At 57.6% G+C, this 55,329-nt stretch carries 56 protein-coding genes (1 of these 56 cut by a window edge); 35 read left to right on the plus strand and 21 right to left on the minus strand.

The window, feature by feature from the left end; genetic code table 11:
• The 4 genes from feoB to greB all read right to left on the minus strand — a co-directional run.
• Window positions 1–480, minus strand: the 5' portion of a protein-coding gene (gene feoB / locus ABLV64_RS21090) for a Fe(2+) transporter permease subunit FeoB (RefSeq protein ID WP_117263978.1). The gene continues 1,839 nt to the left of window position 1, outside the view; 480 of the gene's 2,319 nt are visible here — the first part of the coding sequence; the start codon lies at window positions 478–480; its stop codon lies beyond the left edge, outside the window.
• A gap of 28 nt (window positions 481–508) precedes the next feature.
• A complete protein-coding gene (feoA, locus tag ABLV64_RS21095) occupies window positions 509–736 on the minus strand; it encodes a ferrous iron transporter A (protein ID WP_004202154.1) in 228 nt (75 codons plus the stop codon).
• Between the two features lie 412 nt (window positions 737–1,148).
• Window positions 1,149–3,479: a Tex family protein gene (locus ABLV64_RS21100; protein WP_004202157.1), complete on the minus strand. Its 2,331-nt coding sequence runs from the start codon at window positions 3,477–3,479 to the stop codon at window positions 1,149–1,151.
• 100 nt (window positions 3,480–3,579) lie between these two features.
• On the minus strand, window positions 3,580–4,053 hold the full coding sequence (gene greB / locus ABLV64_RS21105) for a transcription elongation factor GreB (RefSeq protein ID WP_002920503.1): 474 nt from the start codon (window positions 4,051–4,053) through the stop codon (window positions 3,580–3,582).
• A 227-nt stretch (window positions 4,054–4,280) separates the two neighbouring features.
• Between greB and ompR the strand changes: the two genes are divergently transcribed.
• Window positions 4,281–5,000 carry a two-component system response regulator OmpR gene (ompR, locus tag ABLV64_RS21110; protein ID WP_001157751.1) on the plus strand — a complete coding sequence of 240 codons (720 nt, stop codon included), beginning with the start codon at window positions 4,281–4,283 and terminating at the stop codon, window positions 4,998–5,000.
• On the plus strand, window positions 4,997–6,352 hold the full coding sequence (envZ, locus tag ABLV64_RS21115) for a two-component system sensor histidine kinase EnvZ (RefSeq protein ID WP_004202158.1): 1,356 nt from the start codon (window positions 4,997–4,999) through the stop codon (window positions 6,350–6,352). The genes ompR and envZ overlap by 4 nt, the downstream gene beginning before the upstream one ends.
• 77 nt (window positions 6,353–6,429) lie before the next feature.
• Here envZ and pckA read toward each other — a convergent pair whose 3' ends face one another.
• From pckA to ABLV64_RS21140, 5 genes are all read right to left on the minus strand, one after another.
• Window positions 6,430–8,052: a phosphoenolpyruvate carboxykinase (ATP) gene (pckA, locus tag ABLV64_RS21120; RefSeq protein WP_004202159.1), complete on the minus strand. Its 1,623-nt coding sequence runs from the start codon at window positions 8,050–8,052 to the stop codon at window positions 6,430–6,432.
• A 359-nt stretch (window positions 8,053–8,411) separates the two neighbouring features.
• The gene (hslO, locus tag ABLV64_RS21125) at window positions 8,412–9,296 is read right to left on the minus strand and encodes an Hsp33 family molecular chaperone HslO (protein ID WP_017899960.1); all 885 of its coding nucleotides are present in this window, start codon (window positions 9,294–9,296) and stop codon (window positions 8,412–8,414) included.
• A gap of 18 nt (window positions 9,297–9,314) precedes the next feature.
• Complete coding sequence (gene hslR, locus ABLV64_RS21130) at window positions 9,315–9,716, minus strand: ribosome-associated heat shock protein Hsp15 (RefSeq protein ID WP_017899959.1); 402 nt, start codon at window positions 9,714–9,716, stop codon at window positions 9,315–9,317.
• Window positions 9,713–10,396, minus strand: coding sequence for a GMP/IMP nucleotidase (yrfG, locus tag ABLV64_RS21135; RefSeq protein WP_004202162.1), 684 nt, complete (start codon window positions 10,394–10,396; stop codon window positions 9,713–9,715). The genes hslR and yrfG overlap by 4 nt, the downstream gene beginning before the upstream one ends.
• Window positions 10,397–10,456: 60 nt before the next feature.
• Complete coding sequence (locus ABLV64_RS21140; protein ID WP_032456684.1) at window positions 10,457–12,586, minus strand: intracellular growth attenuator family protein; 2,130 nt, start codon at window positions 12,584–12,586, stop codon at window positions 10,457–10,459.
• A 320-nt stretch (window positions 12,587–12,906) separates the two neighbouring features.
• Between ABLV64_RS21140 and nudE the strand changes: the two genes are divergently transcribed.
• Window positions 12,907–13,467 carry an ADP compounds hydrolase NudE gene (gene nudE / locus ABLV64_RS21145; protein ID WP_004202164.1) on the plus strand — a complete coding sequence of 187 codons (561 nt, stop codon included), beginning with the start codon at window positions 12,907–12,909 and terminating at the stop codon, window positions 13,465–13,467.
• A gap of 53 nt (window positions 13,468–13,520) precedes the next feature.
• On the opposite strand, the gene mrcA is transcribed toward nudE, so the two are convergent.
• Window positions 13,521–16,079, minus strand: a complete 2,559-nt coding sequence (gene mrcA, locus ABLV64_RS21150) for a peptidoglycan glycosyltransferase/peptidoglycan DD-transpeptidase MrcA (RefSeq protein ID WP_023319249.1) — start codon at window positions 16,077–16,079, stop codon at window positions 13,521–13,523.
• Window positions 16,080–16,197: 118 nt separating this feature from the next.
• Between mrcA and ABLV64_RS21155 the strand changes: the two genes are divergently transcribed.
• The 12 genes from ABLV64_RS21155 to trpS all read left to right on the plus strand — a co-directional run bounded on the left by ABLV64_RS21155 (window position 16,198) and on the right by trpS (window position 26,151).
• Window positions 16,198–16,998, plus strand: coding sequence for a pilus assembly protein (locus ABLV64_RS21155; RefSeq protein ID WP_348842979.1), 801 nt, complete (start codon window positions 16,198–16,200; stop codon window positions 16,996–16,998).
• Window positions 16,982–17,515 (plus strand): PilN domain-containing protein, encoded by a 534-nt coding sequence (locus ABLV64_RS21160; RefSeq protein ID WP_048325907.1) that lies wholly within the window; start codon window positions 16,982–16,984, stop codon window positions 17,513–17,515. The genes ABLV64_RS21155 and ABLV64_RS21160 overlap by 17 nt, the downstream gene beginning before the upstream one ends.
• A complete protein-coding gene (locus ABLV64_RS21165) occupies window positions 17,505–17,933 on the plus strand; it encodes a hypothetical protein (protein WP_064178584.1) in 429 nt (142 codons plus the stop codon). The genes ABLV64_RS21160 and ABLV64_RS21165 overlap by 11 nt, the downstream gene beginning before the upstream one ends.
• Window positions 17,923–18,300, plus strand: coding sequence for a HofP DNA utilization family protein (locus tag ABLV64_RS21170; protein WP_004202171.1), 378 nt, complete (start codon window positions 17,923–17,925; stop codon window positions 18,298–18,300). The genes ABLV64_RS21165 and ABLV64_RS21170 overlap by 11 nt, the downstream gene beginning before the upstream one ends.
• Window positions 18,239–19,477, plus strand: a complete 1,239-nt coding sequence (gene hofQ, locus ABLV64_RS21175; RefSeq protein WP_117124947.1) for a DNA uptake porin HofQ — start codon at window positions 18,239–18,241, stop codon at window positions 19,475–19,477. The genes ABLV64_RS21170 and hofQ overlap by 62 nt, the downstream gene beginning before the upstream one ends.
• Before the next feature lie 270 nt (window positions 19,478–19,747).
• Window positions 19,748–20,269, plus strand: coding sequence for a shikimate kinase AroK (gene aroK / locus ABLV64_RS21180; RefSeq protein WP_002920267.1), 522 nt, complete (start codon window positions 19,748–19,750; stop codon window positions 20,267–20,269).
• Between the two features lie 55 nt (window positions 20,270–20,324).
• On the plus strand, window positions 20,325–21,419 hold the full coding sequence (aroB, locus tag ABLV64_RS21185) for a 3-dehydroquinate synthase (protein WP_048325903.1): 1,095 nt from the start codon (window positions 20,325–20,327) through the stop codon (window positions 21,417–21,419).
• Between the two features lie 84 nt (window positions 21,420–21,503).
• Entirely contained in the window at window positions 21,504–22,799 is a 1,296-nt protein-coding gene (gene damX / locus ABLV64_RS21190) for a cell division protein DamX (protein WP_004202177.1), read from the plus strand.
• Window positions 22,800–22,877: 78 nt separating this feature from the next.
• Entirely contained in the window at window positions 22,878–23,705 is an 828-nt protein-coding gene (gene dam, locus ABLV64_RS21195; protein ID WP_004202178.1) for an adenine-specific DNA-methyltransferase, read from the plus strand.
• Window positions 23,706–23,722: 17 nt separating this feature from the next.
• Window positions 23,723–24,400: a ribulose-phosphate 3-epimerase gene (rpe, locus tag ABLV64_RS21200; protein WP_004202179.1), complete on the plus strand. Its 678-nt coding sequence runs from the start codon at window positions 23,723–23,725 to the stop codon at window positions 24,398–24,400.
• Window positions 24,393–25,154, plus strand: coding sequence for a phosphoglycolate phosphatase (gph, locus tag ABLV64_RS21205; protein ID WP_004202180.1), 762 nt, complete (start codon window positions 24,393–24,395; stop codon window positions 25,152–25,154). The genes rpe and gph overlap by 8 nt, the downstream gene beginning before the upstream one ends.
• Window positions 25,147–26,151: a tryptophan--tRNA ligase gene (gene trpS / locus ABLV64_RS21210; protein ID WP_023319242.1), complete on the plus strand. Its 1,005-nt coding sequence runs from the start codon at window positions 25,147–25,149 to the stop codon at window positions 26,149–26,151. Before gph ends, trpS begins: the two co-directional genes overlap by 8 nt.
• Before the next feature lie 74 nt (window positions 26,152–26,225).
• Here the strand turns inward: trpS and cysG are convergent, their stop codons facing one another.
• From cysG to nirB, 3 genes are all read right to left on the minus strand, one after another.
• A complete protein-coding gene (gene cysG, locus ABLV64_RS21215; protein ID WP_004202185.1) occupies window positions 26,226–27,599 on the minus strand; it encodes a siroheme synthase CysG in 1,374 nt (457 codons plus the stop codon).
• A 153-nt stretch (window positions 27,600–27,752) separates the two neighbouring features.
• Entirely contained in the window at window positions 27,753–28,079 is a 327-nt protein-coding gene (gene nirD, locus ABLV64_RS21220; RefSeq protein ID WP_004202186.1) for a nitrite reductase small subunit NirD, read from the minus strand.
• Window positions 28,076–30,619 (minus strand): nitrite reductase large subunit NirB, encoded by a 2,544-nt coding sequence (gene nirB, locus ABLV64_RS21225; protein ID WP_017899950.1) that lies wholly within the window; start codon window positions 30,617–30,619, stop codon window positions 28,076–28,078. The genes nirD and nirB overlap by 4 nt, the downstream gene beginning before the upstream one ends.
• A 238-nt stretch (window positions 30,620–30,857) precedes the next feature.
• On the opposite strand from nirB, the gene ABLV64_RS21230 reads away from it, so the two are divergent.
• The gene (locus tag ABLV64_RS21230; protein WP_004202190.1) at window positions 30,858–32,180 is read left to right on the plus strand and encodes a cytosine deaminase; all 1,323 of its coding nucleotides are present in this window, start codon (window positions 30,858–30,860) and stop codon (window positions 32,178–32,180) included.
• Here the strand turns inward: ABLV64_RS21230 and tsgA are convergent.
• Window positions 32,177–33,364, minus strand: a complete 1,188-nt coding sequence (gene tsgA, locus ABLV64_RS21235) for an MFS transporter TsgA (RefSeq protein WP_348842980.1) — start codon at window positions 33,362–33,364, stop codon at window positions 32,177–32,179. The two genes, ABLV64_RS21230 and tsgA, sit on opposite strands and share 4 nt — an antisense overlap.
• 276 nt (window positions 33,365–33,640) lie before the next feature.
• Between tsgA and ppiA the strand changes: the two genes are divergently transcribed.
• The 5 genes from ppiA (at window position 33,641) to ABLV64_RS21260 (ending at window position 36,979) form a co-directional block, all read left to right on the plus strand.
• Complete coding sequence (ppiA, locus tag ABLV64_RS21240) at window positions 33,641–34,210, plus strand: peptidylprolyl isomerase A (protein ID WP_002920238.1); 570 nt, start codon at window positions 33,641–33,643, stop codon at window positions 34,208–34,210.
• Between the two features lie 104 nt (window positions 34,211–34,314).
• A complete protein-coding gene (locus ABLV64_RS21245) occupies window positions 34,315–34,482 on the plus strand; it encodes a YhfG family protein (protein ID WP_004202194.1) in 168 nt (55 codons plus the stop codon).
• Window positions 34,472–35,074, plus strand: a complete 603-nt coding sequence (locus tag ABLV64_RS21250; protein ID WP_004202195.1) for a putative adenosine monophosphate-protein transferase Fic — start codon at window positions 34,472–34,474, stop codon at window positions 35,072–35,074. Before ABLV64_RS21245 ends, ABLV64_RS21250 begins: the two co-directional genes overlap by 11 nt.
• A 31-nt stretch (window positions 35,075–35,105) precedes the next feature.
• Entirely contained in the window at window positions 35,106–35,669 is a 564-nt protein-coding gene (gene pabA, locus ABLV64_RS21255; protein WP_004202196.1) for an aminodeoxychorismate synthase component 2, read from the plus strand.
• An 89-nt stretch (window positions 35,670–35,758) separates the two neighbouring features.
• Window positions 35,759–36,979, plus strand: a complete 1,221-nt coding sequence (locus ABLV64_RS21260; RefSeq protein ID WP_004202198.1) for an aspartate aminotransferase family protein — start codon at window positions 35,759–35,761, stop codon at window positions 36,977–36,979.
• On the opposite strand, the gene ABLV64_RS21265 is transcribed toward ABLV64_RS21260, so the two are convergent.
• Both ABLV64_RS21265 and crp read right to left on the minus strand, forming a co-directional pair.
• Complete coding sequence (locus ABLV64_RS21265) at window positions 36,969–39,047, minus strand: YccS/YhfK family putative transporter (protein ID WP_032456678.1); 2,079 nt, start codon at window positions 39,045–39,047, stop codon at window positions 36,969–36,971. The two genes, ABLV64_RS21260 and ABLV64_RS21265, sit on opposite strands and share 11 nt — an antisense overlap.
• A 51-nt stretch (window positions 39,048–39,098) precedes the next feature.
• Window positions 39,099–39,731, minus strand: coding sequence for a cAMP-activated global transcriptional regulator CRP (gene crp / locus ABLV64_RS21270; protein WP_000242758.1), 633 nt, complete (start codon window positions 39,729–39,731; stop codon window positions 39,099–39,101).
• A 306-nt stretch (window positions 39,732–40,037) separates the two neighbouring features.
• Between crp and ABLV64_RS21275 the strand changes: the two genes are divergently transcribed.
• Window positions 40,038–40,442: an OsmC family protein gene (locus ABLV64_RS21275; protein WP_004202200.1), complete on the plus strand. Its 405-nt coding sequence runs from the start codon at window positions 40,038–40,040 to the stop codon at window positions 40,440–40,442.
• Between the two features lie 55 nt (window positions 40,443–40,497).
• Here the strand turns inward: ABLV64_RS21275 and ABLV64_RS21280 are convergent, their stop codons facing one another.
• The 4 genes from ABLV64_RS21280 to ABLV64_RS21295 form a co-directional block, all read right to left on the minus strand.
• Entirely contained in the window at window positions 40,498–41,367 is an 870-nt protein-coding gene (locus ABLV64_RS21280; protein ID WP_004202201.1) for a phosphoribulokinase, read from the minus strand.
• 36 nt (window positions 41,368–41,403) lie between these two features.
• Entirely contained in the window at window positions 41,404–41,622 is a 219-nt protein-coding gene (locus tag ABLV64_RS21285) for a YheU family protein (RefSeq protein WP_002920151.1), read from the minus strand.
• A complete protein-coding gene (locus ABLV64_RS21290) occupies window positions 41,619–42,617 on the minus strand; it encodes a hydrolase (RefSeq protein WP_072140368.1) in 999 nt (332 codons plus the stop codon). The genes ABLV64_RS21285 and ABLV64_RS21290 overlap by 4 nt, the downstream gene beginning before the upstream one ends.
• A 226-nt stretch (window positions 42,618–42,843) precedes the next feature.
• Complete coding sequence (locus ABLV64_RS21295; protein WP_186384518.1) at window positions 42,844–44,748, minus strand: ABC transporter ATP-binding protein; 1,905 nt, start codon at window positions 44,746–44,748, stop codon at window positions 42,844–42,846.
• Between the two features lie 173 nt (window positions 44,749–44,921).
• Here ABLV64_RS21295 and kefG point away from each other — a divergent pair, with 173 nt between their 5' ends.
• The 4 genes from kefG to slyD all read left to right on the plus strand — a co-directional run bounded on the left by kefG (window position 44,922) and on the right by slyD (window position 48,176).
• Window positions 44,922–45,485 carry a glutathione-regulated potassium-efflux system ancillary protein KefG gene (gene kefG, locus ABLV64_RS21300; RefSeq protein ID WP_004202208.1) on the plus strand — a complete coding sequence of 188 codons (564 nt, stop codon included), beginning with the start codon at window positions 44,922–44,924 and terminating at the stop codon, window positions 45,483–45,485.
• Entirely contained in the window at window positions 45,472–47,277 is a 1,806-nt protein-coding gene (gene kefB, locus ABLV64_RS21305) for a glutathione-regulated potassium-efflux system protein KefB (RefSeq protein WP_348842981.1), read from the plus strand. The genes kefG and kefB overlap by 14 nt, the downstream gene beginning before the upstream one ends.
• A gap of 11 nt (window positions 47,278–47,288) precedes the next feature.
• A complete protein-coding gene (locus tag ABLV64_RS21310; RefSeq protein ID WP_002920143.1) occupies window positions 47,289–47,489 on the plus strand; it encodes a YheV family putative zinc ribbon protein in 201 nt (66 codons plus the stop codon).
• A 93-nt stretch (window positions 47,490–47,582) separates the two neighbouring features.
• The gene (slyD, locus tag ABLV64_RS21315; protein ID WP_004202213.1) at window positions 47,583–48,176 is read left to right on the plus strand and encodes a peptidylprolyl isomerase; all 594 of its coding nucleotides are present in this window, start codon (window positions 47,583–47,585) and stop codon (window positions 48,174–48,176) included.
• A gap of 57 nt (window positions 48,177–48,233) precedes the next feature.
• Here slyD and ABLV64_RS21320 read toward each other — a convergent pair whose 3' ends face one another.
• Window positions 48,234–48,452, minus strand: a complete 219-nt coding sequence (locus tag ABLV64_RS21320; RefSeq protein WP_002920136.1) for a protein SlyX — start codon at window positions 48,450–48,452, stop codon at window positions 48,234–48,236.
• A 222-nt stretch (window positions 48,453–48,674) separates the two neighbouring features.
• Between ABLV64_RS21320 and fkpA the strand changes: the two genes are divergently transcribed.
• The 9 genes from fkpA to ABLV64_RS21365 all read left to right on the plus strand — a co-directional run.
• Complete coding sequence (gene fkpA / locus ABLV64_RS21325; RefSeq protein ID WP_004202215.1) at window positions 48,675–49,505, plus strand: FKBP-type peptidyl-prolyl cis-trans isomerase; 831 nt, start codon at window positions 48,675–48,677, stop codon at window positions 49,503–49,505.
• A 168-nt stretch (window positions 49,506–49,673) separates the two neighbouring features.
• Entirely contained in the window at window positions 49,674–50,396 is a 723-nt protein-coding gene (locus ABLV64_RS21330; RefSeq protein ID WP_002920130.1) for a transcriptional regulator, read from the plus strand.
• Window positions 50,396–50,782, plus strand: a complete 387-nt coding sequence (tusD, locus tag ABLV64_RS21335; RefSeq protein ID WP_004202218.1) for a sulfurtransferase complex subunit TusD — start codon at window positions 50,396–50,398, stop codon at window positions 50,780–50,782. Before ABLV64_RS21330 ends, tusD begins: the two co-directional genes overlap by 1 nt.
• Window positions 50,782–51,141, plus strand: a complete 360-nt coding sequence (gene tusC, locus ABLV64_RS21340) for a sulfurtransferase complex subunit TusC (protein WP_348842982.1) — start codon at window positions 50,782–50,784, stop codon at window positions 51,139–51,141. Before tusD ends, tusC begins: the two co-directional genes overlap by 1 nt.
• A gap of 7 nt (window positions 51,142–51,148) precedes the next feature.
• Complete coding sequence (tusB, locus tag ABLV64_RS21345; RefSeq protein ID WP_004202221.1) at window positions 51,149–51,436, plus strand: sulfurtransferase complex subunit TusB; 288 nt, start codon at window positions 51,149–51,151, stop codon at window positions 51,434–51,436.
• A gap of 124 nt (window positions 51,437–51,560) precedes the next feature.
• Window positions 51,561–51,935, plus strand: a complete 375-nt coding sequence (rpsL, locus tag ABLV64_RS21350) for a 30S ribosomal protein S12 (protein WP_002920115.1) — start codon at window positions 51,561–51,563, stop codon at window positions 51,933–51,935.
• Window positions 51,936–52,031: 96 nt separating this feature from the next.
• Window positions 52,032–52,502 (plus strand): 30S ribosomal protein S7, encoded by a 471-nt coding sequence (gene rpsG / locus ABLV64_RS21355; RefSeq protein WP_002920113.1) that lies wholly within the window; start codon window positions 52,032–52,034, stop codon window positions 52,500–52,502.
• Window positions 52,503–52,598: 96 nt separating this feature from the next.
• On the plus strand, window positions 52,599–54,713 hold the full coding sequence (fusA, locus tag ABLV64_RS21360; protein WP_004202222.1) for an elongation factor G: 2,115 nt from the start codon (window positions 52,599–52,601) through the stop codon (window positions 54,711–54,713).
• Window positions 54,714–54,782: 69 nt separating this feature from the next.
• Window positions 54,783–55,329: GTP-binding protein (locus ABLV64_RS21365; RefSeq protein WP_101991359.1), on the plus strand; the 547-nt coding region annotated here is incomplete at its 3' end.

Here is a 55,329-nt window from a genome sequence, read left to right on the forward strand (position 1 = left end):
CTTCAGCGCTTCGATCCCGCGTCCGCGGGTCGAAACCAGCGGAATGACCGGGCAGCCGAGGCGCGCGGCGAGGGCATCGATATCGATACGCACCTGCTGCTTTTCGGCAATATCCAGCATGTTCAGCGCCACGACGCAGGGGATCCCCAGCTCAAGCAGCTGCAGCGTCAAATAGAGGTTTCGCTCGAGGTTGGAGGCGTCGACCACGTTAATCAGCATGTCGGCCTCGCCGCTGAGGATGTAGTGGCAGGCGATCTGCTCGTCCAGCGAGGTCTGCGAAGAGATGGTGGTCAGAGAGTAGGTCCCGGGGAGGTCAACCAGCGTGACCTGGTGGTCAGTGGTGGCGAATACGCCCTCTTTACGCTCAACGGTGACCCCGGCCCAGTTGCCCACGCGCTGGCGGGCGCCGGTCAGTTGATTAAATAAAGTGGTCTTGCCGGAATTAGGATTACCAATTAAACCAACGGTTAATTTTTTCATATTTCAGACTCTTGTGCCGGGCCAGCCGTTATTGTGCAACCGCTTCCAGTTCGATTAAGGCGAGATCTTTTTTGCGTAATACCAAACTGACGCGTCGGGTTTCAATATGAACAGGATCGCCGAGCGGCGCCACGCGCACCACATGAAAAGAGGATCCGGGCAGCATGCCGAGGGAGAGCAATTTCTGACGGTATGCTGGGCTAATATCGCGGGAGAATCCAATGATTTTCCACGCACTATCAGGTGTGAATTGCATAGGGCCTACTTGTCTATCGCTAACCGAAGATGAATTGACCGGGCGTCGGGATGTCACCGCGCCGGATACCATAGCCAACGAAAAAAGAAAAAATCATTCTGAAAGTGATGATAATGAGAATGGTTTTTATCATCAATACATATGATGCGATCAACGCTATTTTTAAAGCGGAAATCACTTTTTTATTGATGTGCCGCAAAATCTGTCTGTGATCGAAAATGCACGAAATATTATTTCGGCGATCTAATGTTTAATTAAGGTTTCTTAAGTTAACGAAATGAAAATATTAATTTCGCTGTCTTCAGGCGTGGAATAAAAACAGGTTATCAGAAACAACTGAACCTGTTTTGCGCGTGATGGCGATGGCCTGGTCATGAAAAGAAAACTGCCCCTGAAAAGGGGCAGGGTGGGATTAGCGTTTTTTACCCATCGCCGCCGCGAGGGCATCCATCATCGCGCTGTTGCCGGCAGGCTGCGCGTCGCGACCGCGAGGTTTGGCGGCTTTCGCGGCCGGGCGGTTGCCCTGCGGGCGATCCTGACCGCCGCCGCGGCGGGCGTTGCTGTCGCCCGGCTGCTCGTCGAGACGCATGGTCAGGGCGATACGCTTACGCGGCAGATCGACTTCCATGACCTTGACCTTCACGATGTCGCCCGCTTTCACCACGGTGTGCGGATCTTCAACAAACTTGTCAGAAAGCGACGAAATGTGGACCAGTCCGTCCTGATGGACGCCGATATCGACAAATGCGCCGAAGTTGGTGACGTTGGTGACGGCCCCTTCCAGAATCATCCCCGGCAGCAGATCGTTCATGGTCTCTACGCCGTCTGCGAACTTCGCTGTCTTAAACTCCGGACGCGGGTCGCGGCCCGGTTTTTCCAGCTCTTTGATGATGTCGGTCACGGTCGGTACGCCGAACTTCTCATCGGTGAAATCCACGGCCTTCAGGTGGCGCAGCGCACTGCTATTGCCCATCAGATCTTTCAGCGCCTGCTGGGTAGCGGCCAGAATGCGTTCGACCACCGGGTAGGCTTCCGGGTGAACGGTGGAGGCATCCAGCGGGTTGTCGCCGTGGTTGATACGCAGGAAGCCGGCGCACTGTTCAAAGGCTTTCGGCCCCAGGCGGCTGACCTTCAGCAGCTGCTGGCGGTTCTGGAACTGGCCGTTCTCGTCGCGCCAGGCGACGATGTTCTGCGCCATCATGCGGGTCAGGCCGGCCACGCGGGTCAGCAGCGGCACGGAGGCGGTGTTCAGGTCAACGCCAACGGCGTTCACGCAGTCTTCCACCACCGCGTCCAGCTTACGCGCCAGCTGGGTCTGGCTGACATCGTGCTGATACTGGCCGACGCCAATGGATTTCGGGTCGATTTTCACCAGCTCGGCCAGGGGATCCTGCAGACGGCGGGCAATGGAGACCGCGCCGCGCAGCGACACGTCGAGGTCAGGGAACTCCTGCGCCGCCAGCTCGGAGGCGGAGTAAACGGAAGCCCCGGCTTCGCTGACGATCACCTTCTGGGCGGTGACCTTCGGGAACTGTTTCTGCACGTCGAGGAAGAAACGCTCGGTTTCACGCGAGGCGGTGCCGTTGCCGATCGCCACCAGCTCGACGTTGTGCTTCTCGCACAGCGCCGCCACGACAATCGCCGCTTTAGCCGCCTGGCCGGTGTGGGGGTAGATGGTATCGGTGGCCACCAGTTTGCCGGTACCGTCAACCACGGCCACTTTCACCCCGGTGCGCAGGCCCGGGTCAAGGCCCATGGTAGCGCGCAGCCCGGCGGGCGCAGCCATCAGCAGGTCGTGCAGGTTGCGGGCGAAGACGTTAATAGCTTCGTCTTCGGCGCGCTCGCGCACGGTACCCATCAGCTCGGTTTCGAGATGCATCAGGACTTTGATCCGCCAGGTCCAACTGACGACGCCTTTACGCCAGCTGTCCGCCGGGGCGTTATTCAGGCGCAGGCCCAGATGGTCGATAATAATCTGCTCGCAGTGGCTCTCTTTCGGCGGCTCGTCAAACTGCGGGTCAGCGTTTAAAGAGAGCTGCAGGACGCCTTCGTTGCGACCGCGGAACATCGCCAGCGCGCGATGCGACGGCACGGTGGCGATCGGTTCATGGTGATCGAAGTAGTCGCGGAATTTGGCGCCTTCCTCTTCTTTGCCGCTGACGACGGTGGAGACCAGGTGGGCGTTTTTCCACAGATAGTCACGGACCTTCGCCAGCAGCGCGGCGTCTTCGGCAAAACGCTCCATCAGGATATAGCGCGCGCCATCCAGCGCCGCTTTGCTGTCGGCCACGCCTTTATCGGCATCAATATATTTTGCGGCTTCCGTTTCCGGATCGTGGGACGGTTCGTTCCACAGCAGGTCAGCCAGCGGCTCCAGCCCCGCTTCGATAGCGATTTGCCCGCGGGTGCGGCGCTTCGGTTTATACGGCAGGTAGAGATCTTCCAGTTCAGTTTTGCTGAGCGTGGTGTTGATGGCTTTTTCCAGCGCGTCGGTCAGTTTGCCCTGTTCAGCGATGGATTTGAGGATCGCCTGACGACGGTCTTCCAGTTCGCGCAGATAGCCGAGGCGGGTTTCCAGATTACGCAGCTGCGTGTCATCCAGACCGCCGGTGACTTCTTTACGATAACGTGCAATAAACGGCACGGTGTTCCCTTCATCAAGCAGGCGAACGGCAGCTTCTACCTGTTCGGCTCTGGCCTGAAGTTCACCCGCAATAATGCGGCAGAGCGAATCATTCATCATGGCTTTTAATTCATCTTTAGGGTCAAAAATCAGGGACTAGTTATACGGACTGACGGCTGAAAATGCCAGTCGCGCCGGGCGTCTCTCGGAAAGTTCTTGTCTATTTAACGTATTCGATCTCGTTGACATACCAGCTGGCTTCGCCCGCCGGCGTGTTGACGATGGCCAGATCGCCAACCTCTTTTTTTAACAGTGCGCGCGCCATCGGCGAGTCGATGGAGATATAGTCTTTGCGGCCAAAAATTTCATCGTAACCGACGATGCGAAAGCGCTTGATATCGCCTTCATCGTTTTCAATCTCTACCCAGGCGCCGAAGAAGACTTTACCTTCCTGTTGCGGCGAGTAATCGACAATTTTCAACTGTTCCAGACATTTGGTCAGATAGCGGACCCGGCGATCGATCTCGCGCAGGCGCTTTTTGTTGTACTGGTAATCCGCGTTCTCGCTGCGGTCGCCAAGGCTGGCGGCCCAGGTCACCTTTTTGGTCACTTCCGGGCGCTCCTGGCGCCACAGGTAGTCCATCTCCTGCTTCAGTTTTTCATATCCCTCGCGGGTGATCAGCGGCGTTTTCATCGTGAGTTCAACCTTCTGACAGTCTGTCGTTGCGCACAATTTGTAGCGCGTAATAATACCGACAGGATAAATACTGTGTCTTATGATTAAATGTATACTTAACCTGCTGTTAAATATGCTTTGTAACAATTTAGCCTGGAATATATACCAGATTTAGCTGGTGAGCGCGCCGGGCTTTTTTGAGAATACGCACTGACTATTGCAGTGAACCTTTGGGAGTACAAACAATGCAAGAGAATTATAAGATTCTGGTTGTGGATGACGACATGCGCCTGCGTGCGCTGCTCGAACGTTATCTGACCGAGCAGGGCTTCCAGGTTCGTAGCGTGGCGAACGCCGAACAGATGGATCGTCTGTTAACCCGCGAATCCTTCCACCTGATGGTGCTGGATCTGATGCTGCCTGGGGAAGATGGTCTCTCGATTTGCCGCCGTCTGCGCAGCCAGAGCAACCCGATGCCGATCATTATGGTGACGGCGAAAGGCGAAGAGGTTGATCGTATTGTGGGCCTGGAGATCGGGGCCGACGACTACATTCCGAAGCCGTTCAACCCGCGTGAACTGCTGGCCCGCATCCGGGCGGTGCTGCGCCGTCAGGCGAACGAGCTGCCGGGCGCGCCGTCGCAGGAAGAGGCGGTTATCGCCTTTGGTAAATTCAAACTGAACCTGGGCACCCGCGAGATGTTCCGTGAAGACGAGCCGATGCCGTTGACCAGCGGCGAGTTTGCGGTCCTGAAGGCGCTGGTAAGCCATCCTCGTGAGCCGCTGTCGCGCGATAAGTTAATGAACCTCGCTCGCGGCCGCGAATACTCTGCGATGGAGCGTTCCATCGACGTACAGATCTCCCGCCTGCGCCGCATGGTGGAAGAGGACCCGGCGCATCCGCGCTATATCCAGACCGTCTGGGGTCTGGGCTACGTCTTCGTCCCGGACGGTTCTAAGGCATGAAACGCGTGCGCTTTTCGCCGCGCAGCTCCTTTGCTCGCACGCTGCTCCTGATCGTCACCTTGCTGTTCGTCAGCCTGGTGACGACCTATCTGGTAGTACTGAATTTCGCGATCCTGCCAAGTCTCCAGCAGTTTAATAAAGTATTGGCCTACGAAGTGCGTATGCTGATGACTGATAAGCTGCAGCTGGAGGATGGCACCCAGCTGGTGGTGCCCCCGGCGTTTCGCCGTGAAATTTATCGCGAGCTGGGGATTTCGCTCTATTCCAATGAAGCGGCGGAAGACGCAGGCCTGCGCTGGGCGCAGCATTATGAATTCTTGAGCCAACAGATGGCTCATCAGCTTGGCGGCCCCACTGAGGTGCGGGTGGAGGTCAATAAAAGCTCCCCCGTGGTGTGGCTGAAGACCTGGCTGTCGCCCAATATTTGGGTGCGGGTGCCGCTGACCGAGATCCATCAGGGCGACTTCTCGCCGCTGTTCCGCTATACCCTGGCGATCATGCTGCTGGCGATAGGCGGCGCCTGGCTGTTTATCCGTATTCAGAACCGCCCGCTGGTGGATCTGGAGCATGCGGCGCTGCAGGTCGGGCGCGGCATTATTCCGCCGCCGCTGCGCGAGTATGGCGCCTCCGAAGTGCGTTCGGTGACGCGCGCCTTCAACCACATGGCCGCGGGCGTGAAGCAGCTGGCCGACGACCGTACGCTGCTGATGGCTGGGGTCAGCCATGATTTACGGACTCCGCTGACCCGCATTCGTCTGGCCACCGAGATGATGGGCGAGCAGGACGGCTATCTCGCGGAGTCGATCAACAAAGATATCGAAGAGTGCAACGCCATCATCGAGCAGTTTATCGACTATCTGCGCACCGGGCAGGAGATGCCGATGGAGCTGGCGGATCTGAATGCGGTGCTGGGGGAAGTGATCGCTGCGGAGAGCGGCTATGAGCGGGAGATCGCCACCGCCCTGCAGGCCGGCGAAATTCCGGTACGCATGCATCCTCTGTCTATCAAGCGCGCGCTGGCGAATATGGTGGTCAACGCGGCCCGCTATGGCAATGGCTGGATCAAGGTCAGCAGCGGCAGCGAAGCGAGCCGGGCCTGGTTCCAGGTAGAAGATGACGGACCGGGGATTAAACCTGAGCAGCGAGAGCACCTGTTTCAGCCGTTTGTACGCGGCGACAGCGCCCGCAGCACCAGCGGCACCGGGCTGGGGTTGGCGATTGTTCAGCGTATTATCGATAATCACAACGGGCGGCTGGAGATTGGCTCCAGCGAACGCGGCGGGTTACTGATCCGCGCCTGGCTGCCGGTGCACCGGGTGCTGGCGCCGATGAAACCGGCCAAAGAGAGCTGATCGCGCCCGCGGTTGGTTGGTCAGAACGTTGCACAATAAAAAGCCGGGCAAGCCCGGCTTTTTCATCTTTGCGCCCGTTAGCGCTGCGGCCCTGCCGCCACCAGCGCGGCGCCCGCTGGCGTATCGGTATACTTCTCAAAGTTCTCAATAAACAGCTTCGCCAGCTGGTCGGCTTTTTCCTGCCACTGCTCCGGGGAACCATAGGTGCTGCGCGGATCGAGGATCTGGGGATCCACGCCCGGGAGGGCCGTCGGGATCTGCAGGTTAAACATCGGCAGGGTAAAGGTCTCCGCGTTGTCCAGCGAGCCATTGAGGATGGCGTCGATGATGGCGCGGGTATCTTTAATCGAGATGCGCTTGCCGGTGCCGTTCCAGCCGGTATTGACCAGATAAGCCTGCGCGCCGGCCGCCTGCATGCGTTTGACCAGCACTTCGGCGTACTGTGTCGGGTGCAACGACAGGAAGGCGGCGCCGAAGCAGGCGGAAAAAGTTGGCGTGGGTTCGGTCACGCCGCGCTCGGTGCCGGCCAGTTTGGCGGTAAACCCGGACAGGAAATGGTACTGCGTCTGATCGGCGGTCAGGCGGGAGACCGGCGGCAGTACGCCGAACGCATCGGCCGTCAGGAAGATCACTTTGGTGGCGTGACCCGCTTTGGAGACCGGTTTGACGATATTATCGATATGGTCGATGGGGTAGGAGACGCGGGTGTTTTCGGTCTTTGAGCCGTCATCGAAATCGATTGTCCCGTCGGCGCGCACCACCACGTTTTCCAGCAGGGCGTTGCGGCGAATGGCGTGATAGATATCCGGCTCGGCCGCTTCAGAGAGCTTGATGGTCTTGGCGTAGCAGCCCCCTTCGAAGTTAAACACCCCGTCGTCATCCCAGCCATGTTCGTCATCGCCAATCAGGCGGCGTTTCGGGTCGGTGGAGAGGGTGGTTTTGCCGGTGCCTGAGAGGCCGAAGAAAATGGCGACATCGCCTTTCTCGCCCACGTTGGCAGAACAGTGCATGGAGGCGATGCCCTTCAGCGGCAGCAGGTAGTTCATGATCGAGAACATCCCTTTCTTCATCTCGCCGCCGTACCAGGTGCCGCCGATCAACTGAATGCGCTCGGTGAGGTTGAAAGCGATGAAGTTTTCCGAGTTCAGGCCCTGCTCTTTCCACTGCGGGTTGGTGCACTTCGCGCCGTTCATCACGATGAAGTCGGGCGTGAATTCCGCCAGCTCTTCGTCGCTCGGGCGGATGAACATGTTTTTAACGAAGTGCGCCTGCCAGGCCACTTCGGTAATGAAACGTACGCTGAGACGGGTATCGGCGTTAGCGCCGCAGAAGGCGTCGACGATAAACAGGCGTTTACCGGACAGCTGCTGTGTTACCAGCCCTTTCAGATGCTGCCAGGTTTCCTGCGAAAGCGGCTTGTTGTCGTTTTTACCCTTGCCTTTATCGGACCACCAGACGGTATCGCGGGTGGTGTCGTCGCGCACGAGGTACTTATCTTTCGGAGAACGACCGGTAAAAATGCCCGTGTCGACGGCGATAGCACCGAGACTGGTTAATACGCCACGTTCGTAGCCTTCCAGGTTGGGGTCGAGCTCTTCCTGAAACAACATGTCGTAGCTGGGATTGTGGACGATATCCTGAACGTCATTGATACCATAAGCCTTGAGATCCTGCGGGGTTAAACCATGATTAACGCGCATGTCACTGCTCCTTAGCCAAGATGTACTGCTGTAAATTGTAGGGTTTATTACCGGGTATTGACCGCGACCAGGCTCATAGATTTACGTATCTCGACATTCTTCAGAATGACGAAAAAAACGGTGACTCCTGTCACGAAGTGAAGTGGATTATCTCAGGAAATGGCTGGATGGTGGGGTTAGATGTTTCTCAATGGTTAAAAAGTAATTAAAAAAACTACTGAAATGTGAATGTAATCGCTTTCCTGGAATAAAATTACGTAACTCTTTCAGCGAAAATCGATTCAACTCGTGAATAAATAAAAGTCAGACACCGGGCGACAAACCACATCGCCGCCCGGTGCCTGCAAAAGAGGTGAGGATTAATGGACCTGCGGATCGGCCGGAGAGGCGTTATTACGGATCTCGGCGATGTCCATGGCGTTGAAGATATAGTGGTTACCGCAGTAGTCGCAGTGCATATCAATCTCGCCTTCGTCGGCAAGGATGCTATCTATCTCTTCGTCCGGCAGGGTTTTCAGCGCGCCGGCGCAGCGTTCGCGGGAGCAGGTGCACTTGAACTCCACGCTCTGCGGATCGTAGACCGTGACTTCTTCTTCATGGTACAGACGCCACAGCACATCGTTCGCCGGCAGGGTGAACAGCTCTTCCGCCTTGATGGTCTCGGTGAGCGTCGCCAGGTGCTCAAAGTCGGCAGTCTGGGCATCCTGCGCCGGCATCACCTGCAGCAGCATCCCGCCCGCCATCGGCTGACCTTCATGTTCGCCGGTGCGGATAATAAGGCGCGTCGGCAGCTGCTCTGAACGCTGGAAGTAATCTTCCAGGCAGGCGGCCAGCGTATCGCCTTCCAGACCGACCACGCCCTGATAACGCTCACCCTCTTCCGGGGAGATAGTGATGACCAGATAGCCGTTGCCGACCATCGCTTTCAGATCCGCATCGTCCGCAATCTCGCCCTGCACACGCGCGACGCCGCGCAGCTGCTGCTGGTTATTGCCGTTGATCACCGCCAGCTGTAAAGGCCCATCGCCCTGCAGCTGCACGGTGATGTCGCCGGCAAATTTCAGCGTCGCAGTCAGCAGACTGGTGGCGACCAGCAGCTCCGCCAGCACCGTTTTCACCGGCTGGGGATAAGTGTGATTTGCCAGAATCTGTTCCAGGGTTTCCGACACCGTCACCAGCTCGCCGCGCACGGCATAGTTTTCAAACAGATAACGATGTAATTGATCGTGTTGAGTCATAATCATCTCTCTTTCTGGCGCGAGTTACTCACTCTCGCCGTGTTTAAATCTCATCAAGTCGCGGCGCTCTTTCTTGTCCGGACGTCTGTCAGGGTGCGGCATGGTCAGGGCGTTCATTTTGCGCGCCAGGGCCATTTTTTCACGCTTCTCGATACTCTCAGCCGTCTCTTCATACAGGGTGACGGCTTCGCTTGCCGGGCGGCGCTGTTCGGTGATACCGACGATGCGCACCGTCCGCTCGTCGTTGCCCTGACGCAGCGTTAGCATGGCGTCCAGTTCGACGATTTTCCCGGGCTTGCTGCGTTGTCCGTTGTAATGCACCTTGCCGCCTTCAATCATCTCTCGCGCCAGCGCGCGGGTCTTGTAAAAGCGGGCGGCCCAAAGCCATTTGTCCAGTCTGACGGTTTCGGTAGGCTTCTCTTTCATCGCCTCTCCTTCGGGGTAAGCGAAGGGATCAGTCGTCGGTAATCATTCAGCCCCGGATGGCGCAGATACTGCTTTTCCGCCAGCCCGGAGTCGGGATTGGTAATGCCCAGGCAGTAACGAATGCCAAACTCCCTCGCGGCATCCAGAATTGCCTCGCTGTCGTCGACAAACAGCGTTTTATGCGCCTCAAGGCCGGTTTCCTCCGCCACGGCGCGCCACAGACGCTGATCCTCTTTCGGATAACCAAATGTGTGGGTGGAAAGTAATAAATCAAGGTGCGCATCCAGGCCGGTGTGTTTGAGTTTCACCGCCAGATTGTGGGGATGGGCATTGGTCAACAGAATACGTCGCTTACCGCTGGCCTTGAGCGCATCAAGGAACGGCACGGTATCCTCACGCAGCGTGGCGCGCGGACCCTGTTCGCTGGTCATCGCACAAATATCCAAACCCAGGCGCTCGCTCCAGTAATCCAGACAGTACCAGTTTAGCGTATGCTGCACGGCGTGATACTCCTGGTGCATGGCCTCTTTCGCCTGTTGCAGATTGAGGCCGCGGGCGGCCCCCCAGGTTTCCGGCACCAGCGTTTGCCAGAAATAGTTGTCGAAAGCGAGATCCAGGAGCGTGCCGTCCATATCCAGCAGAACGGTATCGACCTCCTGCCAGGCGATATCAAAATGCATGATGACTCTCCAGCGAGCGGGAAATGGGCGACAGGGTATCACACCCTGTCGCCGGGAAAATTAATCTTGCGGGTCAGACGAGGGGAGCAGCACCGGGTTCAGGCAGCTTTCGTAATATTTCTGAATCTCTTCCATACGCTGGCGATGGCGTTGATAACGACGCAGCGCCTGCACCCCGTGGTAAGCCATGCATCCCACCATCGACAGCAGCAGCAGGGTGATTCCCAGGTAGCGCCACAGGCCGCTGCGGTCAGGAATGCGGTGCAGGTTGATATGCTGAGTGCCGTTGGCGTCAGTAAACAGATTGGTGACTATCCCTTCGGCATGGAAGGGGGTATGCATCAGCATACCGGCCAGCCGCCGCAGTTCCCCCCACTGCTCATGCGCCGGGTAATCATACAGGCTCACCGCCGGCCACGGCTGATTGACCAGCACGCTACCCTCGTCGCTGGCGATGACGAAGCCGCCCGGGGCCGGGCTGTTGAGCGCCTGCGCCGCCCGCGAGGTTTCACGCATGACAAAGGGGGCGGTTGAGGTGGTCACCAGATTCTCCAGCGACTCGGCGCTGACTGGCCGCAGCAGCACGTTCACGCCATCCAGTTTCCCGGCGGACGCACGCTTAGTTAACGTCTCCCAGTTACGGGTATTGCCGAGATTAACCAGCGCATTCTTCAGCCGCAGGCAATCATCGGCAGCGGAACAGAGATCGTTGGTTTTCTGAACGATATCGCCGAAATCATCCAGTAGCACCATGCCAGATTTCTGAATGGCGGAGCGCAGCGCCGGGCTGACGCGGGAGTCGTCGTCGGTTTCCGGGTGCAGCTGACGCTGGACGGACTGCATCAGAGCGGTCGCTTTGCTGACAATGTCAGACTCCGGCAGCGGCAGAGGAGGGGCATCGTTCCACACAATCTGCGAACAATCGAAAGGCAGGAACGGCGAATCCTCTTTGGCCGTCCAGCTGCCCGGCGTGCGGATGTTGCACATCCCGGTGCCGGTCAGGCGCAACGTATCGCCAATGCGCACATGGGCCTTTTCCAGCTGGCTGACGGTCGTGGCTTCAATGGTCTGCGCCCCCTTCAGCCACGACAGGGTGAACTTAAACGGCATATTCAGCGGTACGCTGGCCCATAGCATGATTACCATCACCAGGGAGCCGGCGGCGATAATCGCGCTGCGCAGCCAGTACTGCAGCGGGAAGTTTTTCACTTCATCATGAAGCGACAAGTAGCGTCCCTGACGGGCTACATGGCGGTTGAGATAGATATCAATATCGGTCTGCTGTCCGAGGTCCTGGGCGATCCAGGGCTGCCAGTGGCGCGGATAGATGAGATCGATAATGCCCAGCGAGATATTATTGATATGTTCCTGATCGTTTTCGCCAAACAGCCCCCAGCGCTTAGGGACGCCGCGCAGGCAATGGATTTCGCGCAGCGAGGCGCGGCGCGGCGGGGCATAGATCCCCAATAGGCCGGCGGCGAGCAGCAGCAAACCGGCGGCCACCAGCCATGGGGTAAAGACGGCAGGCCCAATCAGACTGAAATAAAAGAACAGGAAAGAGGCGACGATCAGGATCGCTTCGCGCAGACCATCCGGGCGGTTCAGGGCGTGTTCTTCCGGGCTTTCCCGACGGATCTGCCGCAACTCTACCTGTTCGCTCTCTTCGCCGCGAATTGAGGCCTGGGTGGCCGAGGCGCGTTCCAGCGCGTAGCTTTGCGCTTCCTGACGATAGTCGCTCAGGGTATGGCCGTTAAGGGTGATAACCAGCGGCAGGCTGTCGGTGGGGATCAGCTCGACGCTGTTTTCATCGTTGATATGCTGTTCCCAGAACGGCGGCAGATGTACCTCCACCGAATCGAGAAAATAGCGCCATTTATTCGGCGCGTCGGTAGTGATCCCGTAGCGGGTGATGGCTCGCGTCACCCCATAGACGGTATCGCTCTGTTCGTTTAGCGCCAGAGCGACGGGCGCGCTGGTGGCGCCGGACGCGGGAACCTGCTGGGCGCGGCTCAGTTCGGCAAGATACTTTTCGATGGCCTGGCGCTCATCGGCCGCGATCGGACGCGTGGTGGCATCGCTAAAGGCGTGCAGTAGAGGGAGCCGGCGGCGTCTGGCGTGTGTGCGATACCACCATCCAATGAGCAATACGCAGATTAGCAGAGCTGTAAGGAATATCAGAAAGGTGCCCATGCCCATCCCATCATAGTTATATTTTTCTTACGAAATCGTCGGTGAACGTGAAGACTAACGTTAAGCTGCAGTGTTAGCGGCGCACCTGCTTGCAGGGTAGTAAATATGTCATGCAGCAGCGTATTAGCTTACCAAAAACGTTAAAGGCCAGAAATCGGTAAATTCTCAAAGATAATTCAAGCTATTGACTTTTTTATCTTTATTACTTTCCCCTTTGCAGGGAAAAGGTTACAACTCTGTAAATAAGTAGCGATTTGGATTGCCGAAAGCGTGTTGCGTATCGCACAATGACGGCTTAATCACAGCATAGACCGATGACAATGAGCAAATCATTACAAAAACCCACCATTCTCAATGTTGAAACTGTCGCCCGTTCGCGCCTCTTTAATGTCGAAAGCGTCGATCTGGAATTCAGCAACGGTGTGCGTCGCGTTTATGAACGTATGCGGCCTTCCACCCGCGAAGCGGTGATGATTGTGCCGATTGTTGATGATCATATTATTTTGATTCGCGAGTATGCCGTCGGGACGGAATCCTACGAGCTGGGCTTCTCCAAAGGGCTGATTGATCCGGGTGAAACCGTGGATGAAGCGGCCAATCGCGAGCTGAAAGAAGAGGTTGGCTTCGGCGCCAATAAGCTGACGTTTCTGAAGAAGCTCAGTATGGCTCCCTCTTACTTCTCCAGCAAAATGAACATCCTGGTGGCGGAAGATCTCTATCCGGAGTCGCTGCCGGGCGATGAGCCCGAGCCGCTGCCGCAGGTGCGCTGGCCGCTGGCGCAGTTGATGTCGCTGCTGGATGAAGAAGATTTTAACGAGGCCCGCAACGTTAGTGCGCTGTTTTTAGTGCGGGAATGGTTGCAGGCCCAGGGCCGACTCTGAACGAGCGTTTACGCTAAGCAGCAATAAAAAAGCGCCCGCAGGCGCTTTTTTTGTCAGAACAGCTCGTGGGTTTCACCGCCGCCGTCAGTCAGGGTGGTGCCCACCTCATGGACCGCCTGCTGCGTGGGCTGGGTACCCTCAATAAAGTATTCCGCCCGGCTGTTGCCACCGTTCGCCAGCTGACCGGTGCTGCGATCGATATTCACCGTGACGATTCCCGGCGGCGGCGTTAATGGCTCTTCCGGAACGCCTTCCAGCACGCTCTTCATAAAGCTGTCCCAGGCCGGCTGGGCGCTTTTGGCGCCGCCTTCGTAGCCGGAGATCTGATCTTTAATCGCCCCCGATGCGGTGGTCCGGCCAAGATCGCGACGATGATCGTCAAAGCCGATCCAAACCGAGGTCACCACGCCCGGTCCGTAGCCTGAGAACCAGGCGTCCTTCGAGCTGTTGGTGGTCCCGGTTTTGCCGCCGATGTCATGCCGCTGCAGGTCACGTCCGGCGCGCCAGCCGGTTCCCATCCAGCCCGGTTCGCCAAAGATGTTGCTGTTCAGCGCGCTCTTGATCAGGAAGGCCAGCGGGGTGTTGATCACATGCGGCGCGTATTCCTGGGCGCCGCTCTGCGCCACCAGTGACTGATTGGCCTGCTCCAGCTGCGGCTGCGGCGGCACGGTGCCATTCTGCGGTTCCGTCGAGGTGGCGACATCTTCCACATCTTTGTTTTCCAGCACGTTGGATTTTGGCGTATCGCCGTAAATCACCGGTAAATCACACTGCGGGCAGGCGATTTTCGGACGCTCTTCGAAGAGGACCCCGCCCTGATCGTTCTCAATCTTACTGATAAAGAACGGGTTCACCAGGAAGCCGCCGTTGGCCATCACCGAATAACCGCGGGCGACCTGCAGAGGCGTAAAGGAGGCGGAGCCCAGCGCCAGCGATTCGGTGTGGACAATGTTTTGCGCCGGGAAGCCAAAGCGCTGCAAATACTCGGCGGCATAGTCAACGCCCATGGCGCGCATGGCGCGCACCATGACCACGTTTTTCGACTGCCCCAGGCCCTGGCGTAAACGAATCGGACCGGCATACTGCGGCGGCGAGTTTTTCGGCCGCCAGTCGGAACCGGCTCCGGCGTCCCAGCGCGAGATTGGCACATCGTTGAGCATGCTTGCCAGAGTTAAGCCTTTATCCATCGCAGCCGTGTAGAGGAATGGCTTGATGTTGGAGCCGACCTGGCGCAGCGCCTGAGTGGCGCGGTTGAACTTGCTCTGGTTAAAGTCAAACCCACCGACAAGGGCGATAATCGCGCCGTTTTGCGGGTTAATGGAGACCAATGCCGAGTTGACGTCCGGCACCTGCGACAGCCACCAGCTGTCTCCCACTTTGCGAACCCAGATCTGCTGCCCGGCCTGCACGACGTCGTTGACTTTACGCGGGGTTGCCCCCTGCTGCGTATCGGAGATAAAGCGGCGAGCCCAGCGCACGCCGTCCATCGTCAGCGAAACGGAGTCGCCGTTAGCCAACAGCGCGACAGCCTCCTGGGCATTCGCGGAGGTGACCACCGCAGGAGAAAGCGGGCCAAAGCCAGGCTGGCGCTTCAGGGCGTCAACGATCTTTTTCGCCTCCCACGGCGTTTCGCCGACCTTCCACAGCACGCTGGCCGGGCCGCGGTAGCCGTGACGCATATCGTAATCCAGCACGTTATTGCGGACCGCCTGCTGGGCCGCCTGCTGGTTTTTGCGGGTAATCGTGGTGTACACCCGGTAGCCATCTTCGTAGGCCTGCTCGCCGTAGCGATTCACCATCTCCTGGCGCACCATTTCGCTCAGATAGGGCGCGGAGAAGGCGATTTTCGGCGCGTGGTAGCTGGCGTCGATGGGTTCGCTGCGCGCCTCATCGTATTGCGCCTGGGTGATGTACCCCTCGCTCAGCATACGCGACAGCACCACGTTGCGCCGGGCTGTGGCGCGATCCATCGAATAGAGCGGGTTAAAAGTGGACGGGGCTTTCGGCAGACCGGCAATCACCGCCATTTCGCTGAGGGTCAGCTGGTCGATAGGTTTGCCAAAATAGACCTGCGCCGCGGCGCCGACGCCATAGGCGCGGTAGCCGAGGTAAATCTTGTTCAGGTACAGCTCAAGGATTTCATCTTTGTTCAGCAGCTGCTCGATGCGGATAGCCAGAAAGGCCTCTTTAATCTTACGCATCAACGTCTTCTCGGGGCTGAGGAAGAAGTTACGCGCTAACTGCTGGGTGATGGTGCTGGCGCCCTGCGAGGCGTGGCCTGAAAACATCGCCACGCTGGCGGCGCGGAAAATACCCACCGGATCGACGCCGTGATGCTCATAGAAACGACTGTCTTCGGTAGCGATAAACGCTTTCACCAGCTCGGGGGGAATTTGCTGCAACGTGACAGGGATACGGCGCTTTTCGCCGTACTGCGCAATAAGCTCACCGTCGGCGCTATAGACCTGCATCGGGATCTGCAAACGCACATCCTTCAGGGTTGCGACGTCGGGGAGTTGCGGCTCTATGTATTTGTAGAGGCCAAAAATCGAGCCTGCTCCCAGCAGTACGCAACAGACTGCAAGGATCAATAGATACTTTACGAACTTCACCGGTGTTTTCCCATTTAGTTTTATTTGGGCAGTTTATAAACAAACGCGCGGTAGTATAAAGGCAAGCCAGGTGCATTGATATAGCCGGACAGTTTTGCCGGATAAGGAGATCATAAGCATGGCTTTCAGAAACTGGCGGATCGGAATGCATATCCAACAAGATAGCATTGCCATTGTCGCGCTACTGTTTGAGCGCTCACACTGGGCGCTGCGCCGCTGGTGGCGCATTCCGTTGCCGCCAGGCCTGGTGCGGCAGGGGATGGTGGCGGACGTCAGCGCCCTCGGCTCACGGCTGGCCGCCTGGCGGCGGGAGCTACCGGTACAGCATCAGATCAATATCGCCTTCCCCGCAGCTCGCACGCTGCAAAAACGCGTGCCTTATCCCCAGTTCGCCCTGCGAGAGCGGGAACAGGTGACGTGGATAGCCAGCGCCATGACCCAGCAGCTGGCGATGCCCGCCTCCTCTCTCTGTATTGATTATGCGCCCACCTCGCGAAATGACGGCTGGCATGTTACGGCGGCGCAGCGGCTGGATATCAATGTTCTGCGGGAGCTGGCAGGGCGGCTGCGGCTGCGGGTAGCTGCCATCGTACCGGATGCCAGCGCGCTCGGCGCTTTTTTCCCCTGGGTGACGGCAGCAGAGCAAGGCCTGGCGTGGCGGGATGAAAAGCACTGGCTATGGGCGACCCATGAGGCCTGGGGCTGTGACGCTTGCGATGCGATAGGGTCCTTGAGCCAGCTGGCGGGGCAGCTTCAGGTTCCTCTGCGCTTGTGCGCTGACGCGGGTGACGAGGCCAGTCGTTTTGATGTCTGGCAGGTGGTTCACCGCCGACAGCCTCCGCTGCCAGCCGATGGCGATCGCTACGCCATTGCCCTTGGGCTGGCGCTGGGGGGTGGGCGCCATGACGCATGTCGTTAATCTTCTCCCCTGGCGTGACCTGCGTCGCCGCCAGCGCCTGCGCTACACCCTGTTGTTAGCCATCGGTATCGTGCTGCTGGCGGGGATGACCCTGCAGGTGGGGCGAACGGCTGGTCTACAGCGCGACGCCCTGGCGAGGCTCCACGCGACGGCCGACGCAGCGCTGCTCGCCTCGCTCAAACAACGTGAACAGGCGATGCGCGAAGCGTGGCAGCAGCATCAACGCCAGCGCGAGCAGCACCAGCGCAGATCGACGATCGCCGCCTGGCAACCCCGACTAATGGCGCTCGCGGCGGACCTGCCCGCTCAGGCATGGCTGACGCGGCTGGAGTACCAGGGGGCGCGCCTGACGCTGGATGGCCTGGCCCTCAACCTGCAGGCGCTGGCCGGAGTGGAGGCTTCTCTGGCCAGCGTCACGGGATTCGCGCCGGCTAAAGCCGGCGGAACGCAGCGCGACGCCGAGGGGCGCTGGCGGTTCAGTTTCACCCTGTCGGGAGCGCGCGCCGATGAGGATTAATACCCTGCGCACCCGGGCGGGGCTGCTGATCCTGCTCGCGATGGGGCTGACGGGGGGCGGCGTGGCGCTTTGGCGCGATGCCCGGCCGCCGCTGGCGGCGCTGTCCCGCGATGGCGCTCTGCAAACGCAGTGGCGGCGGATCATGGCGCTGCGCATCCCTGACGGTGAAAGATCCGGGGAGCGCATCGACAAGCAGCCGTTCTCGCCCATAGCCATTCCGCTCGCCGGGGCGAAGCTAATCGCCTGGCATCCGCAGGGGAGCGGCGGAGAGATGGAGCTGGCTCTCTCCTGGCCGACGGTACCCGCTCTGTTTTCATGGCTGGCGCGCAGCGGGATGAACCCGCGTTCGTTCTCGCTGGAGCGCGAGGGGCAGGCGCTGCGCATGCGGCTGCAGCTGGAGGCGGAAGATGGTCGGTAAATGCTGGGTTTTGCTGTGGTTGCCGCTGTCGCTGCTGGCGGCCGAGCGCGATCCTTTTCAGCCGGTTGAGGATCCCTGCCGCGCGGCGCAGCTGTCGCAATGGCGTTATGGCGGCGCGGCCGGCGATGGTGCAGGCTGGATGGGTTTTTTGCAGGACGGAAGCGGCACGTGGCGACGGGTGCGCCTGGATGAGCAATTGCCCACGGGCTGGCGGGTGAACCGGCTGACGGACAGTGAACTGGACATCGTCACGCCTCCGGGATGTGAACCGCCAGCGTGGCGCTGGCAACGTAAAGGAAAACAAGATGATGCGATGGATAAGCCTGCTTTTGCTGCTACCGCTGGCGGTGGTCGCCGCGCGAAATGATAAGCCGGTTTCGCTGGTCGTTGACGACGCGCCAGTGGCCCAGGTGCTGCAAGCCCTGGCCGAAATGAACCAGAAGAATCTCGTTGTCGCACCGGACGTCAGCGGCACGCTCTCCCTGCGCCTGCAGAAGGTTCCCTGGACCCAGGCGCTGCGGGCAGTGGCGGATAGCGCAGGCCTCTCTTTGCAACAGCAGGGAACGGTCATCTACGCACATACGCAGGCCTGGCAAAAGGCCAACCTGGCGCAGCGCGAAGCGGAACAGGAGAAACGTCTGCAGAACCTGCCGCTGCGGGCGGAGAGCGTGACCCTGCACTATGCCGATGCCGAGGAGCTGGCTAAAAGCGGCGGTAAGTTGCTTAGCGCCCGGGGAAACCTGATGGCGGACAAGCGGACCAATCGGCTGCTGATCCGCGATGATGCCCGCCATCTGCCGGCGCTGAAGGCCTGGGCGCAGGAGATGGATCTGCCGGTCGGACAGGTGGAGCTGGCCGCCCATATCGTGTCAATGAGCGAAACCAGCCTGCGTGAACTGGGGGTGAAATGGCGGCTGGCGGAGGCTGAAAGCACGCCGGGATCCGGGCACATCACCACCCTAAGCAGCGATCTGTCAGTCAACGACGCCAGCACCCGCGCAGGCTTTAACATCGGCAAAATTAACGGGCGCTTGCTTGAGCTGGAGCTTTCCGCGCTGGAGCGCAAGCAGCAGGTCGAGATTATCGCCAGTCCTCGTTTGCTCGCCTCTCATATGCAGCCCGCCAGTATCAAGCAGGGGAGCGAGATCCCCTATCAGGTCTCCAGCGGTGAAAGCGGCGCCACGTCGGTGGAGTTTAAAGAGGCGGTGCTGGGCATGGAGGTGACGCCGACGGTGCTGCAGCAGGGGAGAGTGCGGTTGAAGCTGCGAATAAGCGAGAACACGCCAGGCCAGGTGCTGAAGCAGGATAACGGCGAGGCGCTGGCCATTGATAAACAGGAGATCGAGACCCTGGTGGAAGTCCGCAGCGGCGAGACCCTGGCGTTGGGCGGCATCTTTTCGCAGAAAAACAAAACCGCCCGCGACAGCGTCCCGCTGCTTGGCGATATCCCGGTGCTGGGGCGTCTGTTTCGCCGCGACGGGAAAGATAATGAACGCCGTGAACTGGTTGTCTTTATTACGCCACGGATTCTGGCAGTACGTTAAGCAGGTTTTTCATGCTAAACACGTTTCAGGTGTTTGACGTGAGGACGGATTTAGCATACAAGGGGTACCGATTTGAGAGTCGGGTACGACATCAATCCTCCCTTTATTGTCCGGCGATTTTATTCAGTTGCCAAACCAGCCGGAGTATTGAGATAATTTTTAGTCTGACTCTCGCTCTATTGCATATGAGGTTTCAGTTCATGCCCTGCGGCGCTGGGTGTCTGCGAAGCGGGTTTATCATTAACGAATAGTCTTAGTAGTACCGAAAAAATGGCAGAGAAACGCAATATCTTTCTGGTTGGGCCTATGGGTGCCGGCAAAAGCACTATTGGGCGCCAGTTAGCCCAACAGCTCAACATGGAATTTTACGATTCCGATCAAGAGATTGAGAAACGCACTGGCGCTGATGTGGGCTGGGTCTTCGATGTTGAAGGCGAAGAAGGCTTCCGCGACCGTGAAGAAAAAATTATCAATGAGTTGACGGAAAAACAGGGAATTGTGCTGGCGACTGGCGGCGGCTCTGTAAAATCCCGTGAAACGCGTAACCGTCTCTCCGCCCGCGGCGTGGTGGTCTACCTGGAAACAACGATCGAGAAGCAGTTGGCCCGTACGCAGCGCGATAAAAAGCGTCCTTTGCTACAAGTCGATGCGCCGCCTCGTGAAGTACTGGAAGCGCTGGCTGACGAGCGTAACCCGCTGTATGAAGAGATCGCCGATGTGACTATCCGCACAGACGATCAGAGTGCGAAAGTCGTCGCGAACCAGATTATTCATATGCTGGAAAGCAACTGATTCTGGCTTAATAAAAGTGCGTCAGAGTAAAAGTCACTGAGGTGGATGTCGCGTTATGGAGAGGCTTACTGTTACCCTCGGGGAACGTAGTTACCCGATTACCATCGCGGCTGGTTTGTTCAACGATCCAGCTTCCTTCCTGCCACTTAAGTCGGGCGACCAGGCTATGCTGGTCACCAACGAAACGCTGGCGCCGCTTTATCTGGATACCGTCCGCTCTGCGCTTGAGCAGGCAGGGGTCAACGTTGACAGCGTAGTCCTGCCCGACGGCGAGCAGTATAAAAGCCTGGCGGTGATGGATACCGTATTTACCGCGCTGTTGCAAAAACCCCATGGCCGCGACACCACGCTGGTGGCGCTCGGCGGCGGTGTTATCGGTGATTTAACCGGTTTCGCCGCGGCAAGCTATCAGCGCGGCGTGCGTTTTATCCAGGTCCCTACCACCCTGCTGTCGCAGGTCGACTCGTCGGTCGGCGGCAAAACCGCAGTGAACCACCCTCTCGGCAAAAACATGATTGGCGCCTTCTGGCAGCCGGTTTCCGTGGTGGTTGATCTTAACTGTCTGAAGACGCTGCCGAAGCGCGAACTCGCTTCCGGACTGGCTGAGGTCATCAAGTATGGGGTGATCCTCGACGGCGCCTTCTTCAGCTGGCTGGAAAACAACATTGATGCCTTGCTGGCGTTGGATGAAAAGGCCATGGCGTACTGCATTCGCCGCTGCTGTGAGCTGAAAGCGGAAGTTGTGGCTGCCGACGAGCGTGAAACCGGGTTACGTGCTTTACTCAATCTTGGACATACCTTCGGCCATGCTATCGAAGCGGAAATGGGCTACGGTAACTGGCTGCACGGCGAAGCGGTGGCGGCAGGTATGGTGATGGCGGCGCATACGTCCGAACAGCTGGGGCAGTTCCGCGCGCAGGATACTCAGCGCCTTATCGATCTGCTCAAGCGTGCAGGCTTACCGGTACGCGGCCCGCAGGAAATGCGTGCGCAGGCGTATTTGCCCCATATGATGCGCGATAAGAAAGTACTGGCTGGCGAAATGCGGCTGGTGCTCCCGCTCGCAATAGGAAGCAGCGAGCTGCGCGGCGGAGTGCCGCACGATGTGGTTCTTGGCGCGATTGCTGACACTCAGCAGGCGCAACAATAAGAAGGTCTGGCCGCGTTCGCGCGGCGTTATCATTTCGGGTGATGTGCAATAATCGTGAGCATAAGCCTTTTAGTGGGGTGTTAAATGGATGATTTCAAACCAGAAGACGATATGAAAGCCGATCGCAACGATCGTCGTGCTGGTCGTTCCCGTCAGTCTTCCGAGCGTGATGCCGATCCGCAGATCAATTTTGACGATGTCGATCTTGATGCCGATGAAGGCCGTCCGACGCGCGCCGGCAAGGCCCGTCGTGAGCGTGAAGAGGAAGAATTCGAAGAAGAACTGGATGCGGAAGATGAGGAGATGCTCGAAGAGCAGCCTGTAGAGCGTCGTCCGCGTAAGCGTAAAAAAGCGCCGGCGAAACCCGCTTCCCGCCAGTACATCATGATGGGCGTGGGCATTCTGGTACTGTTGCTGTTAATCGTGGGTATCGGTTCCGCGCTGAAATCGCCATCTTCTTCCAGCCAGCAGACCGCTTCCGGCGAGAAGAGCATTAATCTGTCTGACGACCAGTCCACCAGCACGCCAGCTGCCGGCCAGGATCAGACTGCCGCCAATACCACCACACAGCAGGACGTCACGGTACCGCCTATTGCCGCGAACCCGACCCAGGGCCAGGCCGCGGCAGAGCCGCAGGGCCAGCAGCGCGTTGAAGTTCAGGGCGATCTGAATAATGCGTTGACCCAGCAGCAGGGCCAGCTGGACGGCGCCGTAGCTAACTCGACGCTGCCAACTGAACCGGCAACCGTCGCGCCGATCCGTAATGGCGCCAGTGGCACCGCGGCGCCGCGCCAGACGACCGAACGTCAGACGGCGGCAACGCCGCGTCCGGCTGAGCGTAAGCACACCGTCATCGAAGCGAAGCCGCAGCCGAAACCACAGGCGGTGGCAAAAGCGCCGGTAGAAACGAAGCCGGTTCAGCCGAAGCATGTTGAAAGCGCGGCGACCACTGCCCCGGCGAAAACGACCGTCGCGGAAAGCAAACCGGTAGCCACCGCGCAGAGTAAACCTGCAGCACCAGCAACCACGACCACTGCTGCGCCAGCCGCAACGGCGGCCGCGGCAGCGCCGGCGGCGAAGAGCGGTAAAACGGCAGGCGACGTCAGCTCGATGAAATCTGCGCCGTCGGGTAACTATACCCTGCAGCTCAGCAGCTCCTCTAACTATGAAAACCTGAACAACTGGGCGAAGAAAGAGAAGCTGGACAGATATGTTGTCTATGAAACATCGCGTAACGGCCAACCGTGGTACGTGCTGGTGAGCGGTATCTATTCATCGAAAGATGAAGCGAAACGCGCGGTCACCTCGCTGCCGCCGGACGTGCAGGCGAAAAATCCATGGGCAAAACCACTGCATCAGGTTCAGGCTGATCTGAAATAATGCCGTGGGGTAGTCTTAAGCGCAGGATGCTGTCGGAGCTTTCTCCACAGCCGGAGAACGTGTAATTAGTTAGGCAGCATGAAAAAGAATCGCGCTTTTCTAAAGTGGGCAGGGGGGAAGTACCCCCTGCTTGACGATATTAAAAAGCATTTGCCGGAAGGTGAGTGCTTAATCGAGCCCTTTGTGGGCGCCGGGTCGGTATTTCTCAATACCGACTTTTCTCGTTATATCCTCGCGGATATCAACAGTGATTTAATCGGCCTGTACAACATCGTCAAATTGCGCACCGACGAGTACGTCGCTGCCGCCCGCGAGATGTTTACCCCGGAAAATAACGTCGCTGAGCGCTACTACCAGTACCGTGATGAGTTCAATCAGAGCCAGGACCCGCTGCGTCGCGCGGTGCTGTTCCTGTATCTGAACCGTCACGGTTACAACGGCCTGTGTCGCTACAATTTGCGCGGCGAGTTCAATGTGCCGTTTGGCCGCTATAAGAAGCCCTATTTCCCCGAGGCTGAGCTCTATCATTTTGCCGACAAGGCGCAAAACGCTGAGTTTTACTGCGAATCTTATGAAGAGTGCATGCAGCGTGCGGATAGCCGCACGGTGGTGTATTGCGATCCGCCCTATGCGCCGTTGACGGCGACGGCGAACTTTACCGCCTACCACACCAACAGCTTCAACCTGGAGCAACAGGTGCTGCTGGCGCAAAAGGCGGAGTCGCTGATGAAGAAACGGATCCCGGTGCTGATTTCCAACCACCGCACGCCGTTGACGCAGGAGTGGTATAAAAACGCGGCAGAAACGCATATTGTGAAGGTTCGGCGCAGCATCAGCAGCAACGGTGGTACGCGTAAAAAGGTGGACGAGCTCTTAGCGCTCTACCGTCCGCCTAAGACCAAATAAATTTCAAGGAGATGCGGATGAAGCAGTATTTGATTGCCCCTTCGATTCTGTCGGCTGATTTTGCCCGTCTGGGTGAGGATACCGCGAAGGCGCTGGCGGCGGGTGCGGATGTCGTGCACTTCGACGTCATGGACAACCACTACGTGCCGAACCTGACGATTGGCCCGATGGTGCTGAAGTCGCTGCGTAACTACGGTATTACCGCGCCGATCGACGTCCACCTGATGGTGAAGCCGGTCGACCGCATCATTCCTGATTTTGCCGAAGCTGGCGCCAGCATCATCACCTTCCACCCGGAAGCCTCCGAACACGTCGACCGCAGCCTGCAGCTTATCAAAGAGCATGGCTGTAAAGCGGGCCTGGTGTTTAACCCCGCGACGCCGCTGAGCTATCTCGATTATGTGATGGATAAACTGGACGTGATCCTGCTGATGTCGGTTAACCCGGGCTTTGGCGGCCAGTCCTTTATTCCCCAGACGCTGGATAAACTACGTGAAGTGCGCCAGCGCATCGATGCGTCCGGCTACGACATCCGTCTGGAAGTGGATGGCGGGGTGAAAGCGAGCAATATCGGCGAAATCGCCGCAGCGGGCGCGGATATGTTCGTTGCCGGTTCGGCGATCTTCGGCCAGCCGGACTACAAGAAAGTGATTGATCAAATGCGTAGTGAATTAGCGAAGGTGAGTCATGGATAAATTACAGGCGATCCGCGGCATCGCGTTTGATCTCGACGGCACGCTGGTGGACAGCGCGCCGGGTCTGACCGCCGCCGTTGATAACGCCCTCTACGCCCTGGAACTGCCGGTGGCGGGAGAAGAGCGCGTCGTAACCTGGATCGGCAACGGCGCCGATGTCCTGATGGAGCGGGCGCTGAGCTGGGCTCGCCAGGAGCGTGCCACGTTACGTGCGGCGATGGGCAAGCCTTCCGTCGACGATCATGATATTCCGCAAGACGAACAGCTGCGCATTTTGCGTAAACTGTTTGACCGCTATTACGCCGAAGCGGCGGAAGAGGGCAGTTTCCTGTTTCCGGCAGTGGCCGATACGCTCGGCGCGCTGCAGGGCAAAGGTCTGCCGCTGGCGTTGGTGACCAATAAGCCGACGCCGTTCGTCGCCCCGCTGCTGGACGCGCTCGATATTGCGAAATATTTTACCGTGGTGATCGGCGGCGATGACGTCCAGAACAAAAAGCCGCATCCGGAACCGCTGCTGCTGGTAGCGCAAAAGCTCGGCCTGACGCCGGAGGCGCTGCTGTTCGTCGGCGATTCACGTAATGATATTCAGGCGGCCAAAGCGGCTGGCTGCTGCTCGGTTGGCCTGACCTACGGTTATAACTATGGCGAACCGCTTGCGCTGAGCGAGCCGGACTATCTCTTCGACCAGTTTAATGAACTCTTACCCGCTCTCGGGTTACCGCACAGTGAAACTCAGGAATTGAAACATGACTAAGCCCATCGTTTTTAGTGGCGCACAGCCCTCAGGTGAACTGACCATTGGCAACTACATGGGTGCGCTGCGTCAGTGGGTAAACATGCAGGACGATTACCACTGCATCTATTGCATCGTGGACCAGCACGCCATCACCGTGCGCCAGGATCCGCAGCAGCTGCGTAAGGCGACGCTGGACACCCTGGCGCTGTATCTGGCCTGCGGCATCGACCCGCAGAAAAGCACTATCTTCGTTCAGTCGCACGTGCCGGAACACGCCCAGTTAGGCTGGGCGTTGAACTGCTACACCTATTTCGGCGAACTGAGCCGCATGACCCAGTTTAAAGACAAGTCCGCGCGCTACGCGGAGAACATCAACGCCGGTCTGTTTGATTATCCGGTACTGATGGCCGCTGACATCCTGCTGTACCAGACCAACCAGGTTCCGGTGGGCGAAGATCAGAAACAGCACCTTGAACTGAGTCGCGATATTGCCCAGCGTTTTAACGCCATCTATGGCGATATTTTTAAAGTGCCTGAGCCGTTTATCCCTAAATCCGGCGCGCGCGTGATGTCGCTGCTGGAGCCGACGAAAAAGATGTCCAAGTCCGACGACAACCGCAACAACGTCATCGGCCTGCTGGAAGACCCGAAATCGGTGGTCAAGAAGATCAAACGTGCGGTCACCGATTCCGACGAGCCGCCGGTGGTGCGCTACGACCTGAAAGAGAAAGCGGGCGTCTCCAACCTGCTGGATATCCTCTCCGCGGTCACCGGGAAAACCATTCCTGAGCTGGAGCAGCACTTCGAAGGCAAAATGTATGGCCACCTGAAAGGCGAAGTCGCCGACGCGGTATCGGGCATGCTGATTGACCTGCAGGAGCGCTATCACCGTTTCCGTAACGACGAAGCGTTTCTCAATCAGGTGATGAAAGACGGTGCAGAAAAGGCCAGCGCGCGGGCTTCTCAAACCCTGAAAGCGGTATACGAAGCGATTGGCTTTGTCGCCAAGCCGTAAGCGACGCAACAGCTAAAAAGGGCGGGATTATCCCGCCCTTTTTTATGCCTGTCGTTCACGCCGCGAGGCGAAGGTTAGTGGTTCGAGAACCAGTTCAGTTTATCCCGCAGGCCGACCACGCGGCCGACAATGATCAGCGCCGGGCTGGCCATCTGCTGCGCCAGAATATCCAGCTGTCCTAAGGTGCCGCTGACCACTTTTTGCGTCACGGCGGTGCCGTTCTCGACGATGGCGGCAGGCATATCTTCCGCCATGCCGTGGGCGATAAGCTTCTCGCGGATCGCCGGCGCCTGGTTCAGACCCATGTAGAACACCAGGGTCTGCTTCTCCACCGCCAGGTTCGCCCAGTCCAGCTCGCCGCCGGTTTTCAGATGGCCGGTGACCAGGCGCACGCCCTGGGCGAAATCGCGATGGGTCAACGGGATCCCCGAGTAGGCGGAGCAGCCGGAGGCGGCGGTGATGCCTGGCACAACCGAGAAGGGGATGCCCGCCTCGCAGAGGGTCTCCAGCTCCTCTCCGCCGCGGCCAAAGATAAAGGGATCGCCGCCTTTCAGCCGGACCACGCGTCTTCCTTTTTGCGCTTCGCGCAGCAGGATCTGGTTGATCTCCTCCTGAGGCACGCAGTGATAGCCTGAGCGCTTGCCAACGAACACCCGGTCGGCATCGCGGCGCACCAGATTCATGATGTCGTCGGAGACCAGTCGGTCATAGACCACCACGTCGGCCTGCTGGATCTGCTGCAGGCCTTTGAGCGTGAGCAGCCCGGCGTCACCGGGGCCGGCGCCAACCAGGACGACCTCGCCGCGATGCTCTAACGGCTCGGTCAGCAGTTGCTCGGTGGTATCCGCCACCGCCTGCCGATCATCATTGGCCAGCGACTGCGCCAGGCGGTCGTTAACGAACAGCTTCTCCCAGAACCGTCGGCGTTCGCCTACGGTGGCAAACTGCTGCTTGACGCGAGCGCGCAGATGGCCGGCGTAGCGGGCCAGCTGACCAAGATGCAGGGGTAAGATTGACTCCAGCTTCTCGCGCAGCAGGCGCGCCAGCACCGGTGATGTCCCGCCCGAGGAGACGGCGACCATCAGCGGCGAGCGGTCGATGATCGACGGCATGATAAAGCTGGCCTGGCGCGGGGCATCCACCACGTTACAGAAAATACGCCGCGCTTCGGCCGCGTCGCTGACCTGCTGGTTCACCGTTTCATTATCGGTAGCGGCGATGGCCAGCCAGCAGTTGTCCAGCAGCGAGGGGATAAACTCCCCCTGCACCAGGGTCAGCATCTGTGAATCGGCCCACACCTGAAACTGAGGGGTAAAGTCGAGCGCATTGACCGTGACGTTTGCGCCAGCATCCAGCAGCAGACGGGCCTTGCGTTCGGCGACATCCCCGCCGCCAACCAGTAAACAATCCCGCTGGCGTAACTGGCAGAATATGGGTAAGTGATCCACAGAATAACCTCATAAAAATAAGGGGTAGAAAGTGAGTGGTCGTAGAATAGCAGCAAAGGTAATACAAAACATGCGACATATCCCGCACTCATGCGCTGTCGGTCAGAAGTGTTACTTATATCTCCCCCCGTGACCGGGGGGAGGAAGCGGGACTCACGCTTTAAGCTGAACGTGGCCGTCTTTTACCCGGGCGTCGAAACGGGCGATAGAGTGGCTGGCATCTTCCATACACAGGCCATCGCTCAGGCGGAAGCGCTGTTTTTTCAGCGGGCTGGCAACCCACAGGGCGCCGTCATGCTCGGCGATAATTCCGCGAGACAGTACGCTGGCGTTAAAGAACGGATCAATGTTGCTGATGGCGAACACCCTGTCGTCATGATAGGGACGGAAGATCGCCACCTGCTGCTGACCGAGCAGGGCGCAGACGCCGGTGGCGGGCAGGATGTCGTCAATTTTGCAGATGTTTACCCACTGGCTCATGCTTTTTCCTCCACCAGAGTAACCGGGATACGCTCATATGGCGTGGCCGGGCGATGCTGGTCACGTTCCGGCACCACCTGAACGTTCGGGTCGCGCTGGTCGCTGTTGATAAAGTGTTTGAAGCGAGTCTGCGCCGCCGGGTTATTGACGGTCTCGGTCCACTCGCAGGCGAAGGCGGCGCGCAGGCGAGCCAGCTCCTCTTCCAGATGGTCGTTCAGACCGAGCTTGTCATCGATGATCACGCTGCGCAGATAGTCGATCCCGCCTTCCATGTTGTCCAGCCACGGCGCGGTGCGGGTCAGCTTATCGGCGGTGCGGATGTAGAACATCATAAAGCGGTCGAGATACGTAATCAGCGTCTCGCGATCGAGGTCCGCGGCCAGCAGATCGGCGTGGCGCGGCTTCATCCCCCCGTTGCCGCATACGTACAGGTTCCAGCCTTTCTCGGTGGCGATGATCCCGACGTCTTTGCCCTGGGCTTCCGCGCATTCGCGGGTACAGCCGGAGACGCCGAACTTCATTTTGTGCGGGGTGCGGATGCCTTTGTAGCGGTTTTCCAGTTCGACGCCGAAGCCGACGCTGTCGCCGACCCCGTAGCGGCACCAGGTGCTGCCGACGCAGGTTTTCGCCATCCGCAGCGCTTTAGCGTAGGCGTGGCCTGTTTCGAAGCCCGCTTCAATCAGCTGCCGCCAGATCTCCGGCAGGTCGTCTTTCTGCGCGCCAAACAGGCCGATGCGCTGGGAGCCGGTGATTTTGGTGTACAGATTGAATTCACGAGCGATACGGCCCACGGCGACCAGCCCTTCCGGGGTGATTTCGCCGCCCGCGGAGCGCGGAATGACCGAGTAGGTGCCATCTTTCTGGATGTTGGCGAGGAAGTTGTCGTTGGTGTCCTGCAGCGGCGTGTGCTGAGGCTTGAGGATGTACTCATTCCAGCAGGAGGCCAGCAGGGAGCCGACGGTCGGTTTACAAACTTCACAGCCGTAGCCCTGGCCGTGTTTGGCCAGCAGTTCGTCGAAGGTTTTGATGCCTTCCACGCGGATCAGGTGGAACAGCTCCTGGCGGGAGTAAGCGAAGTGTTCGCACAGGTTGTTGTTGACCTCGATGCCCTGTTTCGCCAGCTCGGCGTTGAGCACCTGGGTGACCAGCGGGATACAGCCGCCGCAGCCGGTACCGGCCTTGGTTTCCGCTTTCAGCGCCGCGACGGTATGGCAGCCTTTGTTGATGGCGGCGATCAGGTCGCCTTTGCTGACGTCGAAGCAGGAGCAGATTTGCGCGCTGTCCGGCAGTTTATCGACGCCGATCGACGGCTTGCCGCTGCCGGCGTGGGCCGGGAGGATCAGCGAATCCGGATTCTCCGGCAGCTCGATGGCGTTGAGCACCAGCTGCAGCAGGTTGCCGTAGTCGCTGGTGTCGCCGACCAGCACCGCGCCGAGCAGGGTTTTGTTGTCGGCGCTGACGATCAGACGCTTATAAACTTCTTTGCTTTCGTCAAGATAGACGTAGCTGCGGGCGCCCGGCGTGCGGCCGTGGGCATCGCCGATGCCGCCCACGTCCACGCCCAGCAGCTTCAGCTTGGCGCTGAGGTCGGCGCCGGTGAAGCTGTTTTCACTGCCGAGGAGGTGATCGACGGCCACCTGGGCCATTTTATAACCCGGCGCGACGAGGCCATACACGCGGTTGTTCCAGCTGGCGCATTCGCCGATGGCATAGATATCCGGGTCGGAGGTCTGGCAGCTATCGTTGACCATGATGCCGCCGCGCTGGGCAACCGCCAGCCCACACTGGGTGGCCAGTTTATCGCGCGGGCGGATCCCGGTAGAGAAGACGATGAAATCGACCTGCAGCTCGCTACCGTCGGCGAAGCGCATGGTTTTGCGCGCCTCGATGCCCTGCTGAACGATCTCTTTGGTGTTTTTACTGGTGTGAACTTTCACGCCCATGCTTTCAATTTTGCGCCGCAGCTGCTCGCCGCCCATCTGGTCGAGCTGCTCGGCCATCAGCATCGGCGCGAACTCGATAACATGGGTTTCCACGCCGAGGTTTTTCAGCGCGCCTGCGGCTTCGAGGCCGAGCAGACCGCCGCCGACCACCGCGCCGCGTTTACTGCGACGGGCGCAGGATTCAATGGCGTTGAGATCTTCAATGGTGCGATAGACAAAGCAATCCTGGGTTTCCGCGCCTTTAATCGGCGGGATCCAGGGGTATGAGCCGGTCGCCATGATCAGCTTGTCGTAGAACACCGTGCGCCCGGCGCTGGAGTGGATCACCTTCTCCTGGCGGTTGATGGTGATGGCCCTTTCGCCGACCAGCACCTTGACGCCGTGTTTCTCATAGAAACCTTCGCGGACCAGCGACAGCTCTTCTGCGGTATGGTGGGAGAAATAAGACGACAGGTGGACACGGTCGTAGGCGATACGCGGCTCTTCACAGAACACGGTAATGTCGAATTGTCCGGCAGGCGCCTTATCAAGAAGCTCTTCGATAAAGCGATGGCCAACCATGCCGTTACCGATAATAGCGATTCTGACTTTGCTCATTTTTGCCTCGATTTCTTTTCTATTACCGCCTACCTTAACGATTCAGCCATCAGGCTTATTGATGCAAATCAATGACAACTTCACCTACCACTTAATGGGTATATAATTGATTTGTCTGTATTTTTCTAAGTTGTGGAAAACGCTGACTTTTCCTTTTTGCTGATTTTGTGTACAAGAATTGGGTGGGTCGCGATTGGGGTTGAGTAGAAAACAAGCCGTATTGAATGGAGAGGTTGATATGACAGCAGCGCCGCTTTGGTTGATTCAGAACGTACGCCTGGCAGACCGCGACGGCCTGTGGCAGATAGCGATAGATAAGGGGCGCTTTGGCGAGATCACGCCGATGGGGGAGGCGCGGGACGAAAGCTACGAAGTGTTGAACGCTCGCGGCGGGCTGGCGATCCCGCCTTTTATTGAGCCGCATATCCATCTGGATACCACCCAGACGGCCGGCGAGCCAAACTGGAACCAGTCCGGCACTCTGTTTGAGGGGATTGAGCGCTGGGCGGAGCGGAAAGCGCTGCTCAGCCATGAAGACGTTAAAGCCCGGGCGTGGAAAACCCTCAAGTGGCAGATCGCCAATGGCGTGCAGTTTGTCCGTACCCATGTCGATGTCTCCGATCCGACGTTGACGGCGCTGAAGGCGATGCTGGAGGTCAAACAGGAGGTGGCGCCATGGGTCGAGCTGCAGATTGTCGCTTTTCCGCAGGAGGGGATCCTCTCTTACCCCAACGGCGAGGCGCTGCTGGAAGAGGCCCTGAAGCTGGGGGCGGATGTCGTTGGGGCGATCCCGCACTTTGAGTTCACCCGTGAATATGGGGTGGAATCGCTGCATATCGCTTTCCGACTGGCGCGGAAATATGACCGCCCGCTGGATATTCACTGCGATGAAATTGACGACGAACAGTCGCGCTTTGTGGAAACCGTTGCCGCGCTGGCGTTAAAAGCGGGAATAGGGCCGCGGGTGACGGCCAGCCATACCACCGCCATGCACTCCTATAATGGCGCTTATACCTCGCGCTTGTTCCGCCTGCTTAAGCTCTCCGGCATCAATTTTGTCGCCAATCCGCTGGTCAATATTCATCTGCAGGGCCGGTTTGACGACTACCCGAAGCGACGAGGCATTACCCGGGTGAAGGAGCTGATGGCGGCGGGGATCAACGTTTGCTTTGGTCATGATGATGTCTTTGACCCGTGGTACCCGCTGGGGACCGGTAATATGCTGCAGGTCCTGCATATGGGGCTCCACGTTTGCCAGCTGATGGGCTACCAGCAAATTAACGACGGCCTGCAGCTTGTCACCGACAACAGCGCCCGCACGTTTGGCCTGACGGATTACGGCATCGTCAGCGGCAATCCGGCTAACCTGATCATTCTGCCGGCGGAGAATGGCTTTGAGGCGGTACGCTGCCAGGTGCCGGTGCGCTGGTCAATTCGCGAGGGAAGGGTGATTGCGACCACCCAACTGGCGCAAACCTGGATCCAGACCGACCGCGGTGGCGAGGAGCTTTCTTTTATGAGAAACAGCCCCCTTGCGGACGCAAAGGGGCCGAAGGCTTAGTGAGACGCCGCCTGAGCGTTGTTCTGGCGGTGACGGGAGACGAAGCCGAGGATAAAGCACATCACGAACACCACGGCGTAGAGGCCGTTAGCGGTGTGCAGCGCGGCCAGCGGACCGCTGGCTGCCACAATCGGGCCGGTGACCACGAAAGTCAGCATGGTGCCGATGGTGCCGCAGGTGAGGATAAAGTTCACCAGCTTTGGTGAAGCGACTTTAGTTTGCTGCGAACCGAGCGTAATGATCGAGGTGTAGATGGCGCTGGAGAAGAAGCCCAGGGTCAGAATAAACCACGGCATATGCTCCGGCGAACCATTGATAAACAGGTACATCAGCACCGTCGCGAGGCCGGCGAGGACGGTTAAGATGCGCTGCAGGTCGAAGAAGCGCAGGATAAAGCTGAATGACCACATGCCGATCATGTAGGACATCCAGAAATCGCTCACCAGCTTACCGGCATCGCCGAGGCTCATGCCAAGGCTCTTGGCATATTCCGGTACCCAGGAGATAAAGCCCAGCTGACCGAGGATATAGCACAGCGCCGCGACGGAGAGTAACAGCACGCCGATGCCCCACTTCTCTTTCACCACCGGCTGGCTGTTTTCGCTCTGCGCTTTTTTGCCGAGTACCGGGAAGTCACAGCCGAATGTCAGGACGAAAATAGCGACATACACCAGACCGATACAGGCGTAGACCCAGTACCACTCGATGCTGCGCGCCAGCAGGACTGCGGCGACCATCGGGAAAATCATTCCCGCCATGCTAAAGAAGGAGTCGGTAAACAGCAGACGCGCCCCGCGCTGACGGCCTTCATACATATGGGTGATCAGGAAGGTCCCGATCGACATGGTGATCCCGCTCACCAGGCCGAGAACGAACATTGATGCGGAGAACAGCGCCAGGCTGTGGCTGAGCATCAGGCCGGCCACCGCCAGCACCATCAAAATAAAGCCAAAACGCAGCTGAGTTTTCAGCGGCACGATCTCCATCAGCCAGGCATTGAGGAAGATGGAGATCAGAATACCGGCGTTCAGAAAGGTAAAGGTGTTGCTCATACTGGAAACGGGCAGATGGAAATAATCCGCAATGTTACCCATCACCATCCCGGTGACGATCACCAACGCGCCGGTCAGGGCGTAGGAGAAGAAGCTGATCCATGTGAGCTTAATACGGTTGCTGTTAGTCATGACTGGCCTGTGAATAGAAAGGTAAAGCGCGTTGACGCCGCGCCGGGCGGACAGATTTTAGTCGTTCAGGTGATGTAATTAAATGTTTATTGTGAAATACGTTATCTTTTGCATGTTTTAATGTGACTTGAATCACGTTTTTTCGACGCCAGAGAGAACGTTTGCGCGGTTACAATTATTACAGCTAAGTAAAATTTGGTAAAAGGCTGGCCCAGGATGCAAAGGCTCTTTAGAATCAAGGCACTCGCTTTTATTCTGCTCCGTTAAGGATTTTCCATGCTCAAATCAACACTGGCGGCGATGGCTGCCGTTTTCGCCATTTCAGCGTTCTCCCCGGCCATGGCGGCAAAGGGCGATCCGCATGTGCTGCTGACCACCTCGGCAGGTAACATTGAGCTTGAGTTAAACAGCCAGAAAGCCCCGATTTCCGTGGATAACTTCCTGAAGTACGTTAACAGCGGCTTCTACAACAACACTACCTTCCATCGCGTGATCCCGGGATTCATGGTGCAGGGCGGCGGCTTCAACGAGCAGATGCAGCAGAAACAGCCTAACCCGCCGATCAAAAATGAAGCAGACAACGGCCTGCGCAACACCCGCGGCACCATCGCCATGGCGCGTACCGCCGATCAGGATAGCGCCACCAGCCAGTTCTTCATCAACGTGGCGGATAACGCCTTCCTCGACCATGGCCAGCGCGACTTTGGCTATGCGGTGTTTGGCAAGGTAGTGAAAGGCATGGACGTTGCGGATAAGATCTCCCAGGTTCAGACCCATAACGTCGGCCCATACCAGAATGTGCCGACTAAACCGGTTGTTATCCTCTCTGCGAAAGTGCTGCCCTAATCTTCCCACGGCGCGGTAGTCTATCGCCGCGCCGGTTGCCTCCCGGCATAACCTGTAATTGCTGCTTATACTTGTGGCACACAGGGGACGATAAGGGGGCGACGATGCGTCCACTCACCGATAAGCAAAAATCCCGACTCTGGGAACAGACACGTAATAGCAATTTTCAGGCCAGCCGTCGCCTCGAAGGCGTATCGGTGCCACTGGTTACGCTGACTGCCGAGGAGGCGCAGGCGCGCCTCGCGACGCTGCGGAGGGAGTATGAGCGATAAATTTGGCGATGAACGCGATCCTTACCTCTATCCGGCCCTGAACGTCCTGCGCAACCGCCTCGGCATCCGCCAGGCCAACACTCTGCAGCAGGCTGCCCTGGAGATGACATCGCTGCGGGCGGCTACCCTGCCGCTGGGTCCGCGGGTGCGCGGCTTACCCTATCTGTGCGCTATTCATCATCAGCTGTATCAGGATCTGTTTGACTGGGCGGGTAGGCTGCGTGAAGTGAACCTCTACCTGGGCGATACGCCGTTCTGTCACTTTGCCCGCATCGAAGAGGAAGGGAACGCCCTGATGCAGGCCCTGGAGCAGGAGGATTATCTCTTCGGCCTGCCGCGGGATACCTTTATCGAACGCCTGAGCTGGTTCTATGGTGAAATTAATGTGCTGCACCCTTTTCGTCTCGGCAATGGCCTGACCCAGCGCATTTTCTTTGAACAGCTGGCGATACATGCCGGCTACCTTCTTGACTGGCGTGACGTCGATCCTGCCGCCTGGAGCACCGCCTGCCAGCAGGGCGCGATGGGCGATCCGGACCCGCTGGCGGCGATCTTTCGCAAAGTGGTAAGCGAAGCGCGGGAATCTGAGTAGAATAGCCCGGTTTGATTGTTCCGGAGCCGCTATGATCCTGCTTATCGATAACTATGACTCTTTCACCTGGAATCTGTATCAGTACTTTTGCGAACTGGGGGCGGAAGTGCTGGTCAGGCGCAACGATGCGTTGACGCTGGAGGAGATAGCGTCGCTGGCGCCGGAGAAGATGGTGATTTCGCCCGGTCCCTGTACGCCGGATGAAGCGGGGATTTCCCTCTCAGTAATCCGTCACTATGCAGGAAAAACGCCGCTGCTGGGCGTCTGCCTCGGGCATCAGGCGATAGCCCAGGCGTTTGGCGCGACCATTGTGCGGGCGGCGCAGGTGATGCATGGAAAAACTTCGCTTATCGAGCATAACGGCGAAGGGGTGTTTCAGGAGCTGAATAATCCTCTGACGGTGACCCGCTATCATTCGCTGGTGATTGACCCGCCGACGCTGCCGCCTGAGTTTATCGTCACCGCCCGCAGCGCCAGCGGTGAGATCATGGGGATTCGTCATCGCGACTGGGATCTCGAGGGCGTGCAGTTCCATCCGGAAAGCATCCTTAGCGAACAGGGCCATCAATTGCTGGCGAACTTTATTAAGCGGTGATTTCGGTTGCCATTGACTGACTTTTTATGCATATTTTGTGATTATATTATCATAATCATATCTGCATAACGAAGAGGGATGGGCAAGACATGGCAACTGAACAACCGGCAATCACCCGCGCCACATTCGATGAAGTTATTTTGCCAATTTATGCACCGGCAGAATTCATCCCGGTAAAGGGGAAAGGCAGCCGCGTCTGGGATCAGCAGGGCAAAGAGTATATTGATTTCGCCGGCGGTATCGCGGTGACGGCGCTGGGCCATTGCCACCCGGCGCTGGTGGCGGCGCTTCACGAGCAGGGCGAAACGCTGTGGCATACCAGCAACGTCTTTACCAATGAGCCAGCGCTGCGCCTGGGACGTAAGCTTGTCGATGCCACCTTCGCCGAGCGAGTGGTGTTTATGAACTCCGGTACCGAAGCCAATGAAACAGCCTTTAAGCTGGCGCGTCACTATGCGGTGACCCGCCATAGCCCATATAAAACCAAAATCATCGCCTTCCATAACGCTTTTCATGGCCGCTCTCTGTTTACCGTCTCGGTCGGTGGGCAGCCGAAGTACTCCGATGGTTTCGGCCCTAAACCGGCGGATATTGTCCATGTTCCCTTCAACGACCTGCAGGCGGTAAAAGCGGTGATGGATGACCACACCTGCGCGGTGGTGGTGGAGCCGATTCAGGGCGAAGGTGGCGTGACGGCAGCAACGCCGGCGTTCCTGCAAGGACTGCGCGAACTGTGCGATCAGCACCAGGCGCTGTTAGTCTTTGATGAAGTGCAGTGTGGTATGGGGCGTACCGGATCGCTGTTCGCCTATATGCACTATGGCGTAACCCCGGATATTCTCACCAGCGCGAAAGCGCTGGGCGGCGGTTTCCCGGTCAGCGCCATGTTGACCACCCACGAGATCGCCAGCGCCTTCCATGCCGGTTCCCATGGGTCAACCTACGGCGGCAACCCGCTGGCCTGCGCGGTCGCCAACGCCGCTTTCGATCTGATCAATACTCCGGCGGTGCTGGATGGCGTGAACGCGAAACGCGAACTGTTCGTCAAACACCTGCAGCAGCTGGATGCCGAGTTTGATCTGTTCAGTGATATTCGCGGGATGGGCCTGCTGATTGGCGCCGAACTTAAGCCGCAGCACAAGGGCCGCGCGCGCGATTTCCTCTATGCCGCTGCGGAAGCCGGCGTCATGGTGCTTAACGCCGGGCCGGACGTGATGCGTTTTGTTCCCTCGCTGATCATCGAAGAGCAGGATATCGCCGAGGGGATGGCGCGCTTTGCCCAGGCAGTGGCAAAGGTGATTAACGGCTGATCTTCCGTAGCCAGATGCCATGATGCGGCCGCTGACGCCATGCTACAGACGAGATAGTGTGCATGGTGTTCAGATGGCCCAGAATGCGTTGCAGATGCTGCTCCAGGGTGCTTAACGGACCGATCGGCACCTCGCTTTCCGGTGACTCCATAATATTGACATCCCCTGTGCTGCCGGGGCCATCGCTGTCCAGCCGCTGCTGACAGCGCTGCAGGGCAATCTCACAGGATTCGAGATAGCGCTGGGCAAGATCCGGGGTGAGCATCGTATGCTCCCGGGCCAGGGTGGTCATGGCGTTGATATGTTCGACGATAAACTGGCTGTGCGTCACCCATAGCTTCATATCTTCCAGGTAGTGGGTATTGAACCCCGGCTCCTGCATCGCCTGATTCAGGGAGTTGTAGAGCGCGTTGTGCGCCTGATTAACGCGCATACGTTGATAGGCCAGCGCGGGCGCTTTGGGATCGGGGCTGAGGATCAGGCGAATCGCCTGCTGGTCGGCCTCCAGCGCATCGTGGGCGTTTTTTTTCAGCAGGCCGCTCTGCCACTGCGGCCACAGCCAGACCATCCCGCCGAAGGCGATTAGGCAGCCGATCAGCGTGTCGATCAGCCGGGCGATAATAAACTGTTCGCCGTTGAGCGTCAGCAGCTGCAGGGTATATACCGCCGTCACCGTAAAGCCCACCATCGCCCAGCCATAGTGTTTGCGGATAATCAGATAGCTGAGCAGTGTGATCAGCAGCATCCCGCTCAGGGTGTAGCTCTCCGGAACGTGAAAGTGCAAGGTCAGCCCGGCTATGATCAGGCCGGCGAGCGTCCCCGCCGCCCGGTGGACAATACGAACCCGCGTGGCGCCATAGCCATTCTGGGTAACAAAGAGCACCGTCATCAGGATCCAGTAGGGCTTCGGCAAATGCAGGGCGTTGCCCATCAGGCTGGCGATGCTCAGCATCACGCTGATGCGGGCGGCATTGCGCAGCGCGGGCGATTTCAGCGACAGATAGTTTTTTAGCGCGGGAAACAGCGGTAAACGACGCTCTTTGTCAGCCATCAGATCCCGGGCATACAGCGGGCGCTGGGTATGCAGCACCCGGGCGATGCGGCTGAAGTGCCAGGCGCAGAAGTGGCCGACCGGGTTGTCCGGATGCTGGCGGGCGATCTTTTCCAGGGCGCCGATCTGTTTATCCATCTGGAAGCGCTGCGGAAAGCGATGATAGAGCATGTCATCCGCCAGCACCCGCAGACGGGCGGCGACGGTCTGCGCGTTCCAGCGGATCACCGCTTCGGCATGGCTGCGTTCTACCAGTTTTTGCACCTCTTCCGGCTGATGCAGGCTGACCGAAATATGCTCCTGTAGATCCAGCCCCATCTGGAACGCCCGCAGAAGACGTTTGTGGTCGTTACGTTGGTTGGCGGCCAGCATATGCATCTGCTGATAGCACTGGGTGATTAAATCGACCACCTTCTGCTGGCGGATGAGCAGCGGCGGCAGGGCGGTCGAGGGATCGGTATGCTGGGTCAACAGGCTATATTTGGCTTCGCAATAATTGGCCAGTTCCCGGTAGAGCAAACTGAGCGACTCCCGCAGCGGCTGTTCACGCCACAGCCAGAACCAGAACCAGTTAAACACGCCGTACCATAGCGTGCCGAAGGCGTAGATCAGCAGCGGCTCCCAGATGGGCATATTGCCCGCCAGGCTGAGAGTAAAAATGGCGGCGATCAGCGACGCGGGCAGCAGGCGCGCGTGCAGCGAACTGATCTCCGCGGTGACGCCGAGCAATAGCGCCAGGCCGCTGAGAATAAGCGGCAGAGGAATCGCCTGGGCGAGCAGCAGCTGCACCACCAGGCTGCATCCGGCAAACAGACAGCCGCCGATAATCAGACGTTTAAAAAAGCGCTTATGCGGGGTGTCGAGGCCGGCGATGTTGCAGCAGGCGGGGACTAAGGAGAACAGGAGCCCCTGCTGGAGATGGCCGAGCAGAAGACCGATGGCCACAGGCAGACACAGCACCAGCGTTTGCCGCAGTGCATAGTTAACTTCCGGGTGGTAAATCAGCCTGCGCCACATGAGGGAAAAACAAAAACGGCGTACTGCAGGAGCAATACGCCGCTTAGCAACTTAACGGGTACCGTAGACGACGATAGTTTTACCGTGGGCGGAAATCAGGTTCTGATCTTCCAGCATTTTCAAAATACGGCCAACGGTTTCACGAGAGCAGCCGACGATCTGACCAATTTCCTGACGGGTAATTTTAATTTGCATACCGTCCGGGTGGGTCATGGCATCGGGTTGCTTCGCCAGGTTCAGCAGCGTCTGGGCGATACGGCCCGTCACGTCGAGGAAGGCGAGGTTGCCCACTTTCTCAGACGTCACCTGCAGACGGCGAGCCATTTGCGAAGAGAGACGCATCAGAATGTCCGGGTTCACCTGGATCAGCTGACGGAATTTCTTATAAGAGATTTCGGCCACTTCACATGCGGTTTTCGCCCGTACCCAGGCGCTACGCTCCTGACCCTCTTCAAACAGGCCTAATTCACCGATGAAATCGCCCTGGTTGAGGTAGGAGAGGATCATCTCTTTACCTTCTTCATCCTTGATGAGTACAGCCACGGAGCCTTTAACGATGTAGTACAGCGTTTCTGCTTTCTCACCCTGGTGGATCAGCGTGCTCTTTGATGGGTACTTATGAATGTGGCAATGAGACAAGAACCATTCAAGGGTAGGGTCTGTTTGCGGTTTGCCAAGCACCATGCGCGGTTATCCTCTGTTATAAGCTATCTCCGGGCGCCGACACTACACGGCGTCCGGGCATGCAATCGTATTGTTTCCCTATACCTGGGAAGCTGGCTGATGATTTTTCGACAGCCCGTAATGTGAACTCCTCTGCATACATGCAGTACATCAATGTATTACTGTAGCATCCAGACTGTTTTAGCATAGCTTTCGCCGCATGTCTCCTGGTGTCTCGCTTCAGCATGACGCAGGTCGCCTTCCGTTGCGAGAATTGTTATGTGCGCGTAATCTGACAAGAATATTGCGATACTGGAGTTAAATTTTATGCAAGCGCGTGTGAAATGGGTTGAAGGGTTAACCTTTATCGGGGAGTCCGCGTCAGGACACCAGATTCTGATGGATGGCAACTCCGGGGATAAGGCGCCCAGTCCGATGGAAATGGTGCTGATGGCGGCGGGCGGTTGCAGTGCGATCGATGTGGTCTCCATTTTGCAAAAAGGTCGCCATGAGGTGACTAACTGCGAAGTGAAGCTGACCTCTGAACGCCGGGAAGAGGCGCCGCGCCTGTTCACGCATATTAATCTGCACTTTATCGTCACCGGTAAGGCGCTGAAAGATGCCGCGGTCTCCCGTGCGGTGGATCTGTCGGCAGAGAAATACTGCTCGGTGGCGCTGATGCTGGAAAAAGCGGTGAAGATCACCCATTCCTATGAAGTGATCGAGGCGTAGTCTTCGCCTGCTGTTGTGAATTTTCTTAACCCCGGCCTGGCCGGGGTTTTTTCTGTTAGCCGATCTTGCGGCCTTCCATCAGGCGTTCGACCAGCGGCGCCATAATAAGCTCCATCGCCAGCCCCATTTTACCGCCCGGCACCACCAGAGTGTTCATGTGCGAGATAAACGAGCCCTGTAGCATCGCCAGCAGCCAGGGGAAGTCGATGTTCTGCAGATTGCGGAAATGGATCACCACAAAGCTCTCGTCCAGAGAGGGGATCGCTTTCGCGGCAAACGGGTTGGAGGTGTCCACCGTCGGCACGCGCTGAAAGTTGATGTGGGTGCGGGAAAACTGCGGGGTGATGAAGTTGATGTAATCTTCCATCGATCGGACGACGGAGTCCATCACCGCCTCCCGGGAGTGGCCGCGCTCGCTGGTGTCGCGAATGAGTTTCTGTATCCACTCGAGATTAACGATAGGCACGACCCCGACCAGCAGGTCGACATGGCTGGCGACATCATGCTGCGGCGTGACAACCCCGCCGTGCAGCCCCTCATAGAACAGCACGTCCGTCGGCTCCGGCAGCGGCTGCCACGGGGTGAAGGTTCCCGGCACCTGATTCCACGGCACGGCTTCGTCATAGGTGTGGAGGTATTTACGCGACTGACCTTTGCCATGGCGGCCATAGTCGACAAAGGTCTGTTCCAGCAGACCGAAGTCGTTCGCCTCCGGGCCAAAGTAGCTGATATGTTTGCCCTGATCCCGCGCTTTGCGGATCGCCATGTCCATTTCCGGGCGGGTGTAGCGATGAAAGCTGTCGCCTTCCACCTCCGCAGCGTGCAGATTTAGCTGCGCGAAGATTTTGCGAAAGGCGAGGCTGGTGGTGGTAGTGCCCGCGCCGCTGGAGCCTGTGACGGCGATCACCGGATGTTTGGCAGACATAACAACTCCCTGGTTAAACGATGTAGTGGCGTCGCCTTAGCCGTTAAACAGCGCGCGCGGCATAATATTGACCGTCTCATGCAGTTCCGACCACACGAGGACTGCCTCTCCGCGTTTCAGCTGCTGTTTTACATCGGCGACTTTATCGGCAAGTGAACGTTCATGTTCACCATAATCGGTGCCTTCACGTAACACAAAGCTTTCAATCAGGTTATCCAGCGTTTCGGGATCCAGATCCTGCCAGGGAATAATCATACGGGAACCTCCAGCCAGCGGTTTAACCAGTCGGGAATGCGTCTTTCCAGCCACATCTCCGGTTTACGCAGGGTGCCGCCGACGAAGCCAACGTGGCCGCCTTGTTCAGTCAATTGATACTCGACGTTCGCCGGCAGTTGTTCCTGCGGGGGAATGGAATGGTGGTCCATAAACGGATCGTCTTTCGCGTGAATGATGAGCGTCGGCTTAGTGATATCGCTGAGCCGCGGCATGGCGCTGCATTGCCGGTAGTAATCCAGCGCATCGGCAAAGCCATGGATTTTGGCGGTGATCATATCGTCAAATTCCCGGATGCGGCGCATCCCTTTGAGCTGACGTAAATCGACGGGCAGCGAGCCAGGATACGCTTTCAGCTTGCGTGAGGCGTTGGCTTTTAACAGATTGAGCAGGTAGCGCTGATAAACCCGCGAGAAGCCCTTATCCATATGATAGCTGCAGGCTTCCAGCATGAAAGGCGCGGAGACGATCACCGCCGCATCCAGCGGGCAGCGGTCGCCTTCTTCTGCCAGCAGGCAGCCCAGCATATTGCCGCCCAGCGAATAGCCGACGGCGGCGGTCGGCGCGGGGCCAAACTCGCGCTGCAGCCAGTGCAGAAACCAGGTGCCATCTTCCGTTTCGCCGGAGTGATAGATGCGGTGATTGCGGTTAGGTTCGCCGCTGCAGCCGCGAAAATGCATGACTACGCCAAGCCAGCCGCGCTGCATCGCCGCGTGGATCAGTCCATGGGCATACGGGCTGTGCAGACTCCCTTCCAGACCATGAAAGACGACGAGGCGCGGCTTGTGGCACGCCTGGTGCGGGTCTTCGCTCCAGGCGAGATCGACAAAATCGCCGTCTGGCAGCTCAAGGCGCTGCCAGTGCGGGGTAAAGCGCAATTTACGGCGGATCAGCCGCGGCAGCATGGTTTGCAGATGACGATTGCCCACGCCGCGCATGGGATGGAACTCACGCGAATCGTTTTCGGGGGGCGTCATGTCTGTGGGGATGATTTCAACCATAGCACCAGAATAATTAATAAACGTGATGATGACTATACCGCGCAGGGCGCGCAGGAGTTAGCCAATATGTGGTCTTGTGGCCAGTGACGCCAGGTTACACCACAACAAACCATTGATGTCACTGATGGCCAGACCGCGAGGGCGGGCAGAAATACACTCTGCCCGCGCCGTAGTAGGCGCAGGCAGAATGATGACGCGGCGATTAGCCTTCCTGAAGCATGCGCTCCAGCTGCTCCTGTGCCTCCAGCCAGGCCATTTCGCACTCCTCCAGCCCGGATTTCGCGCTGGCCTGCTGCTGCAGGCATTCAGTTAGTTCTGCTTTACGCGAGGCGTCGTAGAGTTCGCTGTCGCCAAGTTTCTCTTCTGCACTGGCCAGCTGCGCGTTGAGCTTATCCATCTCTTTTTCCAGACGGGCGATCTCTTTGCGCAGCGGTTGGGTCTGGCTGCGTAGCTCCGCTTCCCGACGCTTCTGGTCTTTGCGCGCTTGCGCGCTGTTGCCGCTCTCTTTTGGCGCGTCGCCGCTCTGGGACTCCTGTTTTTGCGAGTCGCTGAGCCACTGCTGATAATCTTCCAGATCGCCGTCGAACGGTTCGACTTTGCCATCGTGGACAAGGTACAGATCGTCGGTGGTGGAGCGGATCAGGTGGCGATCGTGCGATACGACCACCAGCGCCCCTTCAAAGTCGATCAGCGCTTCGGTTAAAGCCTGACGCATATCGAGGTCGAGATGGTTGGTCGGTTCGTCGAGCAGCAGCAGGTTAGGGCGCTGCCAGACGATCAGGGCCAGCACCAGACGCGCCTTTTCTCCACCGGAGAAGCGGCGGGTCTCTTCGCTGACCTTATCGCCCTGGAAACCAAAGCCGCCCAGATAATCGCGCAGCTTCTGCTCCAGCTCCTGCGGCGCCAGGCGCGCCAGATGCTGCAGCGGCGACTCATCGGCGCGCAGAAACTCCAGCTGATGCTGGGCGAAGTAGCCGAGCTTGATGCCTTTGGCGAGGCCGATCTCCCCGCTTACGGGCTGGAGTTCGTCAGCCAGGAGCTTAATCAGCGTCGATTTCCCGGCGCCGTTGCGGCCCAGCAGACCGATACGCGACCCCGGCACCAGATTGAGCTTGATGGAGTCGAGGATAATACGCTCGCCATAGCCGGCGCTGACTTTCTCCATCTTCAGCAGCGGGTTAGGCAGGCTCTCCGGCTGGCGGAAGCTGAAGTGGAACGGGTTATCCACGTGCGCCGGGGCGATGAGCTCCATCCGCTCCAGCATTTTAATACGGCTCTGCGCCTGCTTGGCTTTGGTGGCTTTGGCGCGGAAGCGATCGATATAGCTTTGCAGATGCGCGACACGCTGCTGCTGGCTTTCGTACATCGCCTGCTGCTGAGCGAGCCGGGTGGCGCGCTGCACTTCAAACGAACTGTAGTTGCCGGTGTACTCAAACATCGTCTGCTGTTCGATGTGGATAATTTTGTCGACGATAGGATCGAGGAAATCGCGATCGTGGGAGATCAGGATCAGCGTCCCCGTGTAGCCCTTCAGCCACTTCTCCAGCCAGATCACCGCATCAAGGTCGAGGTGGTTAGTCGGTTCATCGAGCAGCAGCAGATCGGAGCGGCAGATCAGCGCCTGCGCGAGATTAAGGCGCATACGCCAGCCGCCGGAAAAATCGCTGACCGGCCGCTCAAGCTGTTCATTGCTGAAACCCAGGCCGTGCAGCAGGCTGGCGGCGCGGGAGCGGATGGTCCAGGCGTCGATGGCGTCCAGCTTGCCGTGAACGGTGGCGATGGCATGGCCGTCGTTGCGCTCGTTAGCCTGCTGGAGCGCGGCTTCCAGCTGGCGATATTCACGATCGCCGTCAATGACATAATCGATTGCCGGCTGCGGCAGGGCCGGGGTTTCCTGATTCACCCAGGCCAGCTGCCAGTTGCCGGGAAAGGTCATACTGCCGCCGTCAGCGCTTATCTCGTTTTTCAAAAGCGATAGCAGCGTCGATTTCCCGCAGCCGTTTTTCCCCACCAGACCGACCTTCTGGCCAGGGTTGATGGTAGCGGTGGCGTTGTCCAGCAGGACGCGTACGCCGCGACGAATTTGTAACGAGGAGAAAACAATCATAAGGCGCCGTATGTTCAGACTATGTTAATTTGTCATTATGATAATGTAGTTTGGAAGCGAATCGCTTCACCGGGCCGCCATGGTAGCCCAAAACGAAGACGATACACAAAGTCATTCTGGCTGTGTCAAAAAGCCGGGGCTGTGCAGGCCGTCAGAAGACCTACGGGAGGGGAATGATGTCTCAGACAGCGAAAGTGTTGCTGCTGTATGCCCACCCAGAATCTCAGGATTCCGTGGCCAACCGGGTTTTATTACAACCCGCCTTACAGTTGCCGAACGTCACCGTGCACGATCTCTACGCGCACTATCCGGATTTTTTTATCGATATTGCTCACGAACAGGACCTGCTGCGCCAGCATGAGGTGATTGTTTTCCAGCATCCTTTATATACCTGGAGCTGTCCTGCGCTGCTCAAAGAGTGGCTGGATCGTGTCTTAAGCCGCGGCTTCGCCAGCGGCGCCGGAGGGAACGAACTGGCGGGAAAGTACTGGCGCAGCGTGATCACCACCGGCGAACCAGAGAGCGCTTACCGTCGCGATGCAAATCGCTATCCGATGAACGATATTCTGCGTCCTTTTGAACTGACCGCCGGTATGTGCCGTATGCACTGGATGAGCCCCATTATCGTCTACTGGGCCCGGCGGCAGCAGCCAGAGGAGCTGCGCAGCCGCGCCCTGGCCTATCGGGACTGGCTGGCCAACCCCCTAGCCGCCGGAGGTGTCCATGGCGGGATTTGATCTGCTGCTGGCGGGGGTGCTGTTTTTGTTCGCGGCCGTCATCGCTGTCCCTCTGGCTTCAAGACTGGGGATTGGCGCGGTGCTGGGCTATCTGCTGGCTGGGATCGCCATTGGCCCTTGGGGGCTCGGGTTTATCAGCGATGTGGATGAAATTCTCCATTTCTCTGAACTCGGCGTGGTGTTTCTGATGTTTATCATCGGCCTGGAGCTCAATCCCGCTAAGCTATGGCGGCTGCGAAGCTCCATCTTCGGCGTTGGCGCGGCGCAAGTGATGCTCAGCGCGGCGATCCTCGGCGGTCTGTTGATGACGACAGGGTTTTCATGGCAGGCGGCGGTGGTCGGCGGGATTGGCCTGGCGATGTCCTCTACCGCGATTGCACTGCAGCTGATGCGCGAGAAGGGAATGAGCCGCAGCGAATCAGGGCAGTTAGGCTTTTCGGTCCTGCTGTTTCAGGATCTGGCGGTGATCCCGGCGCTGGCGCTGGTGCCTCTGCTGGCTGGTTCCGCGGATGAGCATGTGAACTGGCTGACGGTCGGCATGAAGGTCCTGGCGTTTGCCGGGATGCTGATTGGCGGTCGCTATCTGCTGCGGCCGGTGTTCCGCTTTATCGCCAGCTCCGGGGTCAGGGAAGTGTTCACTGCCGCCACGCTGCTGCTGGTCCTCGGATCCGCCCTGTTTATGGAGGCGCTGGGGCTGTCGATGGCGCTGGGTACCTTTATCGCCGGCGTGCTGCTGGCGGAAAGCGAGTATCGCCATGAACTGGAGATCGCCATCGATCCGTTCAAGGGGCTGCTGCTTGGGCTGTTCTTTATCTCCGTCGGTATGGCGCTGAACCTTGGCGTGCTGTACACCCATCTGCTGTGGGTGGCGGTGAGCGTGGCGGTGCTGGTGGCGGTAAAAATGCTGGTGCTTTATCTGCTGGCCCGTCTCTATGGCCTGCGGAGTTCCGAACGTATGCAGTTTGCGGGCGTATTAAGCCAGGGCGGCGAGTTCGCGTTTGTCCTCTTTTCGCTGCCCGCCTCGCAGCGGTTGTTCCAGCACGACCAGATGGCGCTGCTGCTGGTGGCCGTCACCTTGTCGATGATGACCACGCCGCTGCTGATGAAAGGGATCGATAAGATACTGTCGCGACGCCTGAATCCAGCGGAGGATACCGATGAAGCGCCGTGGGTAGAGGACGATAAACCGCAGGTGATTATTGTTGGCTTTGGCCGTTTCGGCCAGGTCATCGGTCGCCTGCTGATGGCTAATAAGATGCGTATTACGGTGCTGGAGCGAGACATCAGCGCGGTAAATCTGATGCGCAACTATGGCTATAAAGTCTATTTTGGTGACGCTACCCAGCTGGAGCTGCTGCGCTCGGCAGGGGCGGAGGAGGCGCAGTCGATCGTCATTACCTGTAATGAGCCGGAAGACACCATGCGGCTGGTGGAGATGTGTCAACAACACTTTCCACATCTGCACATCCTGGCCCGCGCTCGCGGGCGCGTCGAGGCGCATGAGCTGCTGCAGGCCGGCGTGACGCAGTTTTCTCGTGAGACTTTCTCCAGTGCGCTTGAGCTGGGGCGTAAAGCCCTCATTACCCTGGGGATGCATCCTCACCAGGCCCAGCGCGCGCAGCTGCACTTCCGACGCCTCGATATGCGAATGCTGCGTGAGTTAATGCCGGTGCATACTGATACGGTACAGATATCACGCGTGCGGGAAGCCCGGCGCGAACTGGAAGAGATTTTTCAGCGCGAAATGCAGAAAGAGAGCCGGCAGCTGGACGGCTGGGACGAGTTTGAATAAAGGTAAATCATATGGCAGTGCGTAAACGTTTTATTGCCGGGGCGAAATGTCCGGCGTGCCAGGCGCAGGATTCACTGGCGATGTGGCGTGAGAATAATGTCGATGTTGTTGAATGCGTTAAGTGCGGTCATCAGATGCGTGAGGCGGATAAAGAGGCCCGTGAGCATGTACGCAAAGAGGAGCAGGTGATTGGCATTTTTCATCCCGACTAGCGTTATCCGTCGGCTTTTTTTAAGCTAAAGGGTACACGGCAGCAGAATTCCGCTACAATCTGCGCCACTATTCTTCCCATCTCAGGAGATATCATGAAAGTAGCAAAAGACCTGGTGGTCAGCCTGGCCTATCAGGTACGTACAGAAGACGGTGTGTTGGTTGATGAGTCTCCGGTAAGCGCGCCGCTGGATTACCTGCACGGTCACGGCTCCCTGATTTCCGGTCTGGAAAACGCGCTGGATGGCCACGAAGTGGGCGATAAATTTGACGTAGCCGTCGGCGCTAACGACGCTTACGGTCAGTATGACGAAAACCTGGTGCAGCGTGTACCGAAAGACGTCTTCATGGGCGTTGATGAACTGCAGGTTGGCATGCGCTTCCTGGCGGAAACCGATCAGGGTCCGGTACCAGTAGAAATCACTGAAGTTGAAGACGACCACGTTGTGGTTGATGGCAACCACATGCTGGCAGGCCAGAACCTGAAATTCAATGTGGAAGTTGTCGCCATCCGCGAAGCGACCGCTGAAGAGCTGGAGCACGGTCACGTGCACGGCGCGCATGGTCACGATCACGACCACGATCATGGTCACGATGGCTGCTGCGGCGGTCACGGTCACGACCACGATCATGGCCACGACCATGGTAAAGGCGGCTGCGGCGGCCACGGTGGCTGCGGCTGCCACTAATCTTTGCGCCTAGGCACGAAGATGACAAAAAGCGGGGAAACCCGCTTTTTTTACGCCTCAATAGTGCGGCGGTGGCGTTTCTTCAGCCTGGGAGGCGATATGGGAGGGTTGGGTCGCCTTCAGCTTCTCGATCATCAGACGCATATGCTCCCGCATCTTCGCCATCTCGATCTCGTGGGCGGTCACGGTTTTGTTGAGGTCTTCGATGGTGATTTCCTGAAACGCCAGCCGGCTTTCCAGCTCCGCAAGGCGCGTTTCTAATGTGCTATCGTGCATGGGTAACCTCTTTAGTCTGATCCTGCGGGCGGATTCTACTTAAGTTTCCCCCGGCGCGCAGCATCGCTGCGTCCTACAGGAAACTTATTCATACAAAAATAGTCCTAAAAGAGGCGATATTCAGGAACGTCCGTATGTAGATTTTAACGGCGACGTTCTATAGTACGTTTTTTGCTTTTTACGATAACCTTGGGGTGAGAGGCCCCGGCCCTGGAGAAATGGATGAAATCACTGTTTAAAGTAACGCTGCTGGCGACCACAATGGCCGTCGCCCTGAATGCACCGCTGACCTTTGCTGCAGATACCGCGGCGAAAGCAGCCCCGGCGGCTGAGAGTAAATCGGCATTTAAAAATGACGATCAGAAATCAGCCTATGCGCTGGGCGCGTCCCTGGGGCGTTACATGGAAAACTCCCTGAAAGAACAAGAAAAACTGGGCATTAAGCTGGATAAAGCCCAGCTGATCGCCGGCGTACAGGACGCGTTTGCCGATAAGAGCAAACTGTCCGACCAGGAGATCGAACAGACTCTGCAGGCCTTTGAAACACGCGTGAAGACCGCAGCTCAGCAGAAAATGGAAAAAGACGCTACTGAGAACGAAACCAAAGGTAAAGCTTTCCGTGACAGCTTTGCCAAAGAGAAGGGCGTGAAAACGTCTAAGACTGGCCTGCTGTATAAAGTCGAGAAAGAAGGCACTGGCGATGCGCCTAAAGACAGCGACACCGTGGTGGTTAACTACAAAGGTACGCTGATCGACGGCAAAGAGTTTGATAACTCTTATACCCGCGGCGAGCCGCTCTCTTTCCGTCTCGACGGGGTGATCCCGGGCTGGACTGAAGGCCTGAAGAACATCAAGAAAGGCGGCAAAATCAAGCTGGTCATTCCGCCAGATCTGGCCTACGGCAAAACCGGCGTCCCGGGGATCCCGGCCAACTCCACGCTGGTCTTTGATGTAGAGCTGCTGGATATCAAACCGGCGCCGAAAGCAGATGCTCAGCCGGAAGCCGCTGGCGATGCGAAAGCCGCAGACGCGAAAGCTGACGCTAAGAAGTAATCGGGTTCAGGCCGCCGTCTCGTCAGAGGCGGCGGCTTTTTTATTGCGCGCAGATATAATTAAAACTGGAAAGATCCTCAGGCGCTGTATTACTTTAGATAGCTTAATAATGATGATGAGCCTGCCCTGACAATAACGACAGGCTCCTGAAAAGGAGTGCTTTTTTTCATGTCCAGGTCGCTTTTAACCAACGAAACCAGCGAGCTTGACCTGCTGGATCAACGTCCCTTTGACCAGACCGATTTCGATATTCTTAAATCTTATGAAGCGGTGGTGGACGGGTTGGCGATGCTCATCGGTTCGCACTGTGAAATCGTGCTGCATTCTTTGCAGGATCTGAAATGCTCTGCCATCCGTATCGCCAATGGTGAACATACCGGCCGCCAAATCGGTTCACCGATTACCGATCTTGCGCTGCGCATGCTGCACGATATGACGGGCGCCGATAGCAGCGTTTCCAAATGCTACTTTACCCGCGCCAAAAGCGGCGTCCTGATGAAGTCGGTGACGATTGCCATCCGCAACCGCGATCACCGGGTGATTGGTCTGTTGTGCATCAACATGAATCTGGATGTGCCGTTTTCGCAGATCATGAGCACCTTTATTCCACCAGAAACGCCTGAGGTTAACTCGCCGGTGAACTTTGCTTCCTCGGTTGACGATCTGGTCGCCCAGACTCTGGAATTCACCATCGAAGAGGTGAATGCCGATCGCAGCGTGTCGAACAATGCTAAAAACCGTCAAATCGTGCTGAATCTCTACGAGAAAGGGATCTTCGATATTAAAGACGCCATTAACCAGGTGGCCGATCGTCTGAATATCTCCAAGCACACCGTCTACCTCTATATTCGCCAGTTCAAAAGCGGTGATTTCCAGGGGCTGGATAAGTAATGCGTTTTGCCCTCACGGTGACCGGACCTGCCTATGGCACGCAGCAGGCGAGCAGCGCCTGGCAATTTGCTCAGGCCGTGCTGCAGGAAGGCCATGAGCTGGCGTGCGTTTTTTTCTATCGCGAAGGCGTGCTTAACGCTAACCAGTTGACGGCGCCCGCCAGCGATGAGTTCGATCTGGTGCGCGGGTGGCAATCCCTCCACAATGAGCACGGCGTCGCGCTGCATATCTGCGTGGCGGCCGCCCTGCGTCGTGGCGTAACGGACGAACGCGAAGCGCAACAGCTCGCTCTGCCTGGCCATAATCTGCAGCCGGGTTTTACGTTAAGCGGACTTGGCGCGCTGGCCGAAGCGGCGCTCACTTGCGATCGGATGGTACAGTTCTGATGAAACGTGTGGCTTTCGTTTTTTCTTCCGCACCGCACGGCAGCGCCGCCGGCAGGGAAGGCCTCGATGCCTTATTAGCCACCTCCGCCCTCACCGACGAGATTGGCGTGTTTTTCGTAGGCGACGGCGTGTTTCAGCTGTTGCCCGCCCAGCGGCCTGGTGCTGTGCTGGCCCGCGACTACATCGCCACCTTTAAACTGCTGTCGCTATACGATATCGACCAGTGCTGGCTGTGCGCCGAGTCGGCGCGAGAGCGCGGCCTGGATCCCACGACCCCGTGGGTGGTGGATGCCGAATGCCTGGCGCCGGATGCCCTGCGCGCCCGTCTGCATGAATTTGATGTGATTTTGCGTTTCTGAGGCCCCCATGCTCCATACGCTCAGTGTTTCTCCCTGGCATGCCGATATCGCAGCAATGCTTCGCTTGATGGAGCAAGGTGACGATCTGTTACTGCTGTCTGATGGCGTCGCGGCGGCTATCGCCGGCGGCCGCTTCCTTGAGATCCTGCAATCCGCCCCCATAACCCTTTACGTGCTGCAAGACGACGTTGACGCCCGCGGGCTAACTGGTCAAATTGCGGACAGTGTCGGCAGGGTTAGCTATACTGATTTCGTCAGACTCACAGTCAAACATGCCGGTCAGTTGGCCTGGTGATGGCGGGATCGTTGTATATTTCTTGACACCTTTTCGGCACCGCCCTAAAATTCTGCGTCCTCATAATATATGAGGCGATTTATTACGTGTTTACGAAGCAAAAGCTAAAACCAGGAGCTATTTAATGGCAACAATTAACCAGCTGGTACGCAAACCACGCGCGCGCAAAGTTGCAAAGAGCAACGTGCCAGCGCTGGAAGCCTGCCCGCAGAAACGTGGCGTATGTACTCGCGTATATACCACCACTCCTAAGAAACCGAACTCCGCACTGCGTAAAGTTTGCCGTGTGCGTCTGACTAACGGTTTCGAAGTCACCTCCTACATCGGTGGTGAAGGTCACAACCTGCAGGAGCACTCCGTGATCCTGATCCGTGGCGGTCGTGTTAAAGACCTTCCGGGTGTTCGTTACCACACCGTTCGTGGTGCGCTTGACTGCTCCGGCGTTAAAGACCGTAAGCAGGCTCGCTCCAAGTACGGCGTGAAGCGTCCTAAGGCTTAATGGTTCTCCGTTAAGTAAGGCCAAACTGATTTATCTTAATGTCATACTAAACTCTTAGAGTTTTGGACAATCCTGAATTAACAACGGAGTATTTCCATGCCACGTCGTCGCGTCATTGGTCAGCGTAAAATTCTGCCGGATCCGAAGTTCGGATCAGAACTGCTGGCTAAATTTGTCAATATCCTGATGGTAGATGGTAAAAAATCTACTGCAGAAACTATCGTATACAGCGCGCTGGAGACCCTGGCTCAGCGTTCTGGTAAATCTGAACTGGAAGCCTTCGAAGTTGCGCTCGAAAACGTGCGCCCGACTGTCGAAGTTAAGTCCCGCCGCGTAGGTGGTTCTACTTATCAGGTTCCAGTTGAAGTTCGTCCGGTCCGTCGTAATGCCCTGGCAATGCGTTGGATCGTTGAAGCTGCTCGTAAACGCGGTGATAAATCCATGGCTCTGCGCCTGGCGAACGAACTCACTGATGCTGCAGACAACAAAGGTACTGCAGTTAAGAAACGTGAAGACGTTCACCGTATGGCCGAAGCCAACAAGGCGTTCGCTCACTACCGTTGGTAATCCCTTCGGAGTCATAGTCACCAGGCGGGCGCTTCAGATGAGTCGCCCGCTCTGGATAACTTAACTGAACGCCTAAAGAAATAAACGAGGAATCAAATGGCTCGTACAACACCCATCGCACGCTACCGTAACATCGGTATCAGTGCGCACATCGACGCCGGTAAAACCACTACTACCGAACGTATTCTGTTCTACACCGGTGTAAACCACAAAATCGGTGAAGTTCATGACGGCGCCGCTACCATGGACTGGATGGAGCAGGAGCAGGAACGTGGTATCACCATCACTTCCGCTGCGACTACTGCATTCTGGTCTGGTATGGCTAAGCAGTATGAACCGCACCGTGTAAACATCATCGACACCCCGGGGCACGTTGACTTCACTATCGAAGTAGAACGTTCCATGCGTGTTCTTGATGGTGCGGTAATGGTTTACTGCGCAGTTGGTGGTGTTCAGCCGCAGTCTGAAACCGTATGGCGTCAGGCAAACAAATATAAAGTTCCGCGCATCGCGTTCGTTAACAAAATGGACCGCATGGGCGCTAACTTCCTGAAAGTTGTTGGTCAGATCAAAACCCGTCTGGGCGCGAACCCGGTTCCGCTGCAGCTGGCAATTGGTGCTGAAGAAGGTTTCACCGGCGTTGTTGACCTGGTGAAAATGAAAGCCATCAACTGGAACGATGCAGACCAGGGCGTAACCTTCGAATACGAAGATATCCCGGCTGACATGCAGGACCTGGCTGACGAATGGCACCAGAACCTGATCGAGTCCGCAGCTGAAGCTTCTGAAGAGCTGATGGAAAAATACCTGGGTGGTGAAGAACTGACTGAAGAAGAGATCAAAAAAGCTCTGCGTCAGCGCGTTCTGAACAACGAAATCATCCTGGTAACCTGTGGTTCTGCGTTCAAGAACAAAGGTGTTCAGGCGATGCTGGATGCGGTAGTTGACTACCTGCCATCCCCGGTTGACGTTCCGGCGATCAACGGCATCCTGGACGACGGTAAAGATACTCCGGCTGAGCGTCACGCAAGCGACGACGAGCCGTTCTCTGCACTGGCGTTCAAAATCGCTACCGACCCGTTCGTGGGCAACCTGACCTTCTTCCGCGTGTACTCCGGTGTGGTTAACTCTGGTGATACCGTACTGAACTCCGTGAAAGCTGCACGTGAGCGTTTCGGTCGTATCGTACAGATGCACGCTAACAAACGTGAAGAGATCAAAGAAGTTCGCGCGGGCGACATCGCTGCTGCAATCGGTCTGAAAGACGTAACTACTGGTGACACCCTGTGTGACCCGGATGCGCCGATCATTCTGGAGCGTATGGAATTCCCTGAGCCGGTAATCTCCATCGCCGTTGAGCCGAAAACCAAAGCTGACCAGGAAAAAATGGGTCTGGCTCTGGGTCGTCTGGCTAAAGAAGACCCGTCTTTCCGCGTATGGACTGACGAAGAGTCTAACCAGACCATTATCGCCGGTATGGGTGAGCTGCACCTCGACATCATCGTTGACCGTATGAAGCGTGAATTCAACGTTGAAGCGAACGTCGGTAAACCTCAGGTTGCTTACCGTGAAGCGATTCGCGCGAAAGTTACCGATATCGAAGGTAAACACGCCAAGCAGTCTGGTGGTCGTGGTCAGTACGGTCACGTTGTGATCGACATGTACCCGCTGGAGCCGGGCTCTAACCCGAAAGGTTACGAGTTCATCAACGACATCAAAGGTGGTGTAATTCCTGGCGAATACATCCCGGCCGTTGATAAAGGCATCCAGGAACAGCTGAAAGCTGGTCCGCTGGCAGGTTACCCGGTAGTTGATATGGGTATCCGTCTGCACTTCGGTTCTTACCACGACGTTGACTCCTCTGAGCTGGCGTTTAAACTGGCTGCGTCTATTGCCTTTAAAGAAGGCTTTAAGAAAGCAAAACCAGTTCTGCTTGAGCCGATCATGAAGGTTGAAGTAGAAACTCCGGAAGAGAACACTGGTGACGTTATCGGTGACTTGAGCCGTCGTCGCGGTATGCTGCGCGGTCAGGAATCCGAAGTAACCGGCGTTAAGATCCACGCTGAAGTACCGCTGTCCGAAATGTTCGGTTATGCAACTCAGCTGCGTTCTCTGACCAAAGGTCGTGCATCATACACCATGGAATTCCTGAAGTATGATGATGCGCCGAACAACGTTGCTCAGGCCGTTATTGAAGCCCGTGGTAAATAATCCACAGGATTAAAACCTAAGTCCCGTGCTCTCTCCGAAGGGGAGAGCACTATAGTAAGGAATATAGCCGTGTCTAAAGAAAAATTTGAACGTACAAAACCGCACGTCAACGTTGGTACTATCGGCCACGTTGACCATGGTAAAACTACCCTGACTGCTGCCATCACTACCGTTCTGGCTAAAACCTACGGTGGTTCCGCTCGCGCATTCGACCAGATCGATAACGCGCCGGAAGAAAAAGCTCGTGGTATCACCATCAACACCTCTCACGTTGAATATGACACCCCGACTCGCCACTACGCGCACGTAGACTGCCCGGGCCACGCCGACTATGTTAAAAACATGATCACCGGTGCTGCGCAGATGGACGGCGCGATCCTGGTTGTTGCTGCGACTGACGGCCCGATGCCGCAGACTCGTGAGCACATCCTGCTGGGTCGTCAGGTAGGCGTTCCGTACATCATCGTGTTCCTGAACAAATGCGACATGGTTGATGACGAAGAGCTGCTGGAACTGGTTGAGATGGAAGTTCGTGAACTGCTGTCTCAGTACGATTTCCCGGGCGACGACACCCCGATCGTTCGTGGTTCTGCTCTGAAAGCGCTGGAAGGCGACG

The sequence above is a fragment of the Klebsiella sp. JB_Kp031 genome (assembly GCF_040064295.1).
Taxonomy (GTDB): domain Bacteria; phylum Pseudomonadota; class Gammaproteobacteria; order Enterobacterales; family Enterobacteriaceae; genus Klebsiella; species Klebsiella quasipneumoniae.

Bases quoted from the DNA above. Each gene is read 5' to 3' on its own strand.
- feoA (WP_004202154.1), bottom strand. From the start codon at position 736: ATGCAATTCACACCTGATAGTGCGTGGAAAATCATTGGATTCTCCCGC.
- ABLV64_RS21100 (WP_004202157.1), bottom strand. From the start codon at position 3,479: ATGATGAATGATTCGCTCTGCCGCATTATTGCGGGTGAACTTCAGGCC.
- greB (WP_002920503.1), bottom strand. From the start codon at position 4,053: ATGAAAACGCCGCTGATCACCCGCGAGGGATATGAAAAACTGAAGCAG.
- ompR (WP_001157751.1), top strand. From the start codon at position 4,281: ATGCAAGAGAATTATAAGATTCTGGTTGTGGATGACGACATGCGCCTG.
- envZ (WP_004202158.1), top strand. From the start codon at position 4,997: ATGAAACGCGTGCGCTTTTCGCCGCGCAGCTCCTTTGCTCGCACGCTG.
- pckA (WP_004202159.1), bottom strand. From the start codon at position 8,052: ATGCGCGTTAATCATGGTTTAACCCCGCAGGATCTCAAGGCTTATGGT.
- hslO (WP_017899960.1), bottom strand. From the start codon at position 9,296: ATGATTATGACTCAACACGATCAATTACATCGTTATCTGTTTGAAAAC.
- hslR (WP_017899959.1), bottom strand. From the start codon at position 9,716: ATGAAAGAGAAGCCTACCGAAACCGTCAGACTGGACAAATGGCTTTGG.
- yrfG (WP_004202162.1), bottom strand. From the start codon at position 10,396: ATGCATTTTGATATCGCCTGGCAGGAGGTCGATACCGTTCTGCTGGAT.
- ABLV64_RS21140 (WP_032456684.1), bottom strand. From the start codon at position 12,586: ATGGGCACCTTTCTGATATTCCTTACAGCTCTGCTAATCTGCGTATTG.
- nudE (WP_004202164.1), top strand. From the start codon at position 12,907: ATGAGCAAATCATTACAAAAACCCACCATTCTCAATGTTGAAACTGTC.
- ABLV64_RS21155 (WP_348842979.1), top strand. From the start codon at position 16,198: ATGGCTTTCAGAAACTGGCGGATCGGAATGCATATCCAACAAGATAGC.
- ABLV64_RS21160 (WP_048325907.1), top strand. From the start codon at position 16,982: ATGACGCATGTCGTTAATCTTCTCCCCTGGCGTGACCTGCGTCGCCGC.
- ABLV64_RS21165 (WP_064178584.1), top strand. From the start codon at position 17,505: ATGAGGATTAATACCCTGCGCACCCGGGCGGGGCTGCTGATCCTGCTC.
- ABLV64_RS21170 (WP_004202171.1), top strand. From the start codon at position 17,923: ATGGTCGGTAAATGCTGGGTTTTGCTGTGGTTGCCGCTGTCGCTGCTG.
- hofQ (WP_117124947.1), top strand. From the start codon at position 18,239: ATGATGCGATGGATAAGCCTGCTTTTGCTGCTACCGCTGGCGGTGGTC.
- aroK (WP_002920267.1), top strand. From the start codon at position 19,748: ATGGCAGAGAAACGCAATATCTTTCTGGTTGGGCCTATGGGTGCCGGC.
- aroB (WP_048325903.1), top strand. From the start codon at position 20,325: ATGGAGAGGCTTACTGTTACCCTCGGGGAACGTAGTTACCCGATTACC.
- damX (WP_004202177.1), top strand. From the start codon at position 21,504: ATGGATGATTTCAAACCAGAAGACGATATGAAAGCCGATCGCAACGAT.
- dam (WP_004202178.1), top strand. From the start codon at position 22,878: ATGAAAAAGAATCGCGCTTTTCTAAAGTGGGCAGGGGGGAAGTACCCC.
- rpe (WP_004202179.1), top strand. From the start codon at position 23,723: ATGAAGCAGTATTTGATTGCCCCTTCGATTCTGTCGGCTGATTTTGCC.
- gph (WP_004202180.1), top strand. From the start codon at position 24,393: ATGGATAAATTACAGGCGATCCGCGGCATCGCGTTTGATCTCGACGGC.
- trpS (WP_023319242.1), top strand. From the start codon at position 25,147: ATGACTAAGCCCATCGTTTTTAGTGGCGCACAGCCCTCAGGTGAACTG.
- nirD (WP_004202186.1), bottom strand. From the start codon at position 28,079: ATGAGCCAGTGGGTAAACATCTGCAAAATTGACGACATCCTGCCCGCC.
- nirB (WP_017899950.1), bottom strand. From the start codon at position 30,619: ATGAGCAAAGTCAGAATCGCTATTATCGGTAACGGCATGGTTGGCCAT.
- ABLV64_RS21230 (WP_004202190.1), top strand. From the start codon at position 30,858: ATGACAGCAGCGCCGCTTTGGTTGATTCAGAACGTACGCCTGGCAGAC.
- tsgA (WP_348842980.1), bottom strand. From the start codon at position 33,364: ATGACTAACAGCAACCGTATTAAGCTCACATGGATCAGCTTCTTCTCC.
- ppiA (WP_002920238.1), top strand. From the start codon at position 33,641: ATGCTCAAATCAACACTGGCGGCGATGGCTGCCGTTTTCGCCATTTCA.
- ABLV64_RS21245 (WP_004202194.1), top strand. From the start codon at position 34,315: ATGCGTCCACTCACCGATAAGCAAAAATCCCGACTCTGGGAACAGACA.
- ABLV64_RS21250 (WP_004202195.1), top strand. From the start codon at position 34,472: ATGAGCGATAAATTTGGCGATGAACGCGATCCTTACCTCTATCCGGCC.
- pabA (WP_004202196.1), top strand. From the start codon at position 35,106: ATGATCCTGCTTATCGATAACTATGACTCTTTCACCTGGAATCTGTAT.
- ABLV64_RS21260 (WP_004202198.1), top strand. From the start codon at position 35,759: ATGGCAACTGAACAACCGGCAATCACCCGCGCCACATTCGATGAAGTT.
- ABLV64_RS21265 (WP_032456678.1), bottom strand. From the start codon at position 39,047: ATGTGGCGCAGGCTGATTTACCACCCGGAAGTTAACTATGCACTGCGG.
- crp (WP_000242758.1), bottom strand. From the start codon at position 39,731: ATGGTGCTTGGCAAACCGCAAACAGACCCTACCCTTGAATGGTTCTTG.
- ABLV64_RS21275 (WP_004202200.1), top strand. From the start codon at position 40,038: ATGCAAGCGCGTGTGAAATGGGTTGAAGGGTTAACCTTTATCGGGGAG.
- ABLV64_RS21280 (WP_004202201.1), bottom strand. From the start codon at position 41,367: ATGTCTGCCAAACATCCGGTGATCGCCGTCACAGGCTCCAGCGGCGCG.
- ABLV64_RS21285 (WP_002920151.1), bottom strand. From the start codon at position 41,622: ATGATTATTCCCTGGCAGGATCTGGATCCCGAAACGCTGGATAACCTG.
- ABLV64_RS21290 (WP_072140368.1), bottom strand. From the start codon at position 42,617: ATGACGCCCCCCGAAAACGATTCGCGTGAGTTCCATCCCATGCGCGGC.
- ABLV64_RS21295 (WP_186384518.1), bottom strand. From the start codon at position 44,748: ATGATTGTTTTCTCCTCGTTACAAATTCGTCGCGGCGTACGCGTCCTG.
- kefG (WP_004202208.1), top strand. From the start codon at position 44,922: ATGATGTCTCAGACAGCGAAAGTGTTGCTGCTGTATGCCCACCCAGAA.
- kefB (WP_348842981.1), top strand. From the start codon at position 45,472: ATGGCGGGATTTGATCTGCTGCTGGCGGGGGTGCTGTTTTTGTTCGCG.
- ABLV64_RS21310 (WP_002920143.1), top strand. From the start codon at position 47,289: ATGGCAGTGCGTAAACGTTTTATTGCCGGGGCGAAATGTCCGGCGTGC.
- slyD (WP_004202213.1), top strand. From the start codon at position 47,583: ATGAAAGTAGCAAAAGACCTGGTGGTCAGCCTGGCCTATCAGGTACGT.
- ABLV64_RS21320 (WP_002920136.1), bottom strand. From the start codon at position 48,452: ATGCACGATAGCACATTAGAAACGCGCCTTGCGGAGCTGGAAAGCCGG.
- fkpA (WP_004202215.1), top strand. From the start codon at position 48,675: ATGAAATCACTGTTTAAAGTAACGCTGCTGGCGACCACAATGGCCGTC.
- ABLV64_RS21330 (WP_002920130.1), top strand. From the start codon at position 49,674: ATGTCCAGGTCGCTTTTAACCAACGAAACCAGCGAGCTTGACCTGCTG.
- tusD (WP_004202218.1), top strand. From the start codon at position 50,396: ATGCGTTTTGCCCTCACGGTGACCGGACCTGCCTATGGCACGCAGCAG.
- tusC (WP_348842982.1), top strand. From the start codon at position 50,782: ATGAAACGTGTGGCTTTCGTTTTTTCTTCCGCACCGCACGGCAGCGCC.
- tusB (WP_004202221.1), top strand. From the start codon at position 51,149: ATGCTCCATACGCTCAGTGTTTCTCCCTGGCATGCCGATATCGCAGCA.
- rpsL (WP_002920115.1), top strand. From the start codon at position 51,561: ATGGCAACAATTAACCAGCTGGTACGCAAACCACGCGCGCGCAAAGTT.
- rpsG (WP_002920113.1), top strand. From the start codon at position 52,032: ATGCCACGTCGTCGCGTCATTGGTCAGCGTAAAATTCTGCCGGATCCG.
- fusA (WP_004202222.1), top strand. From the start codon at position 52,599: ATGGCTCGTACAACACCCATCGCACGCTACCGTAACATCGGTATCAGT.